A 56,613-nucleotide genomic window follows, 5' to 3' on the forward strand; every position below is an offset into this window, starting at 1 on the left:
AGTTGGATTTGAACTTGGTGCCGTTTGTACAATCTTAGAAACCATTACTGTCAATTGTTGTAAAGCCTTTTGCGTAGCTTCTTGTGATTGCTTTGAACTTTCAAGCATTTTAGCCAATTGAGCTGATTGATTAATAGCTACGTTCTGTGATTGTTGTAAATTTGAAACAGTTTGAGTATATCCTTTTAAATCATTGGATAATTCCTTAACCTGTGCTTCATAGTATGCTTCACCACGGTCAATCCATTTGTTAGCTGCATAATCATACTTTGGATGCTTCATATCTGGATCAGGACCGGTTAATACAAAAGGATATTCATTTGTATTCATCATATGAGGTGCATTGATTGGACCATAGCAATCCTCATTTTTGCCTAAATAAGTACCAGAAACCCAAACCATTTGAGGTTTTGAAGCTTGTTCCTTAAACTGCTCGAATTCTTCTTTTAGAGCAGTGAATTCTTCAATACTTACTGTTGTTTCTTCTGCCATAATTGGCTCCTTTCTTTCAAAAAAAGCCCACGAGAACGCCCCGTAAGCTATGTTGTTTTCAATTTTTATAATCCGTTACCAGATTGGAGTACAGTCGCTTTCAGAAAATGACAAAATATAATTTCCGCTTGGACCCGAATAGCTAACTATATATCTCTTTTTACCATTGTCATGGTAGATGCTTTTATAAGCACCGATTACGTTAAAAACTTGGTCCCTACTAAAGGTATATGAATAATAGCCACCTTCTACTGACATAATATCAGTAACAACATTCTTATTTACTTTAATCTTTGAAGGTAGCGCATAAAGACTTCGACCATTAACAGTGAGTTTGTCAGCATTGTCAGCAACGTTGAACCATTTGAGCTTGTTTAAAAGTAAATGACTTAGTTCCATCATTATCTCCTTTCTACTTTTCAATCATTGCAAGTCTTGTAGGCTTTTCGTTCTCCCAAGCTTCTGCTTGCGCTTCTTGTGATGCTGGGAATCGTCTACCTTCAATGTAATTGTCTTGGATGTACTTAATTTCGTTTTCTGCGTTAGTTAGACGCGTTGTGAGTGACTGAATTGTTTGATTTTGCTGATTAATCAGGTCTTGCAGACTATTAACGTCACTGGCATTTGCCTTACCACCTATTTGGTTAAGCAAATCAACCACACGTTGAGCCGTCCAGTCATCGTGATACAAGTCAATCGTGTAAGTGCCGTCTGCATTCTTGGTAGCTTGCCACGTGCTGTCAGCGGTCTTGTTGTCACCAGTTACATACTGCATGCGAAACTTGATCTTGCCAAAATCAATTGCATCAATTTTGCTATCAACGTAAGTCTTGTCAGCCTTCGGAACCAGCTCGCTTTTATGAACAAAGTCACTTAAATCTGGATCAGGTACGGGTAAAGCTAGGTTTCCTGACTCATCTGGGGTAAATTTCTCTCCGCCATTAACGGTAACTGACTTAACATCCGTTTTAAGTAACTCATCAACCTGATCTTTCGTATAATAGCCGGTTAAATCTGACAGTTGGGCAAATTTGGTAAAGTCTACCTTGTTTAGCTCCGTTTGCAAACTTTGCATTTGTGCAATGGTATCTTTAACCGACTTAGTAACGCCATCAAGGTTTTGCCTGTTTGCATCAATGCTCTGCTTTATTGGGTCTACTGTCGCATTGAAATCTTTAACGGTTTGGACCTTCCAATCGTCATAGTCATCCTGTAACTCGGATAACTTAGCGTTTAACTTGTCGTTTGCTTGCTGAATTTGTTGGTTAGTGCCATCAACAATCTTGCTAATCGCATCAGTTTCAGTTTCCGCAATCTTATCTTTTAAGTTCTGCAAGTCTTCTAAGTTTTGTGCTTTTGCAGCGTCAAAATCTTTTAGATATTGATCAAACTGATCACTGTAACTCTTTATTTTTTCCTGTAATGTAGCATTGCCACTAGCAATAGCACTATCCAACGCATTTGAAAGTCTATCAGTAACGCTTTTAATTTGAGCATCAGCATTGTTAATAATAGCGTTGTAATGAGCTTTAAATGCTTCCATATCTGATACATAAGAAGTGTTTTCAGGTGCTAGTGCTCCAGTTGCCTGAATATCAATAAAGAAGGAACTTGAAACGTCAATATGTTTGGAGTCGGTCACAAACTCAAAACACGCTTCACCGCTCTGCTGCATAGCAATATCAGTAAATACATATGTAAATTTACCAGCCTTGTCGTTTTCATCAGTACGAATAAATTTACCAGATTGTGATCCTAATGAGTCCGAACTATCAACAATAATTTTGTTTTCTATCTTATCCTCAGTAAAGATAAGAGTTTTGCCGGTTAAATCATACGCACTAGAACCATCATTATCAATTACAGTAACATCAATTGCCCTGCCTCGTTCTGCTTGATTGTACTTTAAACGCCGGTTATCAACGCTAGAACTAACTTTGTTGATCTGCAAAATAAGCTGATCATTAGCCATTTAATCACCTACTTCTTTTCTAAATTAGTAATTTTATGCTGCAACTCTTTGATTAGATCATCTTTACTACTCAATTCTTGTTTCAATGTAGCATTATCCGTCTCTAACTTTGCAATTTGAAGTTGCAGCTGTGCAACCATATTTCCAAAATTTGCAGCTAATGTATATGGTAACTTGTTTACATTATTATTCATTATTATCCCTTCCATGCTGTTGATTTAACCCAGCTTCGAACCCAATCCTTAATAGTATTTTTTTCATGACTCGAAAAATTGGCCATTGTCAAAACGTGGTTAGCATCATTCTGAACTGATATATAACTAGGATGTATGCGAGTATTAATAGCTTGTCCGTCTACTCCGTTTGACGACCATTTTTGACTAACCGCAACTTGCCCGCTGGAATACATTGCTTCATAGCCATTAGATACCACCCAAATAACATTTGAAGTAATATCATCAGGAACTAAACTAGAAATTATATTATTGCTATTTTCTACGCCAATATAAATCTTCATATTTGTTTCATCACCAATTGTTAATGCTGACTCAACCAAACATGATTTTATATTTACCGCTTCAATGGTACCGGCTAAAATGCTATCTGCGTAAACTTTACCATCACTCGTAATACCAGTTCTAGGCCGTTCCCGGCCATAAGCATCATAAAAAACAAGTCCGTTTGCCGAAAATGCCATTGTGCCACCGTCACTAGTTGTAGCAGTGAGCATTGTTGGATCATGCCAATCAGGACTTGCTTTAATTGTATTTTTTTGATCAACGTTGTAAACCCAACTGACCATCTCTTGTGCTTGACTTTGTATGCTGTCCATACGATTTTCAAAGTTTTTTAATGATACAATTTGTGCATCAATTTTTTTACCTTGTGAATCAGTAACTTCTTGAATTAAACCCAGTTGTTTCATTAACTGTCGTTCTGCTGCTAACCTTGATGACCCTTCTTTTTGAAGTGCTTGATCATACTGATTTAAAAGCCCTTTTGTTCGACTGGTTGACCGGCTTACAATCTGGTTTGTTGTCTCTTTTGCTTGATCTAAAAGAGTATGTGCCCAGGTTTTAGGTGGTTCCCCAATAGTTACGCTGTCATAACTAGAATACTCCCCGGCCATATTCCAAACAGTACCAGACACCCGGCCTTTTTCTACCTTGTCAAACTGCGTAAAGTCAACGTTAACCGTGTCATACATGCTTAATGCTAGTAAATCAGACTTAGTGCCATCCAAATCAGCATATTCAACTTGCATAGTAATTGGGAACACGCCAATGTTATATTCCTGCATAGCGTTAACTGCTGCTTGATATAACTGCTGTTTATCATCAGCTGTTGCTGACCATGTACCATCAGCTTGTAAGCCTGATTGATCTTGATCATCATGCTTGATATAAGCAGATAAATCTAATCTCATGATATGAGCATTCTCTGACTGATTAACGCCCTCTGCGTATAAAGCGCCGTTAAAAACATTGTCAAAAGTATCATCAAGTTCTACTCTAACAACTTGATCATCTACTTTAACGTTTTTTTCGTCGTCTTCACCATAAGGGTTGTCGTTGTCTGATGTGGTAGGTTCCATATCAGTTGAAGCACTGGTAGAAGTATTATCTGACAAAATCCAACCCGTGTGGTCTTTGTAGGTCACTTCATACCAGGTTTTACCATCAGCGCCTTCCGCCGTGTGTGATATATCGAAACTTTCACCAACAGGAATTGACCAATTAAGAGCCGAACCTTTAGAGGGCGTGGAATACATTTGAATTTTTCCCTTAGTTGAAACAATTTTTGACTCAATTTTTGAAGGACTTTCAGGCAATTGAGTTTTTTTCTTCTTTTGGTCAATATCTGATTTTTTTACGTATGATCCGTTTGATAGCTTGTAATAAACAGTACCAGCAACAACGATTTGACCATAATTAAGGCTGTAATAGCCTTCTTTTTGCTTGATTGGTCCGCCGTTTAAGTAATCAGGGTTAGGAATTTGAACCTTTTTTCGATTTTTACCAGTACCACGCACGACAGTAATATATTTTTTCTTTTTAAGCTTTTTAGCCTCGGTCAATGATAAGTGTTTCGTTTCTTCAACGACTTTACCGCTTTTTTCGTCAATATTATACTTTTTGGCTGTTTTTTTAACATAGCCATATCCGTTTGACTGGTAGGCTTGAACATCAGTCTCTTTATTAATAGACAAGTGATCACCATACAACCACCCGTGCAGTCCTATTCTATACCAGCGCTTCCCGTTTTCATCAACCGCTATGTAATCGTACTCAATGCGTTCACCGTTTTTATAAGTAACTGGTTTGCCATTGACAGTAACTCTATAATGATCCGGGCCTTGATCAGGTGAATAATAAACATGTATGCGTTGGTTACCTTGTGTATAAGTAACAGTTGCGGTACCTTTTATCGCCCAACGGGTTAACGGTGTATCAGTACCACTTGCAGCAACCGTTACATGACCGGTTGCATCATTGATCAAGTAATCGCCGTTTTTGCTAAAATTGACCCATGCAGACTCAATCCAACCGCCACCATCCTCAGGCGCTATAGGATACCAGCCGTCACCATTCATAGTGTTAACTTGAACTTGTGTACCAGTGATAGAAGTAAGCATAGTGCCATCATTTAACATAGGTCCCAACTTCAACTTTTGGCCGGTTGTAAGTTTTCTAATCGCTGTTTGACCAGCTACGGGACAGTCATAAACATCAACGCTACCACCGGCACTATAGGTCACTGATCCTATAGAACTCCAATCAGTTTTATTAATCAGGTCAGACCAATTAATATTGCTTTTTGTAGCCAAAGCTTGGCCTGGGCTGTAAGTTGCATAAGGATAGATAGCAACGTATGTATCATTGATTGACCTATCTTGGCTATAACTTTTAATATTCTGCCCGTATCTAACCCAAATATTGCGGTCTCTACCGGCATTTTTTCTGTGATAGATAGTTGTATTATCAAACACAAAATCACCGCCGTAAATCGCTAGAACGCTGTTAGCCGGTGCGTCACCTTGTTGGTCTGGATCAATAATTAAATTAAGTGCATCAGTGTTTGAAGTATCAAGGTTAACGTTCTTAACATCCATAACATCACTATCAATATTGATTGAAGGAACTGGCCGAACCAGGTTGTTAATAATCATCCCTAAAACCCAACTTGCAGTAACGTTTGGCTGCGAGATTGAATCAGTTTTTGGTAGGTTGCTTCCCTTGATAGGATTATGAATAAGATACTCACCTATAATGTGTGTAGCATTAACAGTAATATCTTGATCAGTTGGAATTACTTCTGCGATCCTAAATTTTTGATGCGTCAAACTGCGGTTAATATCGCCAATAATAATGCGTTGCGTTTGAAGTTCCCTAACAAACTTACCATCTTTTGGATAGATAAGCTGTAAAGTAGGAATTTGATTAGCTAGCCACGTTACTTTACATGACTTGAAGTCAAACAGAACACAAATACCGTTTGTTGAACTATCATCAACGGCATTTTCTTGGATGATAGGAGCTTGCATAACGTCTTGAAACTCTGATTGTTCTGCATAGTCTCCGACAGTGTAACCATCATCTACTTCTACTGGAACCGGAACCTCTGACATTAAATCAACCTCCTTAATAGCGGTTTAAGTTCGCACAACTCTAACTTTGATGTATCGTCTAACGCTGCAATGCTTAGATAATTTTCACCGCTGCCATTGCACAATAGTTCGGGTGCCGTGTTGTTTGCTAATCTGATGTTAGTATTCAACAAATAATTATCATCACTCATAACACTTGGATCTTTTGCATAGGCATTGCCTTCTTCACCTATCAAATAAAGATCACCGTTCAAATCGTCAAACTCATACGGCATACCATTGACAGTCAACATAAAGTTCCCGGTTCCCTTGATGTGCCAATCTGGCTTAACATTAACAGTTTCATCATTATAAATAATTCCACTTTTTGGGATAGGGATGTAATGAATTGTTTTTTCTTTGAATTTGAACGGCTGAAAATGAAAGTTGATTGTAGCATTTATTCTTTCAGGGTTAACGGGTGTAAAGGTTGGTGCCGTTACGATTTGAGCCCTATATAAATAATCTGGATCTTGTTCGAACTTTAACCAATCTTCATTGCCGTAAAGCCAATTCTCTATATCACCCTTTAAAGTCCACCAATTGCCATCATATTTTTTGGGTATTCTAATGACCGCATTAACGGCCGTCTCTGCTGCTTGATAACTCCGATTGTTATCAGCCCAATCGCCCGATTTACCGGGAATTGTTAGCATTTGCTTGTTTGGTGTTGGTGCCGGTGGGTTAAAAGGAAATAAAATCTTTAAACCAAAATCAGTACTAGACCGATTATGGTAAACAATATCGCTTGTTCTGAGCGTTTTAATTAAAGCCACTTATTCTATGTGCCTCCAATCTTACATTCTTTTGAGTTAATTTATTAACTGTTTGATATAAAGCCTGTCCTAATACACGTTTATCTAAGTAATTATCAACTTGAATAGTAGTTGGTTGACTAGTTATTAAGCCTAGTGCCATAAGGACTTGATCGAACTTATCGCTTAATACGCTTATTTCAGCATTAATTCTAGACATATCAATATATCCTGTTTGCTGATCTTGGAATTTTTGAGCGTTACCATCTTGCATCTTAAATCTATCAAGCGTAGCTTGCATAATCGCATAAGCTCTGCCACGTTGTGCAGGATCCCAAGGAACAATACTTTCTGGGTGTCCGGCTTCCGCCACTTCAATAGTTTCTGGGCTTGTTACAATACCGCCACGTGCAAAACGTCTGTGACCCTGTGGACCAGAATGTAACCAATCCATTTTTTGATGGTTCCAAATGGTAGTCCAGCCGATTGAGTTACGCCAATCTGAGTTGTTAAAGAAGGCTAGCAATTGATCATACGGGTTCCAAATATTGGTGTGACCCGGCATAGCAAAAGCTTTAAAAGTTTGTGGTGTAAATTGCAATACACCGCGCGCTTCATTACCGCCGGAATTGACATCATGAATTTGTTGCATGATTGATCTATTGCCGGACTCACTCATAATCACTTGCATTAACTTCTTAGCAAAACCAGTAGGTAAATCAACATGCATCTTTTTAGCAGCTGCTTCAATCATACCCATTGTTGCAGCATGACCACCCATATTACCGAACCCAAATTCATCAGCAATTTTATCAATGGTCTTCCAAAATCCTTTACCAACAGTTTGTTTGATAGATTTTTGTAGCTTGCTTTTAGCCTTAACACTAGGTTCATCATCAGTCTTATGCTTTAAGCCCGGAACTCTCGCAAATAATGGTCCTGGTCTGTGAGTAACGCTATCTAAGCTATTCATTCTGATACCAGTAGAAGGACTTTCAGCACTGAAATAGTTATTGCCACCAGCATAAACACCGACGTGTTCTGATCCGCCAGAACCCCAAAATACAAGGTCACCCGGCTTAGCTTGACTTCTAGATATTTTTTGAGACTCCGCATACTGTGAGCCTGAATAGTGTGCATATTTGATACCTAACTTACCTAATGCATACTGAACTAATCCGGAACAGTCGAAAGCATCCGGACCAGTTGCACCCCAAACATAAGGATGACCTTCACCGTATTTTTCAACGGCTTTAAGTAAGCCAGTCGCATCAGCACCGCCACCATCATCAATTTTATCTTCAACCATATCCCACAATTGCTGCCACCAGTCTTTGACTTGCATTGTAGCCTTGTCAAACACTCCGTTTACTAGCTGATCAATTGCGGTTGTTCCCTTGGATTTTTTGAAGTTAAGCATCTTCTTTAAGCTCTTAGAAGGATGATTGTAATAGCCTTGTGCTTCTTTATATAACTTCTTTAAATATCCGGTACCGCTAGCATAATGAACTAAACCGAGTTCACGTGTTTCAGTTGCGTTAAGAATTTCATCCCCCGGCATTAGCATTACAGGCACATTCCGGCCGGTAAATACTCCAAGTTCACCAGTCGAAGGTCTATATAAAGCTTCTCTATTGCCGGTTTGTGGGCTGTCGTTACCATCATTTACCATTGCATAGGTTGGTCGTGTGATTGGCCGTCTGACATTGCCGGCAAAAGCACCGGTACCACTAGCAAACTTAACTGGTTTAATAGCTTGTTTGTTACCGCCAAACTCCGCAACAACTTTGTTAATAGATCTGATAGCACTGTTAAGAACTCCAATAACTTTACTCAAACCAGTTCTAGCCGTCTTTTGCATGACTGACCAAAAGTGTGAAAATTCCGCATCAACGTTCTTTTCTAAATTTTTCCAGTCGGATTTAAAAGCACGGCCAAAAGATTTGTTTTTAGAACTAATCTTATCAGAACCTTTTGAAGTGGTTTTAGCTAGTGCATCATACATTTTTTTAAAGTCTGATTTTGTAGCCTTAACTAGCCCTGATAGAGTGTCTTTGAAGTCTGATGATTGTTTCTTGAACTGCTTAGCAAAATTTCCTTTACCCTTCAAACCTTTAACCGCTTGTTCTGCTTGATCAGCAATTCGATTGCCAAACTTGTATTTTTTGGCTGCGTTGTTTGCTGACTTAATGCTTGAACTAAGTGACTTGATTTTCTTGGTAGTGCTTGTAATGCTCTTAGTTCCCTTAGTGCTAATAGAGATAGTGTGCTTCTTTTTAGCCAATTTGTTAATCTTGCTTTCAAAAGATTTAACCGACTTTGAGCCTTTAATTTTAGCCGTAACATTAATCTTTTTATTTTTGATTGATTTAAGGGCTTTACTCAAAGTATTAACAGAACTTAGACCACTTACACTAGCATGAACGCTTGAACTTACAGAACCGCCGGAATAGCTTGAACCGCTTGAACCGCTTGAACTCCGACTACTTGAACGGGAACTAGTTAAATTAGAACGACGTCTTGTGGAACTGTGTTTTGGCAATTTGTACTCACGTTCTTTTTTAGTAAATTGCAAAAGCTTAGCATAAGCGTCTTTATCAAGCGTTACGTAGTGACCAGTGGCTTTTTTAGCACCTGTAAGCCATTTTGCGTCAACTTGTACTGTATTTTTACCAACGTTCCTTGTTTCGATTGGTGTGTATCTAATCCGAGAGTTTGGATTAACCTTGATAGGTTTGGCCTTGGTGTAAGACATCAAGCGTTTAAACAATTTTTCGTTTACATATGTAGCAACGCCCGTTTCTTTCCTTGAACCGTAAAGCAAACCCTTATCAACTAGAACACTGCCTTTTGTTTTGGTTCCTTCTACCTTGTACGGCTTGTTCTTAGCTTCTTTACGCTCTTTATTTTCAACTTCCTTTTGTCTATCCTGTTTTCTCTTAGCTTCCTTCTTAGCTAGGTTGTAAGAGTCCTGACTGATCTTGATGCTTTTAGCAAGTGATCTGCTAATGGTTAGCATAGCCGGATCAATCTTATCAGTATTAACAGTTACGGTTGTTGTACCTTTTGCGTAATGCTTAACATCCCCAAATAATTTTGCGGTATCACGAGCATTAATAACCTCTTCACCCGGCAATAAAATTCTTCTAAGATTTGGAACGTTTGGCAAAAGTTCAACTGTACCATCATTGTGAATAATAGACTCACGGTTGTTTGTTTGTGGGCTATCAGTACCATCATTAAGTATTGCCAATGTACCGTAACGCTTACGCCAATCAGTACCCTCAGCAAAATGAAACGGCCCAATTTTGAATTTACCGTGTGAAATATCATTGATAGTATCGCTGACTTTACCCCAAAAGTTGTCCCAAGTGCGTTTAATGCCGTCTACTAGATTGCTAAACCAGTGTGTTATGCCATCCCAACCTTTTTTAAAGGCTGATACGGAATTTTTACCGACATTGCCAAAAAATCTGCTGATAGGGTTCCAAATTTTCTTAACGCCACCAACAATATTGCCAAACCATTTTGCAATACCGTTATATGCTGATTTAAACAACTTTACGGCCGTTTTACCGACATTACCGAACCATTTGCCTATAGGACTCCAAAGCTTCTTAAAAGTCTTTACAAGCCCGTTTACCCAACTTCTAAACTTTGCATTGTGTTTGTAAAGTGAGTTAATAGCACCGGCAATAGGATTGATAAAGTAAAGGCCTATTTCCTTCCAGTTCTTTTTAAACCATTTGATGATATTGTTAACGCCTTTTTTAAAGCTATTAAAAGCCGTGTGCGTTGAATATCCTAGATTTTCGATACTCCAAAAGTTTTTAGGTGGTTTTTTGGACTTCCAACCTTTTTGAAAGTTAAGAACGGCTTTACCGCCCCATTTTCCGACAGTTTCACCAATTTTAGCACCAATTGCAGCACCTAGCGGACCGCCAAACCATAAGCCAATACCGCCACCGATACCGACTCCAATACCTTTACCAATACCTTCATATTTTTCTTTTTTGTTTTTGGATTTAATAGCCTTATAAATATCAATTCCGGCCGTTGCAGCCACTCCAACACCGGCCAAACCGGTTGTAATTTTGCCGGCTGTCGTCAATCCGCTAAAACCACCGGCCGAACGCATAGATTGAAGGGAACCGCCTAGAACGCCGGCACCAGATCCTTTACCAAAAAGGCCTTTGCCAATTTTAAGCGATTTTTTGTAGCCGGCTGTTATCTGTGAGCCAATGAACCGACCGGCACTCATGGCTTCTTTACCTACTGCTTTTGCTGCTTTAAGTAATCCACTTCCTAGACTTTTTACGGCTTTACCCATCAACTTAATCTGTTGTGTAAAAGCACGACCCATCTCTTTTGACGCAAAAGCGATACCTTTAAAAGCTGCTTTACCAAGTTTAAGACTAGTTTTAAAAGTGGTTTTTAGAATTGATCCAAATTTTCTAATACCATTACCGGCTTTAAGGAACTTAGCACCAGTTTCAGAAATACCTTCAACTTCTTTGATACCACGTAACCCTCTACTTAAATTTAAAAGGTTTGAGCCAATACCAAATAATGTGCCACCAACTCTATCAAGCCCTTTAATAGTTGCTATTGCAATAATTGACTTAGATATAAGTTGAATAGCTAGCTTATTTTTTGAAATAGCATCAAGCATCTCTGCAATAGCATGTAAGCCACTGCTTCCCTTGTCTGAGTTTTTACCGACAAGTCCAAACGCACGCCCGATTGAAATTAAAATACTAGAAAAATCTTTCCAAACATTTTTACCAATTTGAACTGCAATAGATACTAGGTCACCAGATATTTGTTTAATATCCTTACCGTTTTTAGCGATCCAACTAAAAATCTTAGATAAGCTATTAGTAATACCATTAAGCGCGTTGTCCATGACTTTCGCCACGTTTACCGTTTTACCGCCAAACAGTGCACTGATAACTTCATTCATACCAGTTGAAAATGTTTTACCTAGCTTGTCGAACTCTTTAATCGTCTTACTGGATGATACCCATTTAGATAAAGCACCATAAAAAGGATTTTTAGCCTTTGTGATAGGTCCTTCAATCGCTTGTAGCAGTCTTTGACTTTGAGCGGAAAAAACACGTTGCATACCAGGAATTGTGTTTGTAAAGTTCCCTGTTGCACTCTTATACTTTTCACCAGCTTCAAGCAGAACGTTAATCATATCTTGTGATGATACTTTACCTTTACGCATCATCTCTGATAGGTCTGCACTAGTAAACTTGTTTAAGTGATGTATTCTTTTTTCATACTCAACCAACATAGGCTTCAACTTCGGGAATGTGTTGACGATAGACAACATATCCATTGCTGAAACTTTACCGTTTGCCATCATCTGAGAGAATTGCATACCGAAATTTTGAACGGCTGCATCACTTTTACCGAATGCATCTTGTAAAGTTAAAACTGCCTTTGTAAGTTGTCCGGTCTGCTTAGCGTTGTTGTTGATAGCATAGAATTGTTGTGACAGTTGGTCTACCATCTCGGTACTATTTTGAGCAGCAGCAGCTAAATCATTAATCTGATTAACCATTGCTTTACCCTTGCTAGCATTACCGGTAAGCGTCAACCATGTAGCGTTCATTGTTTGCTGAGCAACTGCATACTGCTTAGCGCTTGCAAGCATTCCGCCAATAGCATTTTTGACCATTCCAAACGCACCAATAGCAGCATTTGAAATAATATTAGCTGAGAAAATTGACCTAAAAAGTGAGTGTGTTTTTTCTCCGTCTTCACGAACTTTTGTAAAGTGACTGTGAATAGCTGAGAAAATACCGCCCGTGTGATCTTCACCAGTGAATTTAGTTCTGTGATTTTTAGGAACTCTTTCGGTGGTTCTTCTAGCTTCATCTGCTTTACGCTTTAAGTCGCTATTATCTGCTTCGAACTTAGTTTTAACAGGCTTATCAAGTTCATTTTTGACTTCTTTACTTGTCTTTTTAGCCTTATCAACTACCTTATCAGCATTATTTTTAAAACTATCGTCCATATTTTCGCCAGTATTTTTACCTAGCTTAGCTAAGTAATCATTAACGGCTGCTATATCAGTTTTTAGCTTATTTAAAGGAAAATCAACGTCAATAGTAATAACACCATCTGCCATATACTACCCCCCTTCCTTTTGTGTAAACGAACCAAACAAGCCCGATAAGCCGGTACTGTTAAGCGCATCTTTTGATCTTTCATCATCTGACTTTGAGCCATCAACCGCATAATAGTTTTGAGCATCAAGCAACTCGCTTCTAGCATTTGGATCATCAAACTTGTTTGGGTCTTCATTCCTGATTGACAAAATACGTTTAAAGTATGTTTTAGAATTGAGACCATCAAAAAGGGCTTTAAACACTAGCCAGTGCATTTTGCCTTTTTGCTGAAATAAATCAATTCCGTACTGATCTAAAAAAGAGGCGTAAATAGCACCAGCATCTCTGACATAGTCAAACTGCTTAGTAGCATTTACGCCCCTTTCACCATCAATATTTGAGCCATAAGGATTAAAGTTGATCACTTTTGAAATAGTTTCAAGTGACTTTATATAAAAGTCTGGATCAGCAGGGATGTTTTTATTTTTGTGGAAAAATAGTTTTAAGGTCTGCTGATACTTTTCAAACTCTGTTAGTTCGCTATCATCCTGCATTTGCAAAAATAGCAATACATTATCAAAAGCAAAATCAACTTCATAAATCTTACCGCGCCACTCCAATTGTGTAGGTGGCGTTTTAGTTAAGCTAAACATTAGCGATCAGTATCATATCTAGCCATACGTGCTTGTGATTGTTGTTCTGATACGTTTAAAGCTTTGTCGCATTCATCATTTAATTTACCAATAATTTGAGCTAAAACTTCGGTTGATTGACCAAATGCATCATAAATTTGGTTACCTGCTTTACCATCGTTAAGTAATTCATTAATACCGTTAACACATGCATCACGGTATTCTGCTAAATCCTTTTCGATAACTTCACGGCGCTTAGAATCTGACATAGCTAGTAATTTTTGATCATAGCTATCATCAGTTTGTTTTTGATAAAGTTTTTCTACCTTACTTGCAATATAGGACGCTTTCGCACGGAATGCATCGTTAAAAACAATGCTCCAAGTAGTTTCAATTCCTGGAATTTTAATATCTTTGTGATTGTCGAATTTACTAAAATCGTCTAATGTAATTAAACTCATAAATTTCCCCTTACTCTTTATTGATGTTCACCATCTGAACCAGAACTTGGACTTACTTCACTTTGTTCTGATTTAGGGCTTGTTACTTCGGGTTTTACAACCGGGCTAGAACTAGCCTTTACTAACTTCATCATTTACGACCGCTTCAACAAAAGTTGCTTCGCCTTGTGGTTGTGTTTCAGTATTTACAGTTGCGGTATAGATAGCAGGCTTAGCAGTGGCAGCCATTGTAAGTTGTCCGTTAAATTCTTTAGGACGACCGTTAAATGCAATAGTAAATGAGAATGTTTGCTTAGCGTTTGCGTTACCACCAGTGGGAACAACCGCCGTAATTGTAGCCTTTGCGATTACTGGATGACCGTTGTTAATCCAAATAACACGGGTTTTAACTGCATTAGAGAATTTCCAAAACATATCAGATACATAATCTTGTGCTGGATCCCCAACTTTACGGTTACCAGATACTGCAAGTTGAACTTGCTTACCAGTAACATCGGTTTCAGTAAAGCCACCACCATCATAGTAAGCGTCGTTTGTGGTAGTTTCGTTTGCACTTGGTGTTACGCTTGTAATTCCTGCTGCAAGCCAAGCCCATTGACCGGTTGTAACATCATCTAGATCAACATCACCAGTTTCATCAACACTAGGCTTAGTATCAACAAAGATACGGTTCACAAAGTTTTCTGGGAACCCATTTGCATCAGCCTTTGTACCTGGCATAAATTTAGTTTGATTTGTTTCAGCCATTATTTAACTCCTTTTTGTTTATAAACATAGATACTAAAATCCATTGAATAAGTCGCTTTACCTTGTAAGTCTTCTTGAACTTCCGCCGGCTCGCGTATTTCAATGGAATCAAAAACCCACGACTGATTATTACTTTGTAAGTCGTGGGTCTCATTTAATTGTTGTAGAAATTGCGATAACTCGAACAATCTGTTATGTGCAAGTGCACGCGATTTAGTTTTTAAAGTTACTTCATAGTTGTATAACCATAACTCTAAACCGCTATAATCCTTACTAATCATATGTGATCCTGGTAGTGGTACTAATCCAATTAGATCATCTTTATCAATAAATTTTATGTAAATATGATCCTTTAAATACGTGAATGAACCTGAATCAATATGATCGTTAATGTTCTTAGCTATCGCTTCCTGTAGGTCATTAATCAGCATTTTCAGTCCACTCTAAACCTTTTATAAAAGCGTCACCAACCGCTTTAAATTCTTCTTTGTTGCCTTTTAGTCTTAAATCCCATCGTTTTGACGTACCAGGCGTTGTGTACTTCTTTACTGGATAGCCTGGATAAGGTCCAACTTTACCGTAAAATTGAGCGCGTGCATAAGGTACCTTGTAATTAATATAGTCCCCGCTATCATCAACAAAAGTCATACCACGTAAAGTGGCTCCGCTTTCGTTCTGACCCATTGAACTACTGGGCACATATTTATTCATAGCCTGTAAAGCTTCATTAGCCATTGCAAGCTTAGCAAATCTCAATCTTTTTTGCGAAAATCGCTTGTTAAGCTGAGTTAAATCAACCTTAACCTTAACGCCCATTAGATTACACCTACCTTGTATTGATAGACCTGACTAGTAAAGGGTTCTATATCACGGTTAATGCTTGTAATCGTGTACTCTTTACCGTTAAAAACCAACTTATCCCCCTGATTTTTATCGCTAAAATCGTAAAAAGGCTCTGTATAACCGTTCATAAACACAACAGTAGCATTAGATACAACTTGACGGTCGTTATTGCTACCACTGTAAACGGTACGCAGAATAAAGCGACAATTAGAAATATTTATCTCGGTTGTTGTCTTATTTTCTCCGTATACGTCCAAATTGCTATTAGAAGTGTCTCCGTCGTCAATTGAAGAAATTAGCTTAACAGTGTCCTGAAACATTGATTTTGGTGGTTTAAGCATGTGGAATACCTCGAAACATCAAGCCAGACTGATAAAGATAGTCGATTGACAAACTATAAATACCACCATCAGCATAATCAGTGGCACTTGAACCAGTTGAAACACTAGTGCCATCAATAGATACGCTTTTAATATCTTTTTCTGTCATGCCATAAGGCGTTGACGCACCTAGATCATCGGTATAACGGACTTGTAAATATACTGCCTTTTTGACCAATCGAACACGATAATAATCGGTATCATCGTCAATTGAATTAGTTTCATAGTAAAAGTTAATCAGCGGATTGATTAAATCCTCTGCATCTTGTTCTAATGCTAAGAACTTTTTTTCTTCAAGGGTACCGCCGAACTTTTTATAATCATCATATGTTAGCAGCATGATCAGTTATCCTTTAACCTTTAGGACCGCTAGTAGTTTCAGCACCAACGACAAAAGTAGGATCAAGGGTAGACTTGTAGCCAACGACTTTAATTGTTCTAGGATCAATACCATCAACGACTTCCCAATTTGAACTCTTAGCAAAATCCTTAAGGGATGCATTAGCAACTGGGCTCTTAATTGAAGTACCAATAACATGAATAGTACCAACACGCTTTTGAACCACATCAGTTTGACCACCGTTAACAAGTTCTTCACGCTTTTGAGCTGATGCATACAATGTTTGTGAGTATGCGACAGAACCACGGCCAAAAATGTATGAAGTGGTTGTTGGCTTACTCTTATCTGATAAATCAACTGGAATTTGATCATCAACAACAATAGTCAATCCGTTATAAGTTCCAAAAGGAGTTGCTGCGTTTTGTTGTTGAATGGTATCAATCAAGCCGTTTGCCTTCATTTGTGCATACGTTGCTGAGTTTACGGCAATAGCTGTAAGAGTTTGATCAGCAATATCACCCATCAAGGCACTTGCACCAATAAAGCCTTTTGCAGAAAAATTGGCCTCTGTTGGTGTCTTAGCGGTTGCGTCAAACAACTTGGTATTTTGAATCTTTGAAACGCCAAAAATACCGGATAAAGTTGAAAGTAACATCTTGCTATCTTGTGCTAGCCAGTAATTAGAAAATCTATTAACGATAGTTTGATATATTGGAGCACCTGAAATAAGTTGTGATTGATCAGTGTAGCCAAATGCTTTTGCTTGGTAGAACTTCTGGGCAATTTGCTTACCACTAGTTAGGTTTGAAACAGTAATATTAGCTGTGTCTTGCCATACATCAGGATCACCATCATCCAAATCATTGATAAAAGGCACTGTAATAGTAGTTCCCGGTTGGGTCAATTGACCGGCTAGGGTAGTATCAGGCGTTAAAATACCAGATTGAACTAGGCGGTTTGTCTTGGTCATTTGGTTTAAAACGTATGCGTTAAAGACTTCAGGAACAAACATGTTTGCTGTATTTGTTTCCATATAATAAAACTCCTATCTATTTACTAAATAATTGACGCCACCGGCTCGGATTTTCGTTGTAAAGCTTTACACTTTCTTCATATGACATCTTAGCCGGATCAGTCTCAATATCATTTGAGCCATTGCCAGTAGGCACAATTTTTGGCACTGGTTTTGGTTCTGGTTTTGGTTCAGCGGATTTAAATCCTTGTGGAAATGCTTCACGAACATCAGCAATTACATCATCTAAATGTAAGAAGTTCCCCTTGTCATCAGTACTAATGCGGTCCATATCAACAAAAGGCATCAAGGCCTTGTTATTGTATGAGCCGGCCTTAGTCAATGCTTGTTCAATCGCAAAAGATTTGCGTTGCTGCAACAATTGACTTTGAAACTTCTTATCATTATCTGTAATAGTCTTCTGAGCGTCTTCAAACTTCTTTGATAATTCTTCATTATCCTTAGTAAGTTTTGATAGATCCTTCAATTGGTTATCACGTTCTGAAATTTGTTGCTGATAGGTCTCTAATTGACCATTTAAATCGTTTAACTTGGTTTCGTTGGCAGTTTTAAGGCTATTAATATCTTTGCCGAACTGTTCCATAACTGATTTAATTTGATCGGCATTTAACCCTTGTTTTTCCAAAAATTCTCTTTCCACTGTTTCTCTCTCCTAACGTATTTTTTATACGTGGTACGACCACGACAGGACATAAAAAATAAGCCTTTTAACGACTTGCTCGGGTCAATTTTTAAACTATTTTTTCTCGTTCGTATTGTCTAGCTAAGTAATCATGATCTTTTACAATCTGTCTTAATTTAGCCTGGTAGCCACGAACACTAGCGGAATATTTAGCAATTCCGTCCGTATCCCCTAATCTTTTTGCTAATTCTAATTTGCGTTTGCTAGCACGTACGCCTCGTTCTAAATATCGTTGCTTTTGCAATACTTGCATCTTTTGAACGGCTTCTTTTGGGTCATATTGCGGTTGGTGGTTTTCGCTTATACCCTTGATATAAGGCCATAAAGTATGACCACAATTGACGCCCTGGGTTCCCCCTGGCTCCCCGTAACCGTGATCATAGATATTAGGATAATTATTGTCACAACGTGGGTCATTGTGCGGTACTATGCAAACAACTTTGCCTTGAATAGGAGCACACGCCGGCCGTGCTGCAACGTGAGAACTCATAACACAAAGCACGCTGTCAAAATCTTTCATAGATTGAACACGTAAATCATTATAGACACGGCTAGTAGTGGAATTAATGACCGTTCTAGTGTAGCCTTCCAAACTCCATGCATGACCGGCTTTATCTATCAGCGCTGACTTCATACCATTATCACGCCACTGGTAAATAATTGAGTTTAAAGCCTTGCTAGCCTTCTTTTTTCCAACTAAAACATCTAATACAGTCTTATCTATAACCTTTTGATACGTTTTAGCAACTGTATTGGAGCCATAATTAGTAGTTAGAAGCGTTTGGTTAACATAGTTATTGATACCAACAAACATTTGACTTGCATAGCTGTTAATAATAGATCTTTCAGCTAAACTAACATCAATGTTTGGCTTTTTTAGTGCGGTTGAAAGTTCTTTATTAAAGCCTTTTGCCACCTTCAAACCATCCGATTCAATAAGATCTATCAATTGTTGTTGCGGAATACCAATATTTTTGCTGATAAGTTTAACAACGTCTTTTGTCAATCCGCCTAACTTGCTTAATGCTTCTAAACGCCACCTTACTATTTTTTGTGGGTCATCATCAGCCTTTAATAATTGCGGTCTGGTTTGCTTGAATACATCAACTAGAATGTAAAACAATTGTTGCTCCAATTCAGCATAGTAATCAGCAATACCGCCGGCTTTATTCATCAGTTGGTTTTGGCTTATCTGGTTCACTTACATCACTTTTATCACTTTCATCATTTTTATTATCGTTGTTAGCCGTATTTTCAGCCGGGGCCGGGAACAAGCTTAATTCTTGATCAGGTGGTAACGGTGCTTGTTCTGACTCAATCTCTTTTAGCCACTTTTCAGCATCCTCACGAGTTTTGCCATAGTTTCGCATGATAAATTCAACTTTTGGCATCACGCCGGCTGCAACGGCTGTTAAGTCCTGTGCACGTTGTGTGTCTTGGTCAATAAATACGCCGTCATTAAAATCCGGTGTAATGGTTAACTTGCTAATATCACCGCTCCAACGGGGCTTGTTATCGCTCCACAAGTCCGGAATTTGTAAGAGTTGTGCAATAGCATAAACTAATTGATCAAGCATTTTTTCAACCTGTGTTAAGTAACTTGATCTGGTTTGATAGGTCATAGAGTTGTTTGTTACAACTTCTGTTGCGGTTTGGACTCCGCTAGAAGTGCGGGTAAAAGTTCCCTGTGACAATCCAACTTCATTTTCAAATTCGTGTAAAAAGAAGTCCATTGCGCTAGCATATTGATCAACTCTAATATTAATTGCTAGATCTTTAAAAGCCGAACTGTCATCATTGCGAGAATTTACCGGAATAAATACGGCATCATCAGGATCCCAATATAGTTGCTGATCCTGTGGAATCTGTCTCCCATTTACTTGTTCGGCACGTCTAACCCAACTTCTAGGAACTGTAACACGTCTATAACCGGTTTTAACATCCCAGGCGAAACCATCATGAACTTCATTTACGTTATCAACCGTTTTCCAATAGTTGTCACATAAGCCCATTCCTAGCGGTGAAATGAAATTCTTGTTATTAGCGCCGGCATTGCGGTAAAAGGCAAAAAGCGGTTTTGTTAGGTTCTGTAAAGTGGTTTGCGGTTGCAATCCTTCAAATTCCGGAATACTATCAAGTGGAACTATTGAACCAATCGCATCATGATCATTTGACTTGTAAAGTTCGTTTGTGATCCTATAAGGATAGTAACTAGAACCGTCTTCATTTGTAACTTTAGGCAGCCACTCATGAAATTCAACTAGCGTATAATAAACCGCCGCGTTATTTTCTACCTTTTGAATTTTACGAGTTAATGCAATCTCTTTTACCTTGCTTGTGTTAGCTTTAAGCGGATAAACACTTGTAGCATCATCCCAACTTAGTTTGATTTGGTCATCTTCCACATAAGGGCGGATAGCTCCCGAACCTAACGCAATCCATTTTTCTAGGTTAGTTTCAAAAGAAGTATAGAAGTCTTCATTCTTGAAAGTTTCATCAAGAATTTGCTGCAATGCATCATCATCAACCTTGATAGAACATTGCTCGTTAAAAATCAAAGACGCCAAACGTTGGCTAGCCATTTTTAAAAGGTTAATAGAACTGATTTTACGTTCTTTTTTGTTGCCCATTGCATAGTAGGTAACTTTTGGCAATTCGTCTTGGTAGTAGCGTTTTGCTTTTGCTATTCTTTCGTATTCTTTAGCCGGCACCTTAATTCTAGGATCATCAGTGATAGCATTTAAACTTTTAACCTGTTGCATCCCTATCAGTTCACCACCTTTTTTAAATAAGCTTTTTATCTTGTCTAATACGGTCATTTTTTCACCGCCTTACTATACTGACAAACCTAATTCTTGTTCATTGTCTAAAACTAAATATTTGAATGCATCAACACTGTGATCATCCTCTTTTACAACGTGCGGATGATCACTCTTTATAGTTTGATCATCCCAACGATATTTTTTGTGCTCCTCTATGAAAATATCATTGCTAGGATCCTTCACAACGTAAAAACGGCCCTGTGCTAATAAGTCCTGTACCCGGTCAATCATTGCATCTTCACTTAGTTTACGTACTTTTGACCATTGCACATTATACATATTCCAATATTGCGTATATAAACCACCATCAGCACTATCAAGGGTCATATTACTAGGATACATCCCGTATTTATCGGTTATATGCTCAACAAATGCATGAACGCCTTTTGCCTGTTGTTCCGGGCTCTTTTTTAATTCATACTTTGAAGGGTCATAATACCAGGTCTCCAACAAATACAAGTTGTATTTATTTGTAAAACCACAAGCGACACAGGCCGTTGCGGACCGCATAAAACCAATGTCCATACCATAGAAAATATCAATAAGATATTCATCATCAGGAATTTTATCAGCGTACTTAAACAACTTCATGTTATAAACGTTGGTACCAAGCCCGACCGCTTCCCCTAGATAAAGCCACCTGTAATAGTCCGGATCAGTTTGCTTATAACGTTCAATAAGCTTTAATTGTTGTTCTGTCGTAAATCCAAGTTCATCATCTAAGTAACTACTAGTATCAATAAAGTAATCTGGATCAGTTTCTCTATCAGTTATCCACTCATTAACCCAACTGTAAGGGTTACGTGGTGGGTTGTAACTAATAAATATTTTTGTCTTGTCTATGAAGTCCGGCTTCTGTCTGATAAAAGTAGGAACTGATTGATCAAAAACATCAACGCTTTTAAGGTTGGCAAACTCTTCAAACCAAATCGCAATAACATTTCCAACGATATTAGACTTCAATTTCATTGGGTCATTGGCTCCGTAAAAATAAAAAGTGGAACCTGATTGAACGTGTTGAATAAGTAACGGGCTTACTTTTGTTCTAAATTCGTTTTGTACGTTTAAAATCCCAATAGCCCAAAGAATTTGATTATAAACGCTGTCTCTTAAATAGTTTGCGTTTTCTCTGATACTGATAACATTAACTGTTTTACCTTCTGATATATAGTTCATCATCATGGTAACCAGTTTAAGACTGATAACAGAACTTTTAAAAGAACCACGGCCACCCTTGCAAACAATATAGGGCTTATCAGTTAGCCACATATCATAGAAATGCGGGTTAATCTGTTTGGTTATCTGTACTGTTTTCATCTTTATCCTTCTTAATCAGTTCTTTCATCTTTGCTACATCATCAACAATGATTGTTTGATTGCTTGGATTATCAGCCTCTTTAAGTTGTTTAAGCTGCGTTTCAGCAATTCTTGCTTCAATTTCGGTCTTCTTAGCGTTTGCTTCGTTAAGCCGTGCAAATGACTGATCACGGTAAATGTCCGGTCTTCTAGCCTTCAACCAGAACATAATAGCAGTTGGATTAGGTCCGACTTCATGAACGGTTCTAGTTGCTAGAATTTCTTCATACTCTGATACGCCATTTAAAGTCGCTATCTGGACTTCTTCTTTTGTCGCGTCCGGATGATCAAGTTTGTACTGGTTCATATATACGGTTCTGTCAGCCTTTAATTTTAGTTCCGACTTCTTAACATTGCGGTATACAAGGGTTTCTGTTTTATAACCATTAATTGTTTTTATTAAAGAGTCTTCAACTTTTGCGTCTACGACGTCCTTACCCTTTTTTAATGCGTCCGATATGTCCGGATACTTATTGCACCAGTCTTGCAGTGTTGACCGTGATATGCCCATTTTTTCAGCAATTTGATCATTTGTAAGCCCATCACGTGCCCACATTGTCAATTTTTCCAAGCCTTCAGATTTTAACCACTCTGAATACTTAGCTTTTGCCACAAACTGATCACCTTCTTTACTAATTTAGGGTACAAAAAAAGAGTAGCGGTTAAACTACTCTAAATTTAAAATCTTACTGGAATTGCCACACCACTTAAATGATCAACAATGATATGCAACGGATACCCAACTAATTTACCTTCATCATCAGGATTGAAGGCAGCAAAACAATAACCATCAATTTTTTGACCATCAATATTTTTGCCTTCAAAAATTCCTAACTCTAAATCATTATCTTTGCAAAATTTATCTGCAATTTCTTTGCACTGATCGACTGTTAAGGGCTTATCAAAAACATCCATTTTCTGTCTCCTTTAACTAAAACTAATTACTGTTACGTCTAATGATACCATTTTTCCCAGCGATATAATCGTTAAACTTCTTACTCTTTTTGCCAATTTGTGAATCAACATAAAGTAGACTACCATTCTTTTTACGTTCAACATTAATCGTGTGACCATATGTTCTTTTACCATCAGGATCACGCCAATGGAATGTAATAACGCCACGTTCACCCGCTTTAAGTTTCGATTTAAGCTTACTATCAATATAATCGCCACGCTTAGCAACAGTTTTTGGCAATTTGATATTTTCACGATTTTTAAATGCTAAAATTGCCGGTCTATATCCTGTATCTTTCCCTTTTGTTGGTGCTGGTTGTGCAGTTACTTTGTAGCCACGTCTTCTTAATTCATATGCAATAACTGATCTTTGACAATTCTCGGAGTATCCTCTAGAAGTCCATTGCATTTGCAACAACTCTTGGGCTTTTTGTTTTCTTTGACTTATTAACGATTGCAATTCTCTTCTAGCACCAGGACTTGGATTACGCTTAAACTCAGCTTGCTTCTGCTCAATTTTAGTACTAAGTGCGTTAAATTCCCTATTTTTAGTATTGTATAAAGCTAGTGCTTTTCTACCACCCATGTAGTTAGGATTAGCATTGTGATTGTCTGCGGTATCAATACTCATGCCACCTTCAACTTGCTCTATTTTAGTATTTTTGTCTACTTTAATTTTATTGCCTTTTTTGCTATTACTAGGATTGTTTTTATTCTTTTTCTTTAAACTTGCACCACGACCACCCATATTAATTATTTACCCTCTTTCTTAGTTGCGTTGTAAATGAATCTAATCTAATAATTGTGCTATCGTCTTCTAGCTCTGGTAACATGTCCCCATAATAGAGAATCTGCGACGGGTTAAGAACTTCAATCATCTTGGTATAACCGGCTAGAAATGCATCTTTTGTTTGTTCACTGTTCATGACACCCACGCTAGAAATTGCAACCGGCTTGTTTACCGGTTCCCCGTCAAAACACCAAGCCCAGCTATCCTCATCACTCCATGCAATGGTAGGAATTACTTGAATACCGTTTTGTTCAAAATACGCAGCTATCCAATGTTTCCTAAAATGGTTATAAATTTGTAGCGCCTTTGGGAAGTCCATGTATAAGCTGAAATCAGGACTAGTTACATACTTAGCACGCTTTAAACGTTCAACTTGAACATCTATGTGTGACCACTCGCGTTCAAACTGGTAATCATCTATGAAGTGATGCACTCCAAACGGTTTATCATCTTTATACGTTTTAAGCATGTTAAAACTAATCCAATTAACGTCATCAATATGATCAACGCCTTTTATTTCAGGAATATCATAATCACCCACACCATCAAAAATTGCTTTTTGTGCATTCTGAAAGCTTGGCTCGAAACTACTATCACTGTCATCAATATCATCTGATAACGGATCAGATAAATCATTAGGATCATCATTGCTAAAAGCAACTTGACCATCAAACATGCTATCTATATCTGACTGATCAAAACCCATTTCTTCAAACGATACATCATCTGACAGTTTCAACAGTTCATCTAAATCCCAACTTCCTTGTAGGCTAGGATTGTTTAACTGAACGTTTAACTTCTTTTCTGTCTTAGTATCAACGTCAATAATAGCAACTGGTACATCATAATCATTAGATTGATAAATAGTATCTGCTGCCGTTAATCTCTGATGACCACCAACCAGAACCCCGGTTCTTTGGTTCCAAACAACCGGTTCAATTAAGCCATGATCTTTGATAGCGTTAATAAGTTTATCCTGGTTACTTTTGTCAATTTTTCTAGGATTGTAATCAGCAAACTTAATTTGTGATCTTTTGATTGTCCCAAATTCAAAGTTTTTTAAATCCTTCATGCTGATCATCTCCTATCTATAAATTTTTCTATGATATATAAGATAAGCACGATTACAACTAATCCCGTTATAACTGCGCTTGTAGCATTAACAAAAAAGTTTATTTTCTGCCTTCTAAGTTTGCCCGTGAGAATTGCACCCACGTAACCCACGTTAATCACTGATAAAGGTGGGTTAGACTGTCGGCAAACCACCAAGTTTACTAATTCGAAATTCTAGATTATAAGTGCTTTATCAATGAAATTAGAAGCAGTGCCACCCTTGGTAGGTGGCAAAAGGCGTTGGTGGTATCGCACCACCGTCACAAGTAAGACTCTATGTTATTTAACAACTAAATTTAATTCTTAATTCTAGCACTTGTAGAACGCCCACCGATTAACACGAAATTAATTAGGCTATTGCTAGCCTATGCAGCATGGTTGGAATTGCACCAACTGTTAAGCTTAATCTTTCATGCTGCCGTATATGAGACGTAAAATCAGTTACTCAAATAGTTATTTTTTAGCGGAGGAAATAACTAAATGACAGAAAAAATGGAATATTGGTATTTGGTATCAGTTGAAAGATCTATCTCAATCTTTCAACAATATCAATATACGACTTTGAGTTGTTGAAGTGGTTTTGAATAAATATTGATATTCGTTAAAATATATTAAATATCATTCGTTTTTTCTACGATTAAATTTGGCAATTCGGTTGCATCCCTTTTGATCCGCCAATAATTCAATCTCTCAGCAAACTCAATGCATCCCAACGTTAGTTGTTTTCTTAACTGGTATTGGGAAAAATTAAGGCTAATACAAACTTGTTCCTGTGTCATATGCTTTACAAACAACCTATGCATGATTGTTTTATGTCTTTCATACTCAAAGTCAGAACAATCAAACAGGGCAATTAGAATGGTTGTAGCTAGGTATTGTGCTCGGTCGGCCTTGTTCATTTGATTTATTAATGAACTTTCAAGCCCGTTAATGTTTGTGTGAGCTGAAATACCGTCTAGTTGTGGACTTGATAACTGATTAGGGTGTATCCCACCCTGTTGAACGTAATGCCAAAAATCGCTCTCAAAGAATGATTTAACGTTCTTTGTTGTTTCAATATCATCAATGCCCACAATATCAACTCCTACTTTTTGTCCTTCATAATTTCAAATAACACTTCAACCATGCTCTTATAACTTGCTAATTTTTGGCTTAATGCTTGATTTTCTTGATCTAACTGCTTGTTACGTTTCTCAAGAAAATCAATCCGCTTGTTTAATACCTTAAAATGCTCATAGTGTGCAGCATATTTTGGATCTTCGAAAATAAAACCGTCTTCATACTCTTTGTCGTAAATATCAATCATTGAATACAACCTTCCTAATCACTTTGAAATGTTTGGACACTTCAAAACTATCATTTGTAATGACTGCTATTGGCTCCGTTCTATCGTTGTCTTCCAGTTCTATGACTATCTGGCTATAATTTTTCATTGGCTTGTTAACAAGCCTGGTATCATCAAGCATTTGTTTAACGTTTTTGTTGTCAATCAAATATCTAATACCAAGAATATTTTTAAAAAAGTTCGCCTTTTGTAGCTCGTCAATCTTTGCTCTTAACTTTTTATTTTCAATTTCAAGTTCCAAAACTTGTCGTTTTAAGTTAGGGAAAATATCCTCGTACTTGTCATCAATTCCAAGCACGTTTGCCAACTTCCAAAAAGTCTTTATATCCGGCTTACAAATACCGTGTTCATACTGGCTAATAGATCCTTGTCTAATCCCTGATAGTTTGGACAATTGCGTTTGTGATAATCCTTTTGCTAGTCGTGCTTCTTTCAGCAATTTATAACTCATGCTGCTAACTCCTAATCATCCTAATATCACTAGTCAAAAGCCTGTGAATTTGTTGCCTTAAAAGCCAAAATTCAATTTTGTTTTTGGTTTTTGGATAGATGTTTGTACGTCTATCTCTCAAAACTTTCACAACTGTTGGCTTACATAGATCCAACTCTTTTGCTAATGCATCACACGATAAATTCAATCGCTTTTTGTACTCACGCAAAAGCAAGAATTGATCATACGATAGTTTGACGGTTCCGGCCTTCATTACTCAGCCTCCCCAATATAATCAACCGTTGTTATAACGGCTATTCGGTTTAAATTGATAAACGTGTAATACTCTTTTGAGTAAACATTTTTGCCTCGAACTTCATGGGCTTTAAGTTTAAAAAGCTTGTTCTTATCGGCTTTATCAATCAAATCAGTCAAATAATAAATATCGTAATCAGTCCATAAGATGTCATTATCAATCTTGATAACTGTGAATGTTTGCTGCAACTACTGTTCCCCCTTCTTTAACTCGTAAAGTTCATACACGGCCTGTCTTTGCTTATCACGCTTTTGAACGACTGTATCAATTTCTTGACGGGCCACAATTTCAATATGAATAAGCCTTCTAAGTCCCTCTTTGTATTTTGTAGGATCTAAATCCTTGTCAATCAGCTCCGCAAAAGCTTGTAATTCATCAGTGCTAATATCACTGATATTTAAAAGATTTAGTTCTTTACCGGCTATTGTCATCAGCATCATTCCCTTCTAGGTCTTTAAAAGCGTTGTCCAAGTAATCCAATGTTTCAGGGCTTACTTTGTTTTGCTTTTGCTGATAATCATAGTTCTTTTGGTGTACCTGGCTTAACTCGGTTGGGCTAGGTTCGGTTTTGCGTTTGACAAAACCACCAAAAGCAACCGGCCGTTTTGCTTTATTCTGCTTTTGCAGCTGACCTTGATTTAAATAGTTCTCAACGTGGCTAGGCCTAAACAAGGTTGAAGGTCGCATGTATTTAAACATGTCGGTTCCAATCCATGCATCATACATGTTATCTATGACCTGTTTTAAGTCATAGACACCATGACCCTTTTCAAAATCCTGTTTGATAAAGTTTACAGTCTCTTTTGTGGTTGGGCTGTAATTAGTGCCTAGCTTAGCATTTAGATAATCAATAATTTCTTTTATTGCCTCTTCATGCTTTACCCACTTTTGAACTTGTTGAACTTGCTTTTTCGGCTTTTGCTTTTTAGGCTTATCGTTAACAACGGGTTCCGGTTCAGCGGAACTATATATATTAGTTCTATTATTTGTTTTATTAATATGTTCTATTATGGCGAACTGTGGTTCACCTGGTTTGCGTCCTGTAGTTCGCCCGTCCCCCGAACTGTGGGACACCTCCCCGGTGAAATCTATTTCTTCACTTTGCTTTTTTACATCAGTTGGAAAATAAATTTCTCTGTTAATTACTGCTCCACTTTCTGGATCAACAATATTTTTTGTTTCAATGTAGCCAAGGATTTTTAATTCTTGCAAACACTTTTGAATTGTTCGTTCTGTGCAATTCAATCTCTCTGCTAACTTCTTATTGCTTAAAAAGCATTTGTTAGTTACGTTAAGAATTGAACTGATCTCACCGTATAAAATTATTGATCTAAAAGATTTAAATCTTGTATCATGTGCAACTTTTGCCGGAATGTACAAGAAGTAATTTGATCCCTCGAATTGTTCCATTTTTTCGCACCTAGCTTATTTCAAATCCCCGTACTCTGATAAAATCCAAAATGACTCTTTATATTGCCCATTGGTATATCGCTTTTTGTCTCTTTTTAAATAGCCCTTGTTTTCTAGCTCTTTCAATCCGCTTCTAATACTGGTTGTGCCCTCGGGTGTGTGTTGAACAAGCTTTTTAAAATCTTGTTCGCCACCATTTTTAACTTGTGCCCATAAGTAAACAAATATTCCACGGGCTTTAAATGATAAATTATCAGCATTAATTATTTGGTTTGGAACATTCGTAACACTATCAATTTTTCTGATGATCATTTTTAATGCCTCACTATTCCAAACCATCAAACAAATTTTCTGGATTTTCTGGTTCATGACCATCAACCAGCTCTTTAATGGTTTTATCCTCCGTCTTTTGTTCTACTGGTTCTGGTTTGGGTTCAACCTTCTTAGCAGAACGCTTATAAATATCACTCAGCTGTTTAATTGCTATGACTGTTTGTGGGTCACGTTCTGACTTGATCCAATTTTGAACGTCTTTATCACCATCAATAGCATCTTGCATAAGATCAGCCAATTTAAGCCGTCTACCAGCATATACAACCATGTAGCTATTCAATTCACTATCGTTTAAATAGTGTGCTTGTGGTTGTTCTGGCTGTTCTGGCTGATTGTTTACGAACTGTTGTGCATCATCATCATCCTCACTAGCTATGCCAAAAGAAGCTGATAAAGAATATCTTTTAGCATATGAAAGTAGGGATGCGGATGATTGAGCATTACCAACGTTTGCTGACTTAAACCATAATTTTGACAATTTAACGGCACAACCCGAACTGTCAATGACTAGCGTTTCGGCCCATATTCCGTCAATATCAATACCAGCATCAACGGAATAATTAAGACAAGGTAAACCGTCTTTATCCCTAACCTGGTTAACGGCTTGTTGAATAGCTTTATCAACGCCTGCTAAATCAGCATATTTATAGTTGTAGCGTTGGCCGTTCTTCATCTTTACCGACACGGAATGTGTCTTTTTGGGTTGAATGATCAGCGCCTTAACGGCGTTGAAATGCTTAGCCCAGTTTGAGAATTGCTCCGAATTTCCTATAATTTCCATTTTTTCTATCTCCTCTTCAATGTATGAGCGTTACCGGCTTTAATACCCATATCTTTAATAAACCGTTTTAACTGGTCCATTTGATAAGAAGTGACGCCATAGAACTCTAAACTAAAATCATAGAGTTTTTCTTTTACTTCACCTGTCTCAGGATCAACAAGGTATTTACCCTGTTTTTTAAGATCCTTTTGCTCTTTTTGTTTTGTCTCCGCTTGTTTTTTAGCAATTGCAGCCACGTCTTTTTTATAAGCAGTCATTTCTTGTAAAACCGTGCTAAGTGATTTGCTAGTGAGTTCATTAATCCAATGGCTCTCAGGCAAACCTAATGTTTGAGCTTGCAATTTAACGGCCTTTACGTTTTCTTCAAACTCCAATTGTTTTGCAACTAGGATTTGAATTTGTTGATTGATACTTTTATCAATCGTTTCAAACCTGGTTGTTTTCAGGTCCCATTTAGAATCATATTCAATCTGGTTTGGATCAATACCGGACACATCAGCCAATTTTGCAATGTACCTTATATTAATACTGTGTCGGTCTGCTTTTTCCTTGTCTTCTAGCTGTTTGATGCCTTGATCAATCTTGCTAGATGTAGCATTGATCTTATCAAGCAAAACCTTAATGTTTCGCTTGAACTCAGTAACTGGCGCATCAGCTTGTTTGCTGATGTCAATCTTCACTCTATTGATCCCAGTTTTAAGCCGGTTTAAATCCGCTCTAACGGCTTTTGACTCTTTAATACGTTCTGGCTTAACTTCCCAATTAGCGTATTCGTTAGCTATTTGATCAACGGTTTGTGCCATTTGGTCATATTCGGGGAAATTGATTTTGGCCGGTTCAAAAGTTACTGCAAACTTTTTATTTGCAAAACTTATTTGATTAACCTTGTTTGGTACCAATTCTTGCATTTTAGTCATCCCATCTATCCTCTAATCTGTAACAGTTATAACTTTCAGCTAGCCAATCTTTGAACTCTTCAAAGTTATCATTGCTATTAGCTATTAGATCAAAAATAAAATCTGATCTATCAATTATCCCGGGTGCTCGGTTGTAACCCAATTCATCAGCTAATGCATTTAAATCATTGTTTAACTCACTTAAACGCCACTCTAAAAATTCATACACTGATTTGAACTGGTATTGATCTTTGTTTTGCAACTCAGAACAATCACTAATAGTTGCTTCTATGTCATCAACCCAGACAACTAATGCATAAGGATCAGCATGAACCAATATTTCTAAGTAATCCAAATCTTGATAGAACTTTATTTCTTTACTTTGTAGCATGTGCTATAATCTCCTTAGGTTTTCTTATAAGATCGCTATTTGTTAGCGGTCTTTTTTCTTTTATCAGCAAAAATTGCGTTACTTGCTTCTAGCAATCTTTGCTTTACATCATCATATTTATCTGATCTTTTGCTCTCAGGTCTCACAATCTCACCTCAATCCTTTAGCTTTTAAAATTGCGTTGGTTATCGCAATTACTACTTGTTCTATCACTCCTAGGGTTCCGCCAATCACTAAAACCCAAAAAGTAATTTTGCTGATTACATCACAAACATCATTCATGATGTAATCAAGTTTGCAGCTTCCTTTAGGCGCCGGAATGTCACCAAAAAAATCATCATCATCAAAACCAAACATATTAAACCTTCTTTCTAATATTCTTGAATTTTGTTGTGTGATAGTTTTCATACAAATCAGCAACTTGATAAAATACAGTATTTAGATCAGTTTTTTCATCTGGTTTAGCTTTCAACTTGATTGAACTTGCTTTAAAAAATCCCCAACTTAAAGCGTGCAAGTCAATTGAAATGTAACTAAAACTGTCAAATACTAGCTCAATGAGTTCACCGTATGGGTGGTACTGCATAAGCGCTTCACACCCATCAGGATTTACAACTATGTAGCAGTAGTTGCCCAATCCTTTTACATCATGGTTGCTTAAAACTTCGCAACCGTGATCTTTTAATTCATTAACCATCAAAGTAATTGGTTCCATTTTTTCTACCTCCTAAATTCCTAAAAGCTCACGCTTTTTATTGTCTGATTTCCATTCAATGAACTTATCCCAAAGATCAAGCTTGATAAGTGTTCGATTGCCATCAAACACTAATGCTGATGCATATGGGCTAGTTAAGCACTCCGCACGTCTTAAGTAATAAGTGCTTAACGAGTAATGTTTTAATTCCATTAACTCGTTACGAGTAACTGTTTTCTCCATTTTTCCTCCTTTTTGTTCACTTTAGTGAACGTTTTTAGTAAAAAAAAGTGGAAGTTGTTCTTTGCTAAAACCTAATACAGACATGATTTTAATGAATTCATCTATGCCTATATCACGTTGGCCGTTTTCTTTTTTCCAATAGGTATTAGTGCTAATGCCTATCTTGTGGGCTAATTCGGCCTGAGTAAGTCCTTGGGCCACTCTTTCGGCTTTTAGCCTTTTAAGATCAAACTCCATGTAACTTTTCTCCTTTCGTTCTCTTTTGTGAACATCTTTATATTATAACTATCGTTTCTTTTTGTCAACAAAAAATATCAAAAAGTATAAAAAAAGTATTTTTTTGTCAACATTTGGGGTATTATATTAATTAAAGGAGTTGATTAAATGAGATCAAGTAGCGAAATAATAGATTACCTTAATGAACTTCGTAAAGAACAAGGTGTATCAATAAGTGAACTGGCTAGAAGAGTTGGAATGGCTAAATCTGGTGTTTCCAGATATTTTAACCACACAAGGGAGTTTCCTATTAATAGAGCGCCTGAATTTGCAAAAGCATTACATGTTCATGTAGAAGATATTTTAGGAGTTGATTCTTTTGGTAAAGATATAGATGCTGACACTGCTCCAAGTCATAAACCCACCTATAAGGATTTAGGTTTACCGTATAAGGGTGTTATACCTGATGATTTAAACGATTATTATCGTTCAATTGTTGAAACATATGCCAAAAATAATAAGGTGCCTAAAAGGGATGTAGCTGATGATCTATAAAAGAGATGATTGATTTGAGTAATAAGCGGAATAGAGAACGTTTGATAGAATATCTTTTAAATTTTGCGTTTGAAAATGGTATTGGCTTCATAATGGTTAAGGTTGGCCTTGATGACCCGTCTGCTAGCTATCCAGATACTAGAATGATGGTTATCAATACTAATCTATCTGATCCAAATGAATTGCCGTTCATCATAGCGCATGAAATAGCACACTTGATGTTAAAGCATAGCCGTTTGGATTTTGACAGTTCCCCTATCAACGGTTTAAGAACTGACTCAAATGCTGACAGATACGCTTTAAAAATGTTTTTGGAATATTGTAAAATAAACGATTTTTGCTTTGATACCTGGTTTAAATTTGCTGAGGTGTTTTGTATTCCTAAACGTTGTTATTATCTTTTAGAGAATTATTTTAGAATGGTCGGTTAAAATGAATAAATTAGTTAAGAAGTTAGCATTAGCTAGTGCTTGTGTAGCTCTTTTATCAGGTGCAACTGGTGCACTAGTAGGAAACAATCCAGTTCATGCTGCTAAAAGTCCTAGTTGGATTAAATATACTAGGAAGTTTTACCGAGTTGAAATCAAGAAAAAAACACAGGTTTATAAAGTTATTCCAGGTAAATATGCTGCTTTAAATAGATATAAAAAAGCATATATTTTAAATCCTGGTGACACAGTAGCAATTCGTGCACGTGGCGTTAATTGGGGTTGGACTATAAATGATTACAAGCATTGTTCTTTTAGAAGTGTTGATGATTTAAGTTGGTTCCACACAATTAATTATGATTACTACCCAGCAACTTGGTTTGATGATGATAGTGATGACAATCTTTTTTACAAGCTTACTGACAAGCAATTTAAGCCGTTAAAAAAGATATTGAATACCTATTATAAAAATCCAAAATTATTAGCCAAAAAATCCAATGCTTACTTTAAAAAGCATCATTTAAAGCCAATTGATTTTAGTAAGTAAATACAAAAAAGGCAGCTACTCCGTCGCCAAACATCATAGTTGCCTTTTTATAAAACATGTAGCCTTAACTCATATTAAGACTACTCTATTATATCAAAAATGGGGTAGAAAAATGAAAGAATATTCAATGACTATTACCGCCCTACCTAGTGGTAAATTTAAGTATACACAGAAATACCTTGACCCTTATGCTTCAAAACCTGGTTCGTTGAAATATAAGTCCGTTTCTTGCACGCTAGCCAAAAAGACAAAGCAAGCACAGGCGCACGCACGGGCCATATTAAGTGAAAAAATAGAATTAGCTTTAGGTAACCTAGGGACTAGCAATATCACGCTTAGAACCCTTTTTAAGCACTATTGCGAGCATTACAATTTGAATAAAGATAAGGCTGAGCTAGATCCTTCATATCAAACTTATTGGGTCTACCAAACTCATATAAAAGAGTACATAAATTCTTTGAATGACTTAGACCCAATCATTAGCAATTTGGATGTTCCGTTTTTCAAGGAATACTTTGATAGAATGCAACAAAAATATTCTCATTCATATTGCAATATTAGGCGTGCAGCGCTCTTACATTTGTTCACTTACGGTATAGAGTTCGGCTACATAAAGACTAATCCAATTCTAGGATTAAGACTAAAAAGACATAGGATAGACGCCGTTAAACTCATAGAGAACAAATATCTAACTGATAAAGAATATAAAGATCTGATTGATTATGTTAAGAAGGCCGGTAAAATTAATTATGCTGATCTTTTCGAAACCATGTATTTAACAGGTTTGCGTTTTTCTGAAATATCTGGTCTGCAAGTTAAGGACTTCAAAAAGATAGACGGTAAATATTCTCTTATCATCAATGGAATCTTAGTGAAAAAACATAAATCTAATAATCAAGCCATCAAGCGTAAAGCAACTAAGACAAACGCCGGTATGAGAGTCGTATATTTGCCACCAAAAGCAAGCGAAATTGTAAAAAAGCATTGCATTAACAAGAATGATAATCAGTTCATTTTCACTAATAAAAAAATGCCATTAGTTTATACAAGCACTAACCAGTATTTAAAACGTGCAGCCAAAAAAGCCGGTATTAATAAAAATATCACTACTCACTTTTTTAGACATACGCATATTTCAAAGTTAGCAAGTTTGGGCGTTCCCTTAGAAGACATAAAGAAGCGTGTAGGTCATGAATCAGCCAAAACCACCGAACAAATCTATTATCACATGCTATCTGAAAGTAAGGATAAGCTTGAAACGATTGTCGATAAGTTGTAAAATGCTTTTAGCATCGTAGTTAAGAATTTGTTGTTAAACATACCTAAAAGCCACCCTTTAAACGGGTGGCTTTTAGTTTCGTCTTCTTTTTGTCTTCTTTGCTATTTTCTAACCCTCTCAAATCCTTTATATATCAAAGGATTTGCAATTTTACGCAAAAAATGGAGTTTTCTTTTTTTATTTTTGATTTTTTTGAAAAAATTTACTTTTTAGGATTATAAAGTTGCTTGAACAACGTCAAAAATCCCTGGGTTAATCCAGAGCTTTTATTTTACTCAGCTATTTTTGAAAGAATCTGCTGACGGGTTCAAATGACTTACGATGGATTGGTGTTGGGCCATACATTTCTAAGGCCTTAAGGTGATCTGCCGTTCCGTATCCTGCGTTATGGTTAAATTTATACTGAGGATATAACTCATTGTAATCATCCATCAATTTATCACGGAACACTTTGGCTATGATCGATGCTGCCGCGATTGAATTTGACTTGGCGTCTCCCTTAATTAACTTAACTTGAGGGATGTCGACTGGTACATTCATGGCATCTACTAGCAAGGCATCTGGCTTTATACTTAAGTTGTTAACTGCCTGGGCCATAGCTAGGCGGTCTGCTTCATAAATATTGATTTGATCAATTACTTCGGCATCTTTAACGCCAACTGCTACAGCTACGGCCTGTTCAAGAATTTTAGGATACAGTGCCAGTCTTTTCTGCGGACTTAATTTCTTAGAATCGTTAACATCTAACAAATCAAAGCTACTATCGATTATTACCGCTGCTGTTACAACTGGTCCAGCCAATGGTCCTCTACCTACTTCATCTACTCCAGCTACAATTTGTCCCTTTTTCCAAAACTTTTCTTCATATGAAAAGCGTTTTTGGAATTCCATCTTTTTAGCTTGAAGCTTTTCTTGCTTCTTGTGATAATTAAGCAGGAGTTTCTTCACGCCTGCACGCTGATCATCAGCAAGTTCTTCCAATAATTCGGTAGAAACTTGATCTGCATTAAGTAAATTCTTTATTTCGGTAATTGTCATAGTCTATCTAATGTTATCTTTCCAATCTTTCCTTTACGCAAACGTTGCAACATGTACAAGGAAAATCTATCATAGTCATCTCTCATACCATAAATATCGGTCAATGCTAATAGTAAATCAGTATCAGAAATTTGTTCAATTTGTTCTTTAGTTGATCTAGCAAACTTGACTAATTCTGCTAAGTAGTATTGACGCAGCAACTTAATCGTAAATAAAGCAACGTCGTCAGCGTGGAATACTGTATCCTTGATTGCGCCAAATGCTGCCAATTTATAACCTACTGCTTGGTCATCAAACTTAGGCCAAAGAATCCCCGGTGTATCCAAAATTTGAATGTTTGTAGATGTCTTTAACCAAGTTTGCCCTTTAGTAACACCTGGTTTGTTTCCTACTTCTGCCACGTTACGCCCAACTAGTCGGTTAATGATGGTCGATTTGCCACAGTTTGGAATTCCAGCAAATGCAATTCTAATGGTAGGATTCACGGCACCCTTTTCTTCCAACTTCTTAGTTTTTTCGCTGGCTGCTTTTTTGATCAGATGAATAAGTCCCTGCATGTTGGTATTGTGAAGTGAATCCATTGCCAAAACAAATTTGCCATTAGTTTGCAACTTCTTTTGCCATGCCTTTGTCAAAACGGGATCCGCTAGGTCAGCCTTATTTAAAATAATTACGTGTGGCTTAGTACCAACTAAATCTGCAATCATTGGATTGCGTGATGAGCTTGGAATTCTTGCATCCAAAACTTCTACTACTACGTCAATTAGATTTATCTTTTCTTCTAATTGATTTCTAGCCTTATTCATATGACCTGGATACCATTGAATAGTTGCCATAATAAAAACTTCCTCTCATTTCATTACTCTTAACATGATGAAAACTACTTTTGCGCAATTCCTATTTGCTTAATTTATCATTTTTGATGGGGTGTTTTCAACAGTTGTCTGATTGTTTTTCATTTTAATAAAATTTAGTAACAACTAATTAGAATTGTATTTTACTGAAACAAAAAATCTTCTTTCTCCACCCGATAAAAAAAGCGATCAACCTAAATCAATCGCTCAAATTATCAAAACTTATTTAAAAAATCATTCCAGAACTAATACTGCATCTTTTCCTGGTATAACTCGTATGCACGGTCAAAGATTGACATCTCTGGCAAATAACCCGCATTTAATTCTAAATAATCTGCCAAAGCCTCATAATCCTGTTCTTGCTTTGGAAATGTAGAATCGTGTTGAGCATTGTTGGCAAATTCAGCTATGTCATCATGTGATCCTGGATCAATTTGAGTCATCAAAAATCGATAAAAACTCTCTCTGTACATCTAAGTTCTACCTCAAATAGTATAAAATTGCGTATGCGCCAGTGCCTGCGTGCGTTGCAATAATTGGACTGGTTTGTCTTACTAAAACGTTAATTTCTGGATTTATTTGACGAATTCTATCAGCTAATTTTTCCATTTCGTCTGGCGTATCGACGTAAGAAATGCCAACGTCTGAGATTCGATCTTTATTTTCTTCGATATCTTTGAGAATATTTTCGTCAAATGCCTTAGAGAACTTCTTTCCTCTACCCTTTTTATCAACTTCTAGTTGACCATTAGGCATAGAAAGAGCAATACGGATGTTCAATAAAGTTGCAACCTTACCAGATAGGGCTCCTAATCTACCACCCTTGATCAAATTCTTCAAATCTACTACCATCATGCCCAACTTTTGACCGGACTTAATTTGATTAACGTGGTCAATAATTTCTTGCTTAGATTTGCCAGCTTGTGCATCCTTAGCCGCTTCCAAAACTTGCAAGCCTTCTGCTCTATCAGTTAATTCTGAGTCAATAATTGTTACTCTGTCTTCTCGATCGGCAATTTCGACTGCTTGTCTAGCTGCATCGATTGTTCCACTAAGAGACTTAGCTAAGAAAATTCCAATAACTTCAGTATCTTCATCTTCAGTCAGTTGCTTAATTACATCAACAAATCTACCGATAGATGGTTGACTTGTCTTTGGCAATTCTTCAGCTGCTTTCATCTTTTCAACAAATTCGCTTCGACTGATGTCTTCACCATCAACATAAGTCTTGCCTTCAATCGAAATGGTTAAAGGTACTACGGTAATTTCATATTGCTTGATTTCTTCTTCTGTCAATTGAACAGAGGAATCAGTCATAATTTTAATCTTTGTCAACGTTTTCGCCCTCAATTCTATTAAGCTCATAATTTATGCTAAAATGTGAGCTAGCGTATAAAGTTAGTATAACAAAAAAATTCTTTATTAAAATAACAGATTGGATTGAACTAATGAAAATAAATAATCTTTGGAAAGATCCTAAAGTCAGATCTAAAAAATACAATATTCTAGACAATGTTTTTAGTGCTATTACCCACGGTATTGGCTTTGGACTAGCTGTAGTAGGACTGGTGATTTTAATTGTTAAAGCAGCCCAAACTGGCAGTGCTCTTAGAGTCGTAACCTTTACAATCTATGGCGTGTGTCTAATTTTGCTCTACCTATTCTCCACCTTATATCATAGTCTGATTTTTACCCGTGCAAGAAACGTTTTTCAGATTTTTGATCATTCGTCCATTTTCTTGCTGATTGCTGGCTCCTATACTCCCTACTCTTTAGTAGCAATTGGTGGTGCCTGGGGATGGACTTTATTCGGTCTTATCTGGGGTTCAACAATCATAGGCATTGTCTATTATATATTCAATCGCGGCAAACATGTAATCTTTGATACGATTCTTTATGTCGTCATGGGTTGGTTAATCATTCTGTCAGCCAAGTATTTATACATCCGCCTAAGTCCAACCGGCTTTTGGCTACTTGTGCTCGGCGGGGTAGCTTACACTGTGGGGGCTTTGCTTTATACAATGAAGTCTGTCCCATTTATTCACGTAATTTGGCACATGTTTGTTTTGCTAGGATCAATCCTGATGTATTTTTCTGTGTTATTCTACATATAAAACAGTCACACTAGTAAAATTATCAAGAAACTAAAAATATCAAAATTTTCATTTCTGAGAATTTTGATATTTTTTTGTTGATTTTGTATAAATTTTACAGATATTTATTTATGTAAAGTGATATTTCGTCCTGATTATTTTCCAAAACTCCATCTACCACTTTTTCTTTTATTTCTTCCAAAATCACGCCTAGCTGTGGACCCGGTTTAAATCCGGCTTGAATTAAGAAACGTCCATCAATAACTAGTTCATCAGTTGACTTGATTGGTAAAGCCAAGTATCGATCAACTAAAACCTTAGAATCAATCGGCTGACCTAAAATATGGGCGACATCAATTGTGTTTAACAAAGTGGTCTTGCCAACTTTAAATAAGTCATAGTCGCTAGGAGTTTTTTCAGAAAGAATGTCAAAGAAGCTAACAACTCTTTCAACCTCGTCAGTCATTGCATTAGAATTCTTCCAGGCCCTCATGAATTCATGTATCTTATCATTAGGCAACTTTAACAGAATAATAATAATTGACCACAAACTAGTCTCTTCGGTTGGGCTGAATTGCAATTTTGGAAAAACTTCTAGCAATTTGCTTTTTCCGGCAAAATGTGGCACTTCTTCGCTCAGTTTGGTTGTCAAGAATACTTCAAAAGCTGTTCTGGCATTTGAACCGATGCCCATTTTAACAAATTCATCTCTAATTCTTTCAATCGAGATATTTTTTAGCAACAAATGATTGTCTAAAATTGCTTGTTCTGTCTTATCCTCTAGCTTGAATTTCAGCTGACTCATGAATCTAACTGCCCTCATCATTCTTAAGGCATCTTCATGGAATCTTTGGACAGGATCGCCAACAGCTCTAATCAATTGCTTGTCGATATCTCCTAGACCATCATAAAAGTCGATGATTTCACCTCTAGTATTCATAGCTAGAGCATTAATCGTAAAATCTCTTCGCTTAATATCCTCTGACAGATTTTGAACAAAGGTCACATGATCTGGCCGTCTAAAGTCTTGATAGCCAGATTCTGTTCTAAAAGTCGTAATTTCATAGCTATTGCCATTGTACAAAACAGTTACTGTACCATGCTTTATGCCTGTATCTATCGTTTTGACAAATAAATTTTTGACTTCTTCAGGGTAAGCACTAGTTGCAATATCAATGTCATGAATATGGTGACCTAAAATCAAGTCTCTGACTGAGCCACCTACAAAATATGCCTCAAAGCCTGCTTCTTCCAATTTATCTAAAACAGGTGCCGCATCTAAAAATATCTTTGGTAATTTGTCTATCTTCATGTAAATAAATCAACTCATCCTAGTGTAATAATATTAAACTTGTGATAGGTTAGAGATAGATCTTTTTATACGGAGGTTTTACATGAAAAATAATGATACTAAAAAAATTACCATTGATTTGATCATGATTGCCCTCGGCTGTGCTATCTATGCTCTAAGTCTAGATATGATTTCCGTACCTAACCGACTTGCAGATGGCGGTATAAGTGGTATCACTCTAATTCTTAATCACTTCTGGGGAATCAATATGGGGTTGTCCACACTGGTTCTCAATATTCCTTTGATTATACTGGGCTACCGCTATATGGGAAAGCTACTCCTTGCTTATACAATCTGGGGAACAGCATCCCTGTCATTTTTCTTATGGTTTTGGCGCCTGACTCCTATTATAACGCAACTAAACCTAGACAACGACCTATTCCTTTCAGCTATTTTAGCCGGAACTCTTTCAGGCTTGGGTTTAGGGCTAGTTTTCAGGTTTAATGGTACTTCAGGTGGTACAGATATTATCGCACGAATTTTTCAAATCAAGTTCGGCATATCTTCAGGGAAAGTGCTACTAGCGTGCGATGCCATCATCTTATTCATTTCCTTAAGTTATTTAGACATCAAGCATATGATGTACACGCTATTAGCTTCATTCTTGCTGACTAGAGTACTAGACAGCGTTCAACAAGGAGCATACAGCGCTAGAGGTATTTTGATCATCTCTGACAAATACGAAAATATTGCGAAAATGATCGACATAGAACTTGAGCGCGGATTTACTTATCTCAACGCTTTAGGTGGATACAAGCAAGATGACAAGAAAGTTATTTACCTTGTCGTTTCTCCTAGAGAAATTCCTCAAGTTAAGCATTTGATTCAAAATGAGGACCCTAATGCGTTTGTTTCAATCTTTGAGGTACATGAAGCATTAGGCGAAGGTTTTACTTATAAGCAGAAAAAGCCTCGTCTCTTCACTCGTAAATAACAAAAGATTATAGGTTAAATAGCGAATTGATTGTTTGATAAAACAGTTGATTCGCTATTTTGCTTAGCTGGCACGGGTTGCCAATTAAATGATATGAAAGATATATTTAGCACAAAGCCAAATAACCAGAATAGGCATCCCAAATTCTAAAACTAGCCATAAGATAATTAATGAAATTACCCCTAGCCAATCTTTGAACTTGAACCAAAAATAGAACTTGTCCCAATCATCCAATAATTTCACCAAACAAAAAACGATTAACTTTTGTTAATCGTTTAAATAAATTGTATAAATGTGCTGAAATCGGTAAAAAACTCACTGTAGTAGTCTTTAACCTCTTACGATTCATCGTTGTGTGTTCTTTTATACTCATCTAATTCTCTTCTATGCTTTTTTCGTAAACGTATTTCTTCTGTATAGTTTCTATTTTTATATGATTCAGAATCTATCCGTGCACGATAGAACTTTTCCCATTCTTCTTCAGTCATCATACGTCTCGCCTCTATTGACTTGCTTACCTACAAACGGACTCAATTTAACCATTGTCTACCTGATCTTGAACTCGATCGTATAAATTCATCAGCATAATCTTGCTTTCCATCTTGTGCTAATTCAACTTCTTTATCAAGAATTCTATCCAATAATTCGAAAGCTTCGTCTTCGGTATAAGTTCGGTTAATATCAAAATCAGACTCAATAATATTCAACAATTTGATATCAAGATTGGTTAATTTTAGCTTAATCATTAATACACTTCAATATCTATAAAAGGTAGTAGCTCAACTAGTGATTTTCCATCAAAAAGCGGATCATTTAACATATCATCCTTATTTGTGTATTCCCTGCTAGTTTTACCAAACCATAATAGGTAATTCACATGATTTTGATCAGCATCTAAAATCTCAAAGCCACACGCCTTATCTTTATATTCAAAACTATAATCCAAGCTCCAATCATTTAAAGAAGCCTTTAAATCCTTAATTGTCATGATCATAATATATCCCCGTTCTTTTATCAAATCTCAGCTGATCTTCTTTAAAAGTTTTGTTCCATCATCATTAAAAATAAATTCGTGAACATGCTCTATATTTTTACCAAAGGAATGATACTTATCATTATCACCGTGACATATCGTATGGATATCTAGTCTCATTATACCATTTTTATCATAGAATCTTCGCTTATCAACCTTGCCATTTTTATCAATGTGATCTAAAACTTCAAAAGACTTACCTATTTTAGAAATAGTATGATCTTTAGTCACTCTATGTTGTAATCAGCGCAAGCTGTTAATCTTTTCTTCTGGAGTATCGCCTTCGGCTGCTTCATACATCTTCAAAAGCTTATCTAGATCATATCCCTCAACATCATCTTTATTAACTAAATCTAACTAAAGTTAAACAAAAAGGGCAAGTCATTCCACACGGAATCCATGCCCATTCTGCTGGATATCTTATTCCATTTTTTAAAGTCGTATCTGCAGCTACCCTTATTGCCAATCTTTCCAATTGCATCTTGAATAGATTGAATAACTTTTCTTAATCCTGTACCAGCTTTATCAGCTTCTCAATTTGTTAACGTATGAGTTCTTTATCTCATGCTTCAATATGTTTCCATATTGTTCAGACTATCTTTTAATCCAGATAGGATTACTTGCCTTCGTGGAAATTTTTGTATGAAAAAAGACATGCTTACACATGTCTTCATTTTTAGCTTACTTTTTCTAGTCGTTACACCTTCTTAGCGTTTCCACTAAGCTTGGCGCGGGATTAGCATATTATAAAAAATTTATAATAACAATAAAAATATAAATAATTGCTAAAAACAAACTAGCAATTACGAGGGTCGACACAATTTGCACAAAAAAATGATCAAAAATATAAAATGCTATGGCATATAATACAATAAATCCTAGTATAACTAGCCAAAACTCTTTAACAAAATTAATGATCTTTTTCATGTATAACACCCCCCGATTCTTTGATTAAATTATATCATAACTTAGCCTTCCCCGAATTAACAAGTTTTATTACCTGAAAGTTACCAATCAGGAGGCCAGCAACTCTAGCCCGTTGTTACTAAGAATTCCCATTGCTGAAGAGGTTGATGCAAGTGAAATATTCGCTTGATGGGCTATGGAGGATACATAGCTCATCTCCACGACTAAATCTTGGAATCCAGTTGAAGTCATATCGGCTACATAAGCAAGCTGATTTTTGACCTGCATCAAACAAATAAGGATCACTTTTACGGATTGATTCAATTTGTGAATCCAATCCTGACAATTTACCAGATTCATCAAGCTTGATAGTGTCCATATCTAGTAAAGCCTTGAATGCCTTGGTATTTCTTACCCTTGAACTAGTCAAGGCACTATCAATGGCGCCGTTTAGCTTAACCTTGGCCAATTCTTGAGTAAGATTGTCGTGATCTTGCTTATACTTTCCTTGCAATTCTTGCAGCTGCTGAGTTAGTTCTTCATTATCCTTGACATTCTTCTTTAACTTGGCAAAATCCTTATCTCTTTCAGCCAATTGTGATTTCAAAGCTTCATTTTCTTTGATCATTTCATCATTGCTTGACTTAGCCTTATTAATATCTTCGCCGTTGATATCCATCACAGCTTCGATTTGGTCATCTGACAAGCCCAACTCTTTTAATTGATCTCTTTTCATAACAAATATTTCCTTTCCTCTAACATGTTTTTACGAGTTCACCTCTCATCAAGGCACACAAAAAGAGCAGTTTTACGACTTGCTCAGGTCAAACGGTTAAAACAGCTTGAATATGAAATGCAAGCATGCCCACACTGCCAATACAAATGCAGACAGCCAAGTTATTGTAACAATTGTTCCTACAACTACATAGAAAGCGTTGGAAAAGAGTAGCTTTCTTTCAAGGTTTTTAGTAAATTTTTCGACTTCATTTTTGTTCATGTTTTTCTCCAAATGCTTTGTAATTTAGATAATCTTGCGCTTTGTTCATTGCTTTATCAAAGAAAATATATTCAATACCCTTGGACGTAATCGAGTAATACCAAGTAAGCTTATTGTTTTCTTTTTCAATACCAAAATCTAGCAATTTATTTTCTATCAGTGAATCTACAATATATTTGTAATATGAATCGTTTAAGTTGTACTTATTTTTTAGATAACTATCTAAATCAGAGCACAAATTTTTTTGCCCTTTATCTCTTAAATGGCAATAGGTAGTGGATAAAATGTTATAAGCTACAACAAAATAATCTTTTTCGCAAAAATCAGCCATTGTTATCCTCCGAAACAAAAAAGCGATCAACTTTCGTTAATCGCTTAGATAACTCATACACGTCTTACTTATTTTTGGCTTTATCCCCAAACAAAAATCTATTAATAACCTCGCCTTTAGCATATGCTTCCTTAGCTTCTGCCAGAGTTAATTTATTTGGCCCACCATCATGATTTATTGGACCTGTGTTTTGCCAGCCACAGTTGAAACAAATATCATAGTATCTAACTTCTTTACCGCATACTGGACAATATAACCAAGTTTCACCGTCTTTTTTCCACGTCTTTTGCATATTCTCCATCATAATAATCTCTTCCTTCATCAGGCTTAAACATAGTAGTTATATTTTTGGCTTCTGAGTTTCCCAAAACAAATATATTATTTTTGATATCGTATCGAACTCTTCTTTCTCCAGTGTCATATCCTAATATATCATCTGAAACGGGTTCTGCTAACAACTCTGCAGCCATTTGTTGATATTCTTCTTTTGTTATATCTCCAAATTCTGATCTATGAGTTTCATAGTGCCCATCATATGATTTCTTGGTTGGAAATTCAGCACCAATCCACAGTTCGCGATCTTTTAACTCGCCATACTTCTTACTATCATTATACTTCAAATTCAAGAATTCAGCCAATGAAACAGGTGCTTTATCGCCTAATACGTCAACGATTTTATGATATTCTGTACTGTCAACTGTAAGTTTCTTCCATTCTCTAAAAGTAAGCCTCTTAGGTCCATTGTCGACTTTTACAAACTTACCTTTACCAGTTTCTGGATCTCTAGACCACCTTGTTTCAATATCTGGTAAATCCTTCATATATGGAACTGTAGTACAGCGACAATATGGATGAATCATTGGATAATTTAATCCCTCTCGCCGATCTTTGACATAAAAAATACGCTCATCCAAGTGAGCGCAAATTTCGCATGTGTGTATTTCAAGAGTAGCCAAATACTGATATTGTTCAATCTCTGAGTCTTCATAGAAGTCAGCTGTAGCTTGTTCTGCCAGTTGCTTAAATCGAAAATTAGTAAGATGTCATAAGTTACATACAACCAACAAAATAATCTTTTTTGCAAAAACTAGCCATTGTTTTTTCTTCAAACAAAAACTATCAACTTTCGTCAGTCGCTTGGTTAATAATTTCTATTGATTTTATCTCATTCTCTGGGAATACAAACTCCGTTGTACTATATCCCTCTGCTTTTAACCCTATTTCATCATATTCGTAATCATCGTGGTCAAATGCAAAATCAATATTTTTTACTCTTCCAATCCAAATCTTATTATCGCAATCAATAATCTTTACATCTCTTCCAACATATTTTTCCAACTCCATACTATTCCTCCCTCATCACTAATAAAAAACAGGAGCCCCATTATTCTGATAAAAACTTAAAGTTATTTATCTTTCCCGTTTCCTTGTACTGTCTCTGTGCTTCAGCAAGAGTTATGTTATTTGGCCCGCCATCATGGTTTATTGGACCTGTGTTTTGCCAACCACACTTGTCACAGATATTATCATAACCTCTAACTTCTTTACCGCACACTGGACAATATAACCAATTTTCACCGTCTATTTTCCATGTCTTTTGCATATCCTTCATCATATTAAGTGCTCCCATTTCAGCTAACTATATTCAATTAGCTCACGATACTTTTCATTATCAGCATACTCCAAATTCAAGAATTCAGCCAACAAAACAAGTACTTTACTCCCTAATGTATCAATAATTTTTCAACATTCTAAGTTCATCAAATGTAAGCTTTTTTATCAAAAATTTTCTCAAACGAAAAACGATCAACTTTCGTTAATCGCTTGGTTAATATTCAATCTCAGTTATAGGTATTCCAAACTCGCCATATCCTATCACTTTAACACTTTTTGGTTCGGGCCTAATTATTTTCCCAGTTTCTTTGTACTGCTTTTGTGCTTCTGCTAAAGTAATATGATTTGGCCCACCGTCAATATTAGTTTCTCCGGTATTTTGCCAATCATAGTTGAAACAGATATCGTAAGTTTTAACCAATTAGCCACACACAAGGCAATGTATATAATCTACGCCATCAATCCATATTACTTTCTCTTCCAAGTTTGCCATAGTAATACTTCCCCTTTCTTCAGATTTAAAGAATGTTGATGTTTGTTTACGATCTTTTTATAACAATAGCATGAATTTTAAATACTTATTACTCTCAACATTATCATACTTCAAATTCAAGAATTCAGCCAATGAAACAAATGCTTTGCCCTCGTTTACCTAAACAAAAAAAAGGACCAGCAACCAAAAAACAGCTGCTAGCCCTTTTATATAATACTCTATAGTATTTCTATAGATTCTCATCATACATATCTTGCATATCAAGATCATCGGGTTCTAACTTCAAGTACTTCTTAAGAAGGTCCATTACTACTTCCTTTGAATTTGGCAATGTGTTGAAGAACAACAACATTTGCTTCAAAAATTCTGGATTCTCTTGATAGTCTGGGTATGCTAAAAGATATTCACTCTTAGCTTGCTCATTATCTTCAAGTCCCTGATATGATCTTGCCAAATTCCAGTGAATCTGTGCTTCTTCATCGCTATCTTGAACATCCTTGAACAAATCTAGATTTTCTTGGTACTTATGTCTGCTCAACAACAAGTTAGATAGTTGCAAACGCAAATCGCTGTTGTCTGGTGCAATCTTAAGCCCCTTCTTCAATAAGTCCTCAGCTACGTCATCTTCATTCAAAACAACGGCTGCTTGAGCTCCCATTGAATATAAGGTTTCATCCAGCTCATTATAGGCCAAACCAGCTTGAGCTGATCTAAGAACTTGTTCATTATCATTCTTTTCTTGATATGCTTGAGCCAATATTGGATAAACGTTAACATAATCTGGACTTTGATCGATGACTTGGTCTAAAAACTTGATTGCTTCATCGACTTCTCCTGCTGATAATAAAATCAAGCCCGCTTGATACTTGCTATCGATATCAAGCAAATCGCTACTATGGTTGCGAATTACTTCAGCTGCTTCTTCGTACTTGCCTAATTTAGCCTTTGTTTGAATTAGGCGTTGTTGCAAGTTAACTTCGCTAATTCTTTTTTGACGTTTTAAAAGATCTTCATAGAGCTCTTCTGCCTCTTCATACTGGCCATCCATAAAGTCAAGCTCAGCAATACCAAACTTAATAGTATCTTCTTCAGGAGCCAATTTTGAAGCTTCTAAGAGCTTAGCTCTGGCTACTTCAATTAATCCATTAGTTTGGTAATAATCCGCTTGTACTAATAAACTATCTAAATATGCTGTAGAATTTTGATCAACATTATACAAAAGAGTTAATCCATCGTCATCTTGGCCATCGTTTAACAAGATTTCAGCCAAATAAACTTTAAATAAGTCTTCACCCGGAAACTGAGCGATTAATGCACGATATACTTCTTTAGCTAAATTCGTAAAACCATAGTCTGTTAAATTTTCGGCTAATGATGCTAGAACATCTGGATCATCATTATCTAAAGCTAGTTTCAATAATTTTTCGGCATTTGAAAACTCATGGTTTCCAATCGCATCTAATAATTGCTCAGAATATGTCATTTAATTATGTCCTTTACCTATTAAAATAAAAAAGCACTGGCGTAAACCAATGCTCTTGTTAGTCAAACCTATTTAATGGCATCCTTAAGTCCCTTACCAGGCTTAAATGCAGGAACCAAGCTTGCTGGAATTTCGATGTCTTCGCCAGTTTGTGGGTTGCGACCCTTGCGAGCTGCACGGCGACGAACTTCAAAAGTACCAAAGCCGATCAATTGTACCTTGTCACCCTTAGCAAGGTCTTCTTGAATTGCTTCGATCATTGCATCTACAGCAATTGCTGCTTCCTTCTTAGTAAGTTGAGTCTTTTCAGAAACTTTAGTAACTAATTCTGCCTTATTTGCCATAATAAACCTCCGAGCCTAAAAATTGGCTATAATCAAAACCTTATTCTTGTATACGAAACCCGACTACAAAATGATTGCGGTTTCTTTAAAACTAAAATATCACAAAAAGGCCTTGACCACAAGGATAATTTGGCTTTTTTATTTTCTTTTACGTGCAACTATCTTAATTGGTGTACCCATAAAATCAAAATTGTCTCTTAATTGGTTGATTAAGAATCTTTGATACGAGAAGTGCATTAATTCAGGTTCATTTACAAATACTACAAATGTAGGTGGATTAGATTTTACTTGTGTCATGTAGTAAACTCTCAATCTCTTACCCTTAATCATTGGAGTTGGCACTAATTTGCTTGCTTCAAGCAACATTTCGTTCAACACGCTGGATTGAATACGTTGATTTTGGTTTGCGTAAACCTTTTTTACCAATTCAGGAATTTGGTTCAATCTTTGACCGGTTTCAGCTGAAACAAAAATTATTGGTGCATAGTCAAGATATTGGAATTCAGAGCGAATAACTTTTTCAAAGTCTTTGGCACTGTTGCTATTTTTCTCTGGTAGATCCCATTTATTTACGACAATAATGATCCCTCTACCCGCATCATGTGCATATCCTGCTACGTGCTTATCTTGTTCACGAATACCGGTACTTGCATCAAGCACCAATAACACCACGTCTGAGCGTTCAATTGCGCTCAAAGCTCGCATTACAGAATACTTCTCGGTCTTTTCATAGACCTTGCCGCGGCGTCTAATACCAGCTGTATCAATTAAACGGTACTTGGTTCCATCTGCAGCAACAAATGGAGTATCGATTGCATCCCGAGTAGTACCTTCCATATTGGCAACAATTACTCGTTCTTCGCCTAGCAATTTGTTAACAATAGAAGACTTTCCTACATTTGGTCGGCCAATAACACTAAAGGAAATTGTGTCATCATCCTTAGTATCACTGTCTGCAGGGAAATTATCGACAATAGTGTCTAATAAGTCACCAATTCCAGTACCGTGACTTGAAGAAACAGGAATCGGCTCGCCCATTCCTAAACTATAGAAATCATAAATATTACTTCTTTGCTCTGGATTATCTGCTTTATTTACAGCAAGCAAAACAGGTTTATCCGCCTTGTAAAGAAGTTGGGCAATCTTCTCATCTAAATCTGTCACTCCAGTAACTACATTAGTTAAGAAAACAATTACATCAGCTTCTTCAATAGCGATTTCTGCTTGGGCACGAATTTCTTCTTCGATCTTACCATCTTCCCAAGTGATTCCACCCGTATCGATAATGTGGAACTTGTGACCCAACCATTCAGCTGGAGCATAATTTCTATCTCGAGTTACCCCTGGCCTATCTTCTACAATCGCCAAACGTTCTTTAATAATTCGGTTAAATAATGTTGACTTACCTACATTAGGACGTCCAACAATTGCAACTGTTGGCAATACCATATCCCAATCATCTCCTTCACTAATAAAAAAAACCGACCTACGTCGGCTTTTTAACTATTGCTTTACTTACGATCCTTTAATTGATCACCAATAAGGTCACCTAATGCAAAGCCATTGTCGTCATTGCTCATGTACTTCTTGTTTACTGCAGCATCGTTGTTACGTGGACGACGTGGACGAGCATCTTCATTTGATGAAGCATTTTCATCAGTAGCCTTAATTGATAAAGAAATACGCTTTTCGCTTGGGTCAATGCCTAAAACCTTAACCTTTACGCTTTGACCAACCTTCAAAACGTCACTTGGCTTATCAACATGCTTATTTGAAATTTCAGAAACATGTACTAAACCTTGAATACCATCAGTTACTTCAACAAAGGCACCAAAGTTAGTTAATGACTTAACTTCACCTTCGAAAATGTCACCTTCGTGCAAGCCTGAAGTTGCTTGTTCAAATGGTGATGGTTCAGTTTGCTTAATTGACAAGGAGATACGGTGTCTGTCATCGTCGATACCGATAACTTTAACCTTAACATCTTGACCAACCTTCAAAGCATCGCTTGGCTTGTCAACATGCTTGTAAGAAATTTCGGAAATGTGAACTAAACCGTCAACACCACCGACATCAATAAATGCACCAAAGTTAGTCAAACGAGAAACTTTTCCTTCAACAACATCACCTACAACTAATTGTGATGCAACTTTACCAAAAGCTTCTTCACGTTCTTCTTCAACTAAATCCTTGTGTGAAAGAATCAAACGGTTCTTGTTAGGATCAATTTCAGTGATCTTAAGCTTCATAGTCTTACCGATGTAAGGCTTAAGGTCTGAAACATAACGACTTGAAATCAATGAAGCAGGCAAGAAACCTCTAGTACCAACATCAACGAGCAAACCGCCACGTACTGATGAAGTAACAGTACCTTCAATAGGGTTACCTTCTTCAAAGTCCTTTTGTAACTTGTCGAAAGCTTCTCTTTCCTTCAAACGAGTTACTGAGAAGAAAAATTCACCATTTTCCTTGTCACCACCGGCTCTTCTTAATACTAAAGCCTTAAAAGTTTCACCTGGCTTAACAAGTTCAGTTAAGTCAGCGTTGCGGTCAGCAGTGAATTCACGGCGAGTAATAACACCTTCAACACCGGCGTTAACAACACCAACATCGATTTGGCCATCTTCAACGCCTAATACTTCGACATCGACAATATCTCCGACCTCAACTCCTTGCATTTGTTTTAATGCGTCTAAAAATTGATTACTGTTTTCTGACATAAGTACCTCCCAATATCAAGTTCCATTTTATAGGAAACTGGAATTTTTTTCTACTGTTTTATGCTGTTTTTTATAACTTTTTTTCGATTTCTGACAAAATGCGTTCTACTACCTGTTCAATCGTCATTTCTGTAGTGTCAATTTCGATTGCATCAGCAGCCTTTTTCAATGGTGAAATTGCTCTGTGAGAATCTTTATAGTCTCGTGCAGCAATATCTGCTTCAATTTCATCAACTGTTTGAGTAGTTTCGATTCCGCGTTGTTTAAAATCAAGCAAACGTCTTTGAGCACGTGAGCGCGCTGAAGCAACCAAAAAGATTTTTACTTCGGCATTTGGTAATACTGTAGTTCCAATATCGCGTCCATCCATAATCACATTCATTTCGCCTGACATTTTGCGTTGCATTTCAACCATTTCTTCTCTGATTGACTTCAAAGCAGAAACTTGCGAAACATGTGCAGAAATTTCTGGCGTCCGAATTTCTAAAGAAATATCTTCTCCAGCAGAATATACTTTCTGCTCACCATCACCAGTCTTAAATTCAATGCCATCTTGTCTAACAGCTCGCAAAATAGCCACTTCATCGCCATAGTCCAAGCCATGACGCTTAGCTATTACTGTACAAGCTCTGTACATTGCACCAGTGTCAATATAAATAAATGATAGCTTCTTAGCTACTATCTTAGCTACGGTACTCTTTCCTGCTGATGCAGGACCATCAATTGCAACTTGCATTATTAATTAAGAGAAATTCTCTTATCCTTTCTTTAAATTGAAAAAACTATTTCAGTTTGAGAGTTTGACCAGCTTCAACTGAGGAAGCATCCGTGATTCCATTCAGTTCAGCTAAACGGCTAACTGTCATACCATTTTTTTGAGCAATGCCTGATAAGGTATCTCCAGGTTGCACAACATAAGTTGAGCTTTCGCTTGAACTTGAAGATGTAGATTCTGCACTAGAACTGGATTGCTTCTTTGAACTACTTGAGCTCTTGCTAGTCTTAGTTGAAGAAGCCTTACTTTGTGTAGACTTTTTCTTGCTGACATGTTTCTTTGATGAAACTGACTTGCTCGTTTTTTCTAATTCGTAGACTTTGGCCGAATCTCTATTATTTTTTGCAAAATGATATACCACCGGCACCAAAGCAATCAATACGATGACTACTCCAATAATCGCTTTACTCCACACACTGTTTTTAGCTTTTGGCTGATCAGTCAATCTAGGACTATCTGGACGCTCAAAGTGTTTGTATGGTCCTTTTGGATGATTATCCATCAAGAATCCTCCTCCCGTTAGATCGCTAACTTAAATTTTAGCATAAAGAAGGAATATGTGATAGTGAAGTAATAACAGTTGACATGCTAATTTTCTACTGCATAAAAATACCAGCGAATCAGTTTTTGATTCGCTGGCAATTTCTTATCTAGCTAAATTAAATTTCTTTCTTACAAATGGACGGATGCTCTTAAGCACTGCTTCAAACAAAATGTAAACTACAACAGCGTTTATAGCACCTTTAATCAAGTTAAATGGAACAATGATTCCAAAAATGTAAGCACTCATTGATGGCAAATGCAATAACGCACCAAGGTAGTCATGAACTGTAAAGTTGTACAAAGCTGCATAACTGCCGATGTGTGGTACATTAGCCATTGATGTTACAGCGTACACTGGGGTCAAAATAAAGGCATTAGTCAAAGCCAAAATAACTGTCATTGCCAAAATGCCAATAATCAAACCCACGATTGGCAACAAGTGGCCTTTTAGAGTTTTACGATTTTCTTGAGAAACGCTTTGTGCAATAAAGTAGAAAGGAAATGCAAATGACAAAGTAGCAACAAATGCAGCAAGTTGTCCAACTAAACTTGGAAGTGCAAAACCACTAAAAATCAACCCCAAAAGCATTCTGATAAATGCGATAAAAGCACCTGGTCCTGGACCAAAAATAAAAGTACCAATCGTAATTACTACATCTGAGAAATCAAATTTCAAAAATCCTATTCCAGGTAGAATTGGAAATTCAAATTTCATAATGACAAAAGCAATTGCCCCAATCAAAGCATAGGCGATAACATTAGATAAATTCTTAACTCCTGTATTTGTACGTTCCATATATATCTCTCCTTAAGAAAATAAGAATAGGTCTGTTGCTTCAGCAACAGACCTATATCAAAACCATATTCTTAAGTCATCTAATACATGGTCTGTCTTCTTCCATCTAGACTATAACTATCGGTATCTTAAAGAATTCAGCCACTCGCGTGGGTCGCGGACTTTCACCGCCGGTCGGGACTTTCACCCTGCCCTGAAGACAACAAACTATTCAATTTTGATTACGCTTACATTCTAGCTTAATCTGTGCAATCTGTCAACCTCTAAGCGTGACAATTCGCGATAATCTCCTGATTGCAAACCAACTAAGTCTAAAAATGCATATTTTTCTCTCGACAGCTTGATCACTGGATGGTTTACTGCTTTAAACATTTTCTTGACTTGGTGGTATTTTCCTTCGTGAATTGTCAATTGTACCAACTGGGTATTCTTCTTAGGATTCGTCTTCAAAACTTTTACTTTTGCTTTAGCACTCTTAAATCCATCAAAAGTTACACCCTTTTTTAGAGCAATAATTTCTTCAGGAGCAAGTTGTCCTTCTATTTTAGCAATATAAACCTTATCAACTTTATGCTTAGGGTGCATCAATTTGTTAGCAAGCTTTCCATCATTAGTCATCAAAAGCGCACCTGAAGTATCATAATCCAATCTTCCAATTGGGTATAAACGATATGGCACATCTTCAAAATAATCTACAACTGTTTTTCTACCCTTTTCGTCTTTTACAGTTGAGACAACGCCTCTTGGCTTATAAAAAAGATAAGTGTGCAAGCTTTCTCTTTCAATTGGTTCTCCATCAACGGTGATATTGCTAAAAGTATCTACCTTGGTTCCCAAAACAGTAACTACTTTTCCATCTACGCGAACACGTCCTTCCTGGATCATTTTTTCAGCTTTTCTTCTGGAAGCAATCCCAGCTTCAGCTATCACTTTTTGTAATCTTTCTAATGCCATTAATTTTTATCCTCTTCATTTTCTAAATCTGGCTGCTCATTTTGCCCAAACAAATTCAAGCTTTCAGATTCATCATCTTCAAAATCTTCAATCAAAGGTAAGTCTGCCAATGACTTAAAATCAAAGTATTGTAAGAAGTAGCTTGTAGTAATATACAGATTTGGATGACCTGGTGCATTCTTTTTTCCATTAATTTTGATAAGACCACGCCAAATCAAGGTCTGCAAAGCCCCTGATGAATTTACTCCTCTGATTTCGTCAATCTCTACTCTAGTTATTGGCTGCCTATAAGCAATGATTGCCAAAATTTCCAAAGCAGATTGACTCAAGTTCTTAGCTAAATCCTTTGAAAAATATCTTTCGACTATTCTACTAACCTTACTATTAGTAGTCAATTTGTAAAACTCATTAATTTGAACAACTTGAAACGCCGTTTGGGAATCATTTTGATATTTTTCAGATAATTGCTCTACTAGTTTTTCTAGCTCAGCTGAATTAATCTCTAATAGCTCAGCTAAAGCCTGCCAACTAATTCCATCATCACCTGCTAGATACAATAGCGCTTCTAACTCTGCCAACTTATCCATCCTACACCTAACAGCTTTCTAACTTAATATCTCTAAAATCATGTGATTGACTTGCTTTAATTTCTTGATTTTTGCATAATTCCAGCATCGCTAAGAATAGCCCAATTGCTTCAGAGATGTTTGTTAAAGATTTGATACATTTGAAAAAGCTGACGCTTTTTTCTGTTTTCAGTTTTCGCTTTAGTAACAACATCATTTCATCAACTGATCGGGTCTTAATTTCAACCTCAGCAACAGCTTCTTGCTTAAAGCTAGCTTTTTTCAAAATTTCTGAAAAAGCTAGCGCTAAATCTTCTGCGTTAATTTGCCCTCGTGGCAATGGCGCTATCCGATCACTATCTAAACTACTAGGTTCCTTGCTAGCAGTTAATGGCAATTCATCCTGTCTGTTTTTAAAATAATTGGCAATATTTTTGAAAACAGAATACTGAATCAGCTGCTCAACCAGCTCTTCTCGTGGATCTTCTGAATATTCTTCTTCACTGACAAAATCATTCTTTGGCAACAAATATTGCGACTTTATCCTTAATAAAGTTGATGACATCACAAAATACTCACCTGCCAGTTGCAAATTCAACTCTTTCATTCGTTGAATATATGCTAAATATTGGTGAGTTATCTTAGCGATTGGAATATCATAGATATCTATTTTTTGTGATCGAATCAAATGTAATAGTAAATCCAATGGGCCTTCAAAATTGGGCAATTCAACAGTCAAATCTTGGTTATCCACTAACTTTGATCCCCTTTAATGTAATAATTTCAACAAGTAAGTACATTCTGGAATGGCAGTTATGCGCTTTTTTACGTGTGCATCTGCTAATTCATTCAAAAGCTTACGTTGATTTTCTTCATCCCTAAAACCCGGAGCTAGCGATAAATAGCGAACGATTATAAAGTGCTCCGTTTCCTGTGTTCCAACTACACCTACGATGTTGTTGTACTCATTGCGATATAAGTATAAACCGAATTCGTTGTCGCCATTTAACAGATCTATTTCATCCTTTAAGTTCTTTAAATTCTTGTAATCAGTTAAATAGGACAACAAACCCATCGCAGTTTTTTCATAATCTTTTTTGTACGGTATCAGCATTGAATCACCTAGTTTCGTGGATGAGTTTGACGATAAACTTCTATAATATGCTTTTGCGTCAAATTAGTGTAAATTTGCGTCGTGCTGATATCTGAGTGGCCTAAAATTTCTTGAACAACTCTTAAATCTGCTCCATTTTCCAATAAATGAGTCGCAAAAGTATGGCGCAAAGTATGGGGAGTTACATCTTTGTCAATTTGAGCTAGTAGACAATATTTCTTAATCAATTGCCAAACAGCCTGTCTAGTTAGCTTGCCTCCACGGCCGTTAAGGAATACATAATCGTTGTATTTTCCACTCTTTAAAATCAGCTCATCTCTGACCTTCTCATTATAGGTTTCAAGCCATTTTAAAGCCAAATCACTGATTGGAACCAATCTTTCCTTAGAACCCTTACCCAAAACTCTGATCAACTTCAAGTCTAAGTGAATGTTGTCTTCAGTTAGATTAGTCAGTTCGCTTACTCTCATCCCTGTTGCATAAAGAGTTTCCAGCATAGCCCGATCTCTGATCCCTAACTTAGTATCAACATCTGGCTGCTCCAATAGCCTTTCCATCTCATTGACAGATAAAGCTACTGGTAAATGTCTTTCTTTTTTAGGTGGATCAATTTCGATCATTGGATTGAGCTTTTGGATATTTTGTCTAGCCATCCATTGATAAAATTTTCTCA

Annotated in this window: 70 protein-coding genes, 3 pseudogenes and 1 riboswitch (1 of these 74 only partly in view); of the genes and pseudogenes, 6 read left to right on the forward strand and 67 right to left on the reverse strand. The window is 36.7% G+C overall.

Translation table 11 applies throughout. The features are described from left to right. From BN53_RS04985 to BN53_RS05175, 37 genes are all read right to left on the reverse strand, one after another. The coding region (locus tag BN53_RS04985; protein WP_040537334.1) for an exocyst complex component 4 at nt 1-492 on the reverse strand (492 nt) is incomplete at its 3' end. A gap of 75 nt (nt 493-567) precedes the next feature. Further along, complete coding sequence (locus tag BN53_RS04990; RefSeq protein WP_009559829.1) at nt 568-894, reverse strand: hypothetical protein; 327 nt, start codon at nt 892-894, stop codon at nt 568-570. Nucleotides 895-904: 10 nt separating this feature from the next. Beyond that, nucleotides 905-2,464: a hypothetical protein gene (locus BN53_RS04995; protein ID WP_009559830.1), complete on the reverse strand. Its 1,560-nt coding sequence runs from the start codon at nt 2,462-2,464 to the stop codon at nt 905-907. 8 nt (nt 2,465-2,472) lie between these two features. Beyond that, entirely contained in the window at nt 2,473-2,658 is a 186-nt protein-coding gene (locus BN53_RS05000) for a hypothetical protein (RefSeq protein ID WP_009559831.1), read from the reverse strand. A 2-nt stretch (nt 2,659-2,660) separates the two neighbouring features. Then, nucleotides 2,661-6,092, reverse strand: a complete 3,432-nt coding sequence (locus BN53_RS05005; protein WP_009559833.1) for an endopeptidase — start codon at nt 6,090-6,092, stop codon at nt 2,661-2,663. After that, nucleotides 6,092-6,886, reverse strand: a complete 795-nt coding sequence (locus tag BN53_RS05010; RefSeq protein ID WP_009559834.1) for a hypothetical protein — start codon at nt 6,884-6,886, stop codon at nt 6,092-6,094. Before BN53_RS05010 ends, BN53_RS05005 begins: the two co-directional genes overlap by 1 nt. Next, nucleotides 6,873-13,004: an NlpC/P60 family protein gene (locus BN53_RS05015; RefSeq protein WP_009559835.1), complete on the reverse strand. Its 6,132-nt coding sequence runs from the start codon at nt 13,002-13,004 to the stop codon at nt 6,873-6,875. Before BN53_RS05015 ends, BN53_RS05010 begins: the two co-directional genes overlap by 14 nt. A gap of 3 nt (nt 13,005-13,007) precedes the next feature. Then, the gene (locus BN53_RS05020; RefSeq protein ID WP_009559836.1) at nt 13,008-13,637 is read right to left on the reverse strand and encodes a Gp15 family bacteriophage protein; all 630 of its coding nucleotides are present in this window, start codon (nt 13,635-13,637) and stop codon (nt 13,008-13,010) included. Continuing rightward, nucleotides 13,637-14,077: a hypothetical protein gene (locus BN53_RS05025; protein WP_009559837.1), complete on the reverse strand. Its 441-nt coding sequence runs from the start codon at nt 14,075-14,077 to the stop codon at nt 13,637-13,639. The genes BN53_RS05020 and BN53_RS05025 overlap by 1 nt, the downstream gene beginning before the upstream one ends. A 111-nt stretch (nt 14,078-14,188) precedes the next feature. Next, on the reverse strand, nt 14,189-14,824 hold the full coding sequence (locus tag BN53_RS05030) for a phage tail tube protein (protein ID WP_009559839.1): 636 nt from the start codon (nt 14,822-14,824) through the stop codon (nt 14,189-14,191). Further along, entirely contained in the window at nt 14,824-15,255 is a 432-nt protein-coding gene (locus BN53_RS05035; RefSeq protein WP_009559840.1) for a phage capsid protein, read from the reverse strand. Before BN53_RS05035 ends, BN53_RS05030 begins: the two co-directional genes overlap by 1 nt. Beyond that, nucleotides 15,245-15,640, reverse strand: coding sequence for a minor capsid protein (locus BN53_RS05040; RefSeq protein WP_009559841.1), 396 nt, complete (start codon nt 15,638-15,640; stop codon nt 15,245-15,247). The genes BN53_RS05035 and BN53_RS05040 overlap by 11 nt, the downstream gene beginning before the upstream one ends. Then, on the reverse strand, nt 15,640-16,008 hold the full coding sequence (locus BN53_RS05045; protein ID WP_009559842.1) for a putative minor capsid protein: 369 nt from the start codon (nt 16,006-16,008) through the stop codon (nt 15,640-15,642). Before BN53_RS05045 ends, BN53_RS05040 begins: the two co-directional genes overlap by 1 nt. Further along, entirely contained in the window at nt 16,001-16,387 is a 387-nt protein-coding gene (locus BN53_RS05050; protein WP_009559843.1) for a head-tail connector protein, read from the reverse strand. The genes BN53_RS05045 and BN53_RS05050 overlap by 8 nt, the downstream gene beginning before the upstream one ends. Nucleotides 16,388-16,400: 13 nt before the next feature. After that, complete coding sequence (locus tag BN53_RS05055; protein ID WP_009559845.1) at nt 16,401-17,420, reverse strand: hypothetical protein; 1,020 nt, start codon at nt 17,418-17,420, stop codon at nt 16,401-16,403. Nucleotides 17,421-17,436: 16 nt separating this feature from the next. Continuing rightward, on the reverse strand, nt 17,437-18,060 hold the full coding sequence (locus tag BN53_RS05060; RefSeq protein WP_009559846.1) for a phage scaffolding protein: 624 nt from the start codon (nt 18,058-18,060) through the stop codon (nt 17,437-17,439). A 91-nt stretch (nt 18,061-18,151) separates the two neighbouring features. Then, nucleotides 18,152-19,303, reverse strand: coding sequence for a phage minor capsid protein (locus BN53_RS05065; RefSeq protein WP_236695153.1), 1,152 nt, complete (start codon nt 19,301-19,303; stop codon nt 18,152-18,154). After that, nucleotides 19,269-20,921 (reverse strand): phage portal protein, encoded by a 1,653-nt coding sequence (locus tag BN53_RS05070; RefSeq protein ID WP_009559848.1) that lies wholly within the window; start codon nt 20,919-20,921, stop codon nt 19,269-19,271. The genes BN53_RS05065 and BN53_RS05070 overlap by 35 nt, the downstream gene beginning before the upstream one ends. A gap of 15 nt (nt 20,922-20,936) precedes the next feature. Continuing rightward, on the reverse strand, nt 20,937-22,241 hold the full coding sequence (locus tag BN53_RS05075; RefSeq protein ID WP_009559849.1) for a PBSX family phage terminase large subunit: 1,305 nt from the start codon (nt 22,239-22,241) through the stop codon (nt 20,937-20,939). Continuing rightward, nucleotides 22,210-22,893: a helix-turn-helix domain-containing protein gene (locus BN53_RS05080; protein WP_009559850.1), complete on the reverse strand. Its 684-nt coding sequence runs from the start codon at nt 22,891-22,893 to the stop codon at nt 22,210-22,212. Before BN53_RS05080 ends, BN53_RS05075 begins: the two co-directional genes overlap by 32 nt. 65 nt (nt 22,894-22,958) lie before the next feature. Beyond that, nucleotides 22,959-23,195: a hypothetical protein gene (locus tag BN53_RS05085; protein WP_009559851.1), complete on the reverse strand. Its 237-nt coding sequence runs from the start codon at nt 23,193-23,195 to the stop codon at nt 22,959-22,961. Nucleotides 23,196-23,217: 22 nt separating this feature from the next. Continuing rightward, nucleotides 23,218-23,982 (reverse strand): toxin glutamine deamidase domain-containing protein, encoded by a 765-nt coding sequence (locus BN53_RS05090; protein WP_009559852.1) that lies wholly within the window; start codon nt 23,980-23,982, stop codon nt 23,218-23,220. Nucleotide 23,983: 1 nt separating this feature from the next. Continuing rightward, nucleotides 23,984-25,096 carry a DUF4417 domain-containing protein gene (locus BN53_RS09425; RefSeq protein WP_009559853.1) on the reverse strand — a complete coding sequence of 371 codons (1,113 nt, stop codon included), beginning with the start codon at nt 25,094-25,096 and terminating at the stop codon, nt 23,984-23,986. Nucleotides 25,097-25,748: 652 nt separating this feature from the next. Further along, a complete protein-coding gene (locus tag BN53_RS05105; protein ID WP_009559855.1) occupies nt 25,749-26,210 on the reverse strand; it encodes a hypothetical protein in 462 nt (153 codons plus the stop codon). Between the two features lie 11 nt (nt 26,211-26,221). Next, nucleotides 26,222-26,443 carry a basic helix-loop-helix domain-containing protein gene (locus BN53_RS05110; RefSeq protein ID WP_009559856.1) on the reverse strand — a complete coding sequence of 74 codons (222 nt, stop codon included), beginning with the start codon at nt 26,441-26,443 and terminating at the stop codon, nt 26,222-26,224. Next, on the reverse strand, nt 26,436-26,933 hold the full coding sequence (locus BN53_RS05115; protein ID WP_009559857.1) for a helix-turn-helix domain-containing protein: 498 nt from the start codon (nt 26,931-26,933) through the stop codon (nt 26,436-26,438). Before BN53_RS05115 ends, BN53_RS05110 begins: the two co-directional genes overlap by 8 nt. 252 nt (nt 26,934-27,185) lie before the next feature. Next, the gene (locus BN53_RS05125; protein WP_009559859.1) at nt 27,186-27,416 is read right to left on the reverse strand and encodes a hypothetical protein; all 231 of its coding nucleotides are present in this window, start codon (nt 27,414-27,416) and stop codon (nt 27,186-27,188) included. Continuing rightward, complete coding sequence (locus BN53_RS05130) at nt 27,417-27,659, reverse strand: hypothetical protein (protein ID WP_009559860.1); 243 nt, start codon at nt 27,657-27,659, stop codon at nt 27,417-27,419. After that, nucleotides 27,643-28,638 carry a conserved phage C-terminal domain-containing protein gene (locus BN53_RS09270; RefSeq protein WP_009559861.1) on the reverse strand — a complete coding sequence of 332 codons (996 nt, stop codon included), beginning with the start codon at nt 28,636-28,638 and terminating at the stop codon, nt 27,643-27,645. Before BN53_RS09270 ends, BN53_RS05130 begins: the two co-directional genes overlap by 17 nt. A 15-nt stretch (nt 28,639-28,653) precedes the next feature. Continuing rightward, nucleotides 28,654-28,950, reverse strand: a complete 297-nt coding sequence (locus BN53_RS05140) for a helix-turn-helix domain-containing protein (RefSeq protein ID WP_050992851.1) — start codon at nt 28,948-28,950, stop codon at nt 28,654-28,656. Nucleotides 28,951-28,963: 13 nt separating this feature from the next. Further along, nucleotides 28,964-29,752, reverse strand: a complete 789-nt coding sequence (locus BN53_RS05145) for an ERF family protein (RefSeq protein ID WP_009559863.1) — start codon at nt 29,750-29,752, stop codon at nt 28,964-28,966. Nucleotides 29,753-29,757: 5 nt separating this feature from the next. Beyond that, the gene (locus BN53_RS05150) at nt 29,758-30,669 is read right to left on the reverse strand and encodes a DUF1351 domain-containing protein (protein ID WP_009559864.1); all 912 of its coding nucleotides are present in this window, start codon (nt 30,667-30,669) and stop codon (nt 29,758-29,760) included. Further along, nucleotides 30,662-31,039 carry a hypothetical protein gene (locus BN53_RS05155; protein ID WP_009559865.1) on the reverse strand — a complete coding sequence of 126 codons (378 nt, stop codon included), beginning with the start codon at nt 31,037-31,039 and terminating at the stop codon, nt 30,662-30,664. The genes BN53_RS05150 and BN53_RS05155 overlap by 8 nt, the downstream gene beginning before the upstream one ends. A 150-nt stretch (nt 31,040-31,189) precedes the next feature. After that, entirely contained in the window at nt 31,190-31,396 is a 207-nt protein-coding gene (locus BN53_RS05160) for a hypothetical protein (RefSeq protein ID WP_009559867.1), read from the reverse strand. A gap of 1 nt (nt 31,397) precedes the next feature. Beyond that, entirely contained in the window at nt 31,398-31,754 is a 357-nt protein-coding gene (locus BN53_RS05165; protein ID WP_009559868.1) for a hypothetical protein, read from the reverse strand. Nucleotides 31,755-31,766: 12 nt separating this feature from the next. Beyond that, on the reverse strand, nt 31,767-31,976 hold the full coding sequence (locus tag BN53_RS05170) for a hypothetical protein (RefSeq protein WP_009559869.1): 210 nt from the start codon (nt 31,974-31,976) through the stop codon (nt 31,767-31,769). Nucleotides 31,977-31,997: 21 nt separating this feature from the next. Continuing rightward, entirely contained in the window at nt 31,998-32,213 is a 216-nt protein-coding gene (locus BN53_RS05175) for a helix-turn-helix domain-containing protein (protein ID WP_009559870.1), read from the reverse strand. Nucleotides 32,214-32,360: 147 nt separating this feature from the next. Between BN53_RS05175 and BN53_RS10090 the strand changes: the two genes are divergently transcribed. The 4 genes from BN53_RS10090 to BN53_RS05195 all read left to right on the forward strand — a co-directional run bounded on the left by BN53_RS10090 (nt 32,361) and on the right by BN53_RS05195 (nt 35,001). Beyond that, nucleotides 32,361-32,747, forward strand: a complete 387-nt coding sequence (locus BN53_RS10090) for a helix-turn-helix domain-containing protein (RefSeq protein WP_009559871.1) — start codon at nt 32,361-32,363, stop codon at nt 32,745-32,747. Nucleotides 32,748-32,761: 14 nt separating this feature from the next. Beyond that, entirely contained in the window at nt 32,762-33,178 is a 417-nt protein-coding gene (locus tag BN53_RS05185) for an ImmA/IrrE family metallo-endopeptidase (RefSeq protein ID WP_162129758.1), read from the forward strand. Between the two features lies 1 nt (nt 33,179). After that, the gene (locus BN53_RS05190) at nt 33,180-33,722 is read left to right on the forward strand and encodes a hypothetical protein (RefSeq protein WP_009559874.1); all 543 of its coding nucleotides are present in this window, start codon (nt 33,180-33,182) and stop codon (nt 33,720-33,722) included. A gap of 112 nt (nt 33,723-33,834) precedes the next feature. Continuing rightward, complete coding sequence (locus BN53_RS05195; RefSeq protein ID WP_009559875.1) at nt 33,835-35,001, forward strand: tyrosine-type recombinase/integrase; 1,167 nt, start codon at nt 33,835-33,837, stop codon at nt 34,999-35,001. 279 nt (nt 35,002-35,280) lie between these two features. Here the strand turns inward: BN53_RS05195 and BN53_RS05200 are convergent, their stop codons facing one another. The 4 genes from BN53_RS05200 to BN53_RS05215 all read right to left on the reverse strand — a co-directional run bounded on the left by BN53_RS05200 (nt 35,281) and on the right by BN53_RS05215 (nt 38,228). Further along, a complete protein-coding gene (locus tag BN53_RS05200; protein ID WP_009559876.1) occupies nt 35,281-36,039 on the reverse strand; it encodes a ribonuclease HII in 759 nt (252 codons plus the stop codon). Further along, the gene (gene ylqF / locus BN53_RS05205; RefSeq protein WP_009559877.1) at nt 36,036-36,875 is read right to left on the reverse strand and encodes a ribosome biogenesis GTPase YlqF; all 840 of its coding nucleotides are present in this window, start codon (nt 36,873-36,875) and stop codon (nt 36,036-36,038) included. The genes BN53_RS05200 and ylqF overlap by 4 nt, the downstream gene beginning before the upstream one ends. A 263-nt stretch (nt 36,876-37,138) precedes the next feature. Next, nucleotides 37,139-37,366, reverse strand: coding sequence for a YozE family protein (locus tag BN53_RS05210; protein WP_009559878.1), 228 nt, complete (start codon nt 37,364-37,366; stop codon nt 37,139-37,141). Nucleotides 37,367-37,373: 7 nt separating this feature from the next. Continuing rightward, nucleotides 37,374-38,228 carry a DegV family protein gene (locus tag BN53_RS05215; RefSeq protein WP_009559879.1) on the reverse strand — a complete coding sequence of 285 codons (855 nt, stop codon included), beginning with the start codon at nt 38,226-38,228 and terminating at the stop codon, nt 37,374-37,376. Between the two features lie 113 nt (nt 38,229-38,341). On the opposite strand from BN53_RS05215, the gene trhA reads away from it, so the two are divergent. Beyond that, entirely contained in the window at nt 38,342-39,007 is a 666-nt protein-coding gene (trhA, locus tag BN53_RS05220) for a PAQR family membrane homeostasis protein TrhA (RefSeq protein WP_009559880.1), read from the forward strand. A 94-nt stretch (nt 39,008-39,101) separates the two neighbouring features. On the opposite strand, the gene BN53_RS05225 is transcribed toward trhA, so the two are convergent. After that, a complete protein-coding gene (locus BN53_RS05225; protein ID WP_009559881.1) occupies nt 39,102-40,298 on the reverse strand; it encodes a CCA tRNA nucleotidyltransferase in 1,197 nt (398 codons plus the stop codon). An 82-nt stretch (nt 40,299-40,380) separates the two neighbouring features. Here BN53_RS05225 and BN53_RS05230 point away from each other — a divergent pair, with 82 nt between their 5' ends. Then, on the forward strand, nt 40,381-41,271 hold the full coding sequence (locus tag BN53_RS05230) for a YitT family protein (RefSeq protein ID WP_009559882.1): 891 nt from the start codon (nt 40,381-40,383) through the stop codon (nt 41,269-41,271). A 338-nt stretch (nt 41,272-41,609) separates the two neighbouring features. Here the strand turns inward: BN53_RS05230 and BN53_RS09620 are convergent, their stop codons facing one another. The 25 genes and pseudogenes from BN53_RS09620 to xerD form a co-directional block, all read right to left on the reverse strand. After that, nucleotides 41,610-41,762 (reverse strand): hypothetical protein, encoded by a 153-nt coding sequence (locus tag BN53_RS09620; protein ID WP_009559884.1) that lies wholly within the window; start codon nt 41,760-41,762, stop codon nt 41,610-41,612. A 39-nt stretch (nt 41,763-41,801) separates the two neighbouring features. Further along, the gene (locus BN53_RS05235) at nt 41,802-42,017 is read right to left on the reverse strand and encodes a hypothetical protein (protein WP_009559885.1); all 216 of its coding nucleotides are present in this window, start codon (nt 42,015-42,017) and stop codon (nt 41,802-41,804) included. Then, nucleotides 42,017-42,265: a hypothetical protein gene (locus BN53_RS05240; protein WP_009559886.1), complete on the reverse strand. Its 249-nt coding sequence runs from the start codon at nt 42,263-42,265 to the stop codon at nt 42,017-42,019. The genes BN53_RS05235 and BN53_RS05240 overlap by 1 nt, the downstream gene beginning before the upstream one ends. Before the next feature lie 27 nt (nt 42,266-42,292). Next, entirely contained in the window at nt 42,293-42,535 is a 243-nt protein-coding gene (locus BN53_RS05245; RefSeq protein ID WP_009559887.1) for a hypothetical protein, read from the reverse strand. Nucleotides 42,536-42,647: 112 nt separating this feature from the next. Then, nucleotides 42,648-42,791, reverse strand: a pseudogene (locus tag BN53_RS10120) (VG15 protein); the annotation flags it as partial. A gap of 542 nt (nt 42,792-43,333) precedes the next feature. Next, a pseudogene (locus BN53_RS10095) lies at nt 43,334-43,486 on the reverse strand (phage tail tape measure protein); the annotation flags it as partial. Nucleotides 43,487-43,505: 19 nt separating this feature from the next. Continuing rightward, nucleotides 43,506-43,946, reverse strand: a pseudogene (locus BN53_RS05255) (phage scaffolding protein); the annotation flags it as partial. A gap of 247 nt (nt 43,947-44,193) precedes the next feature. Then, nucleotides 44,194-44,538 carry a hypothetical protein gene (locus BN53_RS05260; protein ID WP_009559890.1) on the reverse strand — a complete coding sequence of 115 codons (345 nt, stop codon included), beginning with the start codon at nt 44,536-44,538 and terminating at the stop codon, nt 44,194-44,196. Between the two features lie 64 nt (nt 44,539-44,602). After that, entirely contained in the window at nt 44,603-44,839 is a 237-nt protein-coding gene (locus tag BN53_RS05265; RefSeq protein ID WP_133286427.1) for a CPCC family cysteine-rich protein, read from the reverse strand. After that, nucleotides 44,802-45,554, reverse strand: a complete 753-nt coding sequence (locus tag BN53_RS09925; RefSeq protein WP_269082220.1) for a minor capsid protein — start codon at nt 45,552-45,554, stop codon at nt 44,802-44,804. The genes BN53_RS05265 and BN53_RS09925 overlap by 38 nt, the downstream gene beginning before the upstream one ends. Nucleotides 45,555-45,657: 103 nt before the next feature. Next, on the reverse strand, nt 45,658-45,882 hold the full coding sequence (locus BN53_RS05275; protein WP_009559893.1) for a hypothetical protein: 225 nt from the start codon (nt 45,880-45,882) through the stop codon (nt 45,658-45,660). A gap of 40 nt (nt 45,883-45,922) precedes the next feature. After that, nucleotides 45,923-46,153: a CPCC family cysteine-rich protein gene (locus tag BN53_RS05280; RefSeq protein ID WP_040537337.1), complete on the reverse strand. Its 231-nt coding sequence runs from the start codon at nt 46,151-46,153 to the stop codon at nt 45,923-45,925. A 213-nt stretch (nt 46,154-46,366) separates the two neighbouring features. Then, nucleotides 46,367-46,573 (reverse strand): CPCC family cysteine-rich protein, encoded by a 207-nt coding sequence (locus BN53_RS05285; protein ID WP_009559895.1) that lies wholly within the window; start codon nt 46,571-46,573, stop codon nt 46,367-46,369. A gap of 301 nt (nt 46,574-46,874) precedes the next feature. Continuing rightward, on the reverse strand, nt 46,875-48,128 hold the full coding sequence (locus BN53_RS05290) for a tetratricopeptide repeat protein (protein WP_009559896.1): 1,254 nt from the start codon (nt 48,126-48,128) through the stop codon (nt 46,875-46,877). Between the two features lie 68 nt (nt 48,129-48,196). Continuing rightward, the gene (locus tag BN53_RS05295) at nt 48,197-48,472 is read right to left on the reverse strand and encodes an HU family DNA-binding protein (RefSeq protein ID WP_009559897.1); all 276 of its coding nucleotides are present in this window, start codon (nt 48,470-48,472) and stop codon (nt 48,197-48,199) included. A 138-nt stretch (nt 48,473-48,610) separates the two neighbouring features. After that, nucleotides 48,611-49,921, reverse strand: a complete 1,311-nt coding sequence (gene der, locus BN53_RS05300) for a ribosome biogenesis GTPase Der (protein WP_009559898.1) — start codon at nt 49,919-49,921, stop codon at nt 48,611-48,613. A 62-nt stretch (nt 49,922-49,983) separates the two neighbouring features. Then, nucleotides 49,984-51,192, reverse strand: a complete 1,209-nt coding sequence (gene rpsA, locus BN53_RS05305) for a 30S ribosomal protein S1 (RefSeq protein ID WP_009559899.1) — start codon at nt 51,190-51,192, stop codon at nt 49,984-49,986. Nucleotides 51,193-51,262: 70 nt separating this feature from the next. Continuing rightward, nucleotides 51,263-51,928, reverse strand: coding sequence for a (d)CMP kinase (gene cmk, locus BN53_RS05310; RefSeq protein WP_009559900.1), 666 nt, complete (start codon nt 51,926-51,928; stop codon nt 51,263-51,265). Nucleotides 51,929-51,974: 46 nt separating this feature from the next. Continuing rightward, nucleotides 51,975-52,469, reverse strand: a complete 495-nt coding sequence (locus BN53_RS05315; protein ID WP_009559901.1) for an SAG1386/EF1546 family surface-associated protein — start codon at nt 52,467-52,469, stop codon at nt 51,975-51,977. 144 nt (nt 52,470-52,613) lie between these two features. Further along, on the reverse strand, nt 52,614-53,306 hold the full coding sequence (locus BN53_RS05320) for an ECF transporter S component (protein WP_009559902.1): 693 nt from the start codon (nt 53,304-53,306) through the stop codon (nt 52,614-52,616). Between the two features lie 90 nt (nt 53,307-53,396). Continuing rightward, nucleotides 53,397-53,511, reverse strand: a riboswitch (FMN riboswitch). Between the two features lie 29 nt (nt 53,512-53,540). Then, nucleotides 53,541-54,260 carry a pseudouridine synthase gene (locus tag BN53_RS05325; protein WP_009559903.1) on the reverse strand — a complete coding sequence of 240 codons (720 nt, stop codon included), beginning with the start codon at nt 54,258-54,260 and terminating at the stop codon, nt 53,541-53,543. Then, nucleotides 54,260-54,847 (reverse strand): SMC-Scp complex subunit ScpB, encoded by a 588-nt coding sequence (scpB, locus tag BN53_RS05330; protein ID WP_009559904.1) that lies wholly within the window; start codon nt 54,845-54,847, stop codon nt 54,260-54,262. The genes BN53_RS05325 and scpB overlap by 1 nt, the downstream gene beginning before the upstream one ends. Nucleotides 54,848-54,854: 7 nt before the next feature. Continuing rightward, on the reverse strand, nt 54,855-55,580 hold the full coding sequence (locus BN53_RS05335; RefSeq protein ID WP_009559905.1) for a segregation and condensation protein A: 726 nt from the start codon (nt 55,578-55,580) through the stop codon (nt 54,855-54,857). Nucleotides 55,581-55,595: 15 nt separating this feature from the next. Further along, complete coding sequence (locus BN53_RS05340; protein ID WP_009559906.1) at nt 55,596-55,940, reverse strand: hypothetical protein; 345 nt, start codon at nt 55,938-55,940, stop codon at nt 55,596-55,598. A gap of 8 nt (nt 55,941-55,948) precedes the next feature. Beyond that, nucleotides 55,949-56,613, reverse strand: the 3' portion of a protein-coding gene (gene xerD, locus BN53_RS05345; RefSeq protein ID WP_009559907.1) for a site-specific tyrosine recombinase XerD. Its footprint extends 235 nt past the window's final position; the window shows 665 of its 900 coding nt (coding positions 236-900); its start codon lies beyond the right edge, outside the window; its stop codon occupies nt 55,949-55,951.

The organism is Lactobacillus pasteurii DSM 23907 = CRBIP 24.76 (assembly GCF_000297025.1).
Classification (GTDB): Bacteria; Bacillota; Bacilli; order Lactobacillales; family Lactobacillaceae; genus Lactobacillus; species Lactobacillus pasteurii.

Coding starts and splice junctions, on each gene's coding strand:
- BN53_RS05230 (WP_009559882.1), top strand. CDS start 40,381: ATGAAAAATAATGATACTAAAAAAATTACCATTGATTTGATCATGATT.
- BN53_RS05320 (WP_009559902.1), bottom strand. CDS start 53,306: ATGGAACGTACAAATACAGGAGTTAAGAATTTATCTAATGTTATCGCC.
- BN53_RS05195 (WP_009559875.1), top strand. CDS start 33,835: ATGAAAGAATATTCAATGACTATTACCGCCCTACCTAGTGGTAAATTT.
- BN53_RS05170 (WP_009559869.1), bottom strand. CDS start 31,976: ATGGAGAAAACAGTTACTCGTAACGAGTTAATGGAATTAAAACATTAC.
- BN53_RS05075 (WP_009559849.1), bottom strand. CDS start 22,241: ATGAAAACAGTACAGATAACCAAACAGATTAACCCGCATTTCTATGAT.
- BN53_RS05235 (WP_009559885.1), bottom strand. CDS start 42,017: ATGATTAAGCTAAAATTAACCAATCTTGATATCAAATTGTTGAATATT.
- BN53_RS05165 (WP_009559868.1), bottom strand. CDS start 31,754: ATGGAACCAATTACTTTGATGGTTAATGAATTAAAAGATCACGGTTGC.
- BN53_RS05325 (WP_009559903.1), bottom strand. CDS start 54,260: ATGGCATTAGAAAGATTACAAAAAGTGATAGCTGAAGCTGGGATTGCT.
- BN53_RS05175 (WP_009559870.1), bottom strand. CDS start 32,213: ATGGAGTTTGATCTTAAAAGGCTAAAAGCCGAAAGAGTGGCCCAAGGA.
- BN53_RS05190 (WP_009559874.1), top strand. CDS start 33,180: ATGAATAAATTAGTTAAGAAGTTAGCATTAGCTAGTGCTTGTGTAGCT.
- BN53_RS10090 (WP_009559871.1), top strand. CDS start 32,361: ATGAGATCAAGTAGCGAAATAATAGATTACCTTAATGAACTTCGTAAA.
- BN53_RS05045 (WP_009559842.1), bottom strand. CDS start 16,008: ATGCTTAAACCACCAAAATCAATGTTTCAGGACACTGTTAAGCTAATT.
- BN53_RS05040 (WP_009559841.1), bottom strand. CDS start 15,640: ATGGGCGTTAAGGTTAAGGTTGATTTAACTCAGCTTAACAAGCGATTT.
- BN53_RS05340 (WP_009559906.1), bottom strand. CDS start 55,940: ATGCTGATACCGTACAAAAAAGATTATGAAAAAACTGCGATGGGTTTG.
- BN53_RS05280 (WP_040537337.1), bottom strand. CDS start 46,153: ATGATGAAGGATATGCAAAAGACATGGAAAATAGACGGTGAAAATTGG.
- BN53_RS05015 (WP_009559835.1), bottom strand. CDS start 13,004: ATGGCAGATGGTGTTATTACTATTGACGTTGATTTTCCTTTAAATAAG.
- trhA (WP_009559880.1), top strand. CDS start 38,342: ATGAAAATAAATAATCTTTGGAAAGATCCTAAAGTCAGATCTAAAAAA.
- BN53_RS05000 (WP_009559831.1), bottom strand. CDS start 2,658: ATGAATAATAATGTAAACAAGTTACCATATACATTAGCTGCAAATTTT.
- BN53_RS05275 (WP_009559893.1), bottom strand. CDS start 45,882: ATGGAGTTGGAAAAATATGTTGGAAGAGATGTAAAGATTATTGATTGC.
- rpsA (WP_009559899.1), bottom strand. CDS start 51,192: ATGTCAGAAAACAGTAATCAATTTTTAGACGCATTAAAACAAATGCAA.
- cmk (WP_009559900.1), bottom strand. CDS start 51,928: ATGCAAGTTGCAATTGATGGTCCTGCATCAGCAGGAAAGAGTACCGTA.
- ylqF (WP_009559877.1), bottom strand. CDS start 36,875: ATGGCAACTATTCAATGGTATCCAGGTCATATGAATAAGGCTAGAAAT.
- BN53_RS05265 (WP_133286427.1), bottom strand. CDS start 44,839: ATGGAGAATATGCAAAAGACGTGGAAAAAAGACGGTGAAACTTGGTTA.
- BN53_RS05295 (WP_009559897.1), bottom strand. CDS start 48,472: ATGGCAAATAAGGCAGAATTAGTTACTAAAGTTTCTGAAAAGACTCAA.
- BN53_RS05020 (WP_009559836.1), bottom strand. CDS start 13,637: ATGTTTAGCTTAACTAAAACGCCACCTACACAATTGGAGTGGCGCGGT.
- scpB (WP_009559904.1), bottom strand. CDS start 54,847: ATGGATAAGTTGGCAGAGTTAGAAGCGCTATTGTATCTAGCAGGTGAT.
- BN53_RS05200 (WP_009559876.1), bottom strand. CDS start 36,039: ATGACAATTACCGAAATAAAGAATTTACTTAATGCAGATCAAGTTTCT.
- BN53_RS05005 (WP_009559833.1), bottom strand. CDS start 6,092: ATGTCAGAGGTTCCGGTTCCAGTAGAAGTAGATGATGGTTACACTGTC.
- BN53_RS04995 (WP_009559830.1), bottom strand. CDS start 2,464: ATGGCTAATGATCAGCTTATTTTGCAGATCAACAAAGTTAGTTCTAGC.
- BN53_RS05140 (WP_050992851.1), bottom strand. CDS start 28,950: ATGATCATCAGAAAAATTGATAGTGTTACGAATGTTCCAAACCAAATA.
- BN53_RS05025 (WP_009559837.1), bottom strand. CDS start 14,077: ATGAGTTTAATTACATTAGACGATTTTAGTAAATTCGACAATCACAAA.
- BN53_RS05315 (WP_009559901.1), bottom strand. CDS start 52,469: ATGGATAATCATCCAAAAGGACCATACAAACACTTTGAGCGTCCAGAT.
- BN53_RS05115 (WP_009559857.1), bottom strand. CDS start 26,933: ATGAGTTATAAATTGCTGAAAGAAGCACGACTAGCAAAAGGATTATCA.
- BN53_RS05130 (WP_009559860.1), bottom strand. CDS start 27,659: ATGACAATAGCCGGTAAAGAACTAAATCTTTTAAATATCAGTGATATT.
- BN53_RS05055 (WP_009559845.1), bottom strand. CDS start 17,420: ATGGAAACAAATACAGCAAACATGTTTGTTCCTGAAGTCTTTAACGCA.
- BN53_RS09425 (WP_009559853.1), bottom strand. CDS start 25,096: ATGAAGGATTTAAAAAACTTTGAATTTGGGACAATCAAAAGATCACAA.
- BN53_RS05290 (WP_009559896.1), bottom strand. CDS start 48,128: ATGACATATTCTGAGCAATTATTAGATGCGATTGGAAACCATGAGTTT.
- BN53_RS05150 (WP_009559864.1), bottom strand. CDS start 30,669: ATGACTAAAATGCAAGAATTGGTACCAAACAAGGTTAATCAAATAAGT.
- BN53_RS05155 (WP_009559865.1), bottom strand. CDS start 31,039: ATGCTACAAAGTAAAGAAATAAAGTTCTATCAAGATTTGGATTACTTA.
- BN53_RS05070 (WP_009559848.1), bottom strand. CDS start 20,921: ATGACCGTATTAGACAAGATAAAAAGCTTATTTAAAAAAGGTGGTGAA.
- BN53_RS05145 (WP_009559863.1), bottom strand. CDS start 29,752: ATGGAAATTATAGGAAATTCGGAGCAATTCTCAAACTGGGCTAAGCAT.
- BN53_RS05085 (WP_009559851.1), bottom strand. CDS start 23,195: ATGGATGTTTTTGATAAGCCCTTAACAGTCGATCAGTGCAAAGAAATT.
- BN53_RS09270 (WP_009559861.1), bottom strand. CDS start 28,638: ATGGAACAATTCGAGGGATCAAATTACTTCTTGTACATTCCGGCAAAA.
- BN53_RS05160 (WP_009559867.1), bottom strand. CDS start 31,396: ATGTTTGGTTTTGATGATGATGATTTTTTTGGTGACATTCCGGCGCCT.
- BN53_RS05035 (WP_009559840.1), bottom strand. CDS start 15,255: ATGCTGATTAATGACCTACAGGAAGCGATAGCTAAGAACATTAACGAT.
- BN53_RS05240 (WP_009559886.1), bottom strand. CDS start 42,265: ATGATCATGACAATTAAGGATTTAAAGGCTTCTTTAAATGATTGGAGC.
- BN53_RS05050 (WP_009559843.1), bottom strand. CDS start 16,387: ATGCTGCTAACATATGATGATTATAAAAAGTTCGGCGGTACCCTTGAA.
- der (WP_009559898.1), bottom strand. CDS start 49,921: ATGGTATTGCCAACAGTTGCAATTGTTGGACGTCCTAATGTAGGTAAG.
- BN53_RS05210 (WP_009559878.1), bottom strand. CDS start 37,366: ATGTACAGAGAGAGTTTTTATCGATTTTTGATGACTCAAATTGATCCA.
- BN53_RS05110 (WP_009559856.1), bottom strand. CDS start 26,443: ATGATTGATATTTACGACAAAGAGTATGAAGACGGTTTTATTTTCGAA.
- BN53_RS05225 (WP_009559881.1), bottom strand. CDS start 40,298: ATGAAGATAGACAAATTACCAAAGATATTTTTAGATGCGGCACCTGTT.
- BN53_RS05030 (WP_009559839.1), bottom strand. CDS start 14,824: ATGGCTGAAACAAATCAAACTAAATTTATGCCAGGTACAAAGGCTGAT.
- BN53_RS05090 (WP_009559852.1), bottom strand. CDS start 23,982: ATGGGTGGTCGTGGTGCAAGTTTAAAGAAAAAGAATAAAAACAATCCT.
- BN53_RS05260 (WP_009559890.1), bottom strand. CDS start 44,538: ATGGCTGATTTTTGCGAAAAAGATTATTTTGTTGTAGCTTATAACATT.
- BN53_RS09620 (WP_009559884.1), bottom strand. CDS start 41,762: ATGATGACTGAAGAAGAATGGGAAAAGTTCTATCGTGCACGGATAGAT.
- BN53_RS04990 (WP_009559829.1), bottom strand. CDS start 894: ATGATGGAACTAAGTCATTTACTTTTAAACAAGCTCAAATGGTTCAAC.